Origin of the sequence: Sphingobacterium paramultivorum (assembly GCF_014109745.1) — a bacterium.
GTDB lineage: Bacteria > Bacteroidota > Bacteroidia > Sphingobacteriales > Sphingobacteriaceae > Sphingobacterium > Sphingobacterium paramultivorum.
Genome location: NZ_CP058555.1, coordinates 346,029 through 403,699 on the forward strand (window position 1 = coordinate 346,029; position 57,671 = coordinate 403,699).

A 57,671-nucleotide genomic window follows, 5' to 3' on the forward strand; every position below is an offset into this window, starting at 1 on the left:
GTATTATGATAAAGTGATTCAGTCGGGTGAGGCATTGGGGCTCAGTAATGGTGGGACGCAACTAAGTCCTTACTACAACATGTTTCGATCCTATGAAACTGCAGTTACGGCCACCGAGTTTATCCTCACCCGTGAGCGTAACAAAACAAATACCTCCCTCTATGATGTGCCTATGCAATATCAGGGGCTTTGGTCCACGGGTAAGTTTTCGGCTTATGCCAAAGCTAACTTTCCAATCAATGTCACGATGAACTTTTGGGGCATGGATGGCGGTTCGTGGCCAACGCAGGACCTGGTCGATGACTATCTGGTCTCGGATGTAGATGGACAGTTGAAATCATGGAATAATGCCAGTTATGTCACCACGGGTAAAAATGTGGACGAGAAAATGTATTTCTCCAACTCCAAGAAAAGAGACCAACGTTTTTATGCAACGATTCTCTATGATAGCTGTATGTATTTCAATAATCAGGTACGTGTGTTTTTTAGAAGGGATGGAAATGTGAGCAATGCCAATAGCAAGATTAATGAAGGTTCGGTACAGGAATATGGATACCAATCCGGAAATACCGAAAATTATAATTCCAGTACGGGTTATGCGATGGTGAAGTATTTTTACGATAATATTGTGAGCCTACCTTCACCATCTGACCAAAAATTAGACTATGTGTTTTCGGTGCTCCGCTATGGTGAGGCTTATCTCAATATGGCCGAAGCTTATCTCATGAAAGGAGACTTCGCTAATGCAAAAAAATACATGCTGCCGACCATGGTACGTCATGGTGGTTTTTCTGAAAGTAGCGTCAACCAGTATTTGAATACGCTTTCGGGCAACAATTGGGGGAGCTCACTTTTTGAGGCCTACAAAAGAGAACGCAATGTGGAGATGGTCTACGAGAATAACGATCGGTATTGGTCGCTGTTACGCTGGGGCATGCGCACATCGGGTGGTCTGCGTGATGGAGCTTATGTAGGATCGGGATTTGTTATTCCTGAACTGCAGGGCGCCTTACGGGGTATTCGAATTTCGAGAGATGGTAAATCCTATTCTTTTTTTGAAGACAATAACGTCGTTGGGGAAGCTCGATTCTCTGCCAAAAGGTACTTGATGCCAATCAACGAAACATTCCGCTTGAAATCGGGCGTGAAGCAAAATCCGGGATGGGAATAAAATTTTGGTATACAGATATAATGAAATTGATTATGCATAGAATAAATCACAAAATAGGGCGTATTCTGCTCGGCGCGCTGACGCTCATTGCGATGGGAAGCTGTTTAAAAAAGGGTTATGAGGAGCTGCCAAATTCGCCAGACAACAAATTGACTGCAGTAAGTTATTCGTACCGCTTTCTCTATAATGATACCATACAGAAAGGAACTCCCATGCAGGAGATTGAGCTTGACCGGGTCTGCGAGGTCGTTTTTAAGAATACGGCGGTAGCTTTTGATACGAATGGACAAAAAGGATATACGTCTACGATTTCGTACGATATCAACTCAGTTAAGAAGGCGGGGCCTTCGGGATCCGTCACCAAGCAGATGTTATTTGATGAGTTTAAAAAACGAATTCAAAAAGATCAACTTGCTAATCTGTGGGTTACGATCACTGTGTCGGACGTTTCGGTGGTTTCGCCGCTCAATGGAGCTCCAGTACTGGGTAAACCAGGCGATTTTTCACAGGATAGAATGTATCGGGTGACAGCAGCGAATGGTGACGCTCAAGATTATACGTTGAAAACAATAAAGGGTTTTTAAATAGGTGTTAGTTTCAGTAAATTGGTAGGAGTGGGCTGTACTTTTGTACAGCCTTTCTTTTTGATAGGAGGTATAGCCCCACATCATTCTGATCGATTTGACACAGCTTACAGATCCATCTCTTTACGAAACTCCCGTGGTGTTTTGTTCATAATGGATTTAAAAAACTTATTGAAGTTGGTCAGGTTCTGATAGCCACATTCGTAGCAAATTTCTGATATGCTAAGTGTCCGGTCCATCAGCAGTTTACAGGCATGACCGATACGCATCTCATTGACAAAGCGAGAAAAGGGTTTTTGAGTATGGCGTTTAAAAAAACGGCAGAAAGCGTTAGGCGTCATATTCAGCATGTCGCTGGCAACTTGTAGATTAACATCCTCCTTAAAGTTGCTCATCACATAGAGGTAAACCTTATTGATGCGTTGGGTCTCCTGCTCACTGAAAGTAGGGCGATAACCGTCGGAAGCCAAACTTTCAAATTCATCGGTTTCCTGTAGCAACTGAATAAGGTTTAGGAATTCGATGATTTTTGGAAATCCTTCTTTATCACTGAGTTTTTCCATTAAGCGCTGTGCTTTATCGAGTGTTTCGCCATAAAAACGAAGTCCACGTTGAGCCTTGCGGATAAATTGCTGCATGGCCTGGATGGTTTGATGTTCGTCGGTTAGGCGAAGTAAGAAATCGGCCGGAAAATAGACAACGATGGCCCGGGCACGCAAATCATTGTCCTGCTGCAGAAATAAATCATCGTTGCGCCAGATATGTGGGATATTGGGGCCCATCAAGACCAGGTCTCCTTCTGTAAAGGTCGCTACATTGTTGCCCACAATGCGCTTGCCGAAACTTTCTACGATCAGCACCAATTCACAGAGCTCGTGAAAGTGCAGCGGATTACTCAAAAATTCCTGATCGACCAATTTGACATGGATTGTCTTTTCGCTGGGTGGAGTAAGCTCAATAAATTGAGGTTTGGATAATTTGTTCATACATAGCTAAATTGGTTAATGCAAAAATACGGTATTTACTGTTATATCAAACAATATTCACTTAATAATATTTTATTGCTTGTTATTAGGGTGTAAATAGTTTTAGTTTTTGTATAACCAGTTGTAGTATTGCCGTGTGAGAGGACCTATCTTTGACAAAGAATGTAACAATGTGGTATTGCGTTCTAATCGGGGGGAATTACAACCTATTATGATATGAAAAAACTAAAAAAACTGGTGTTGTTGGCCTTGTGGGGGGTAATGGGGAGTTGGGCAATGGCGCAGCAGACAGCTTATCAGTTGCCGGCCAAAGTGACCGGTCTGAAAGCTCCTGTACAATCCTTAAATGGCCAATGGAACTTCAAATTTGATCGCAGTTCGGCCTGGGAAAATATTCAGGTTCCCGGGGAAGCTGTCATGCAGGGCTATGGTATTCAACACGACAATTCTTTTTTTTATAGCCGTAAATTTTTGGTACCCAGCCCCTATAAAGGCAAAAAGACAATCATCCGCTTTGACGGTGTGTACAGCTTCGCCAAACTTAGCATCAATGGTAAAGCGGTTACGAGCCATCATGGTGGATTTACGCGTTGGGAAGTAGATATTACACCTTATGTGATTTTCGGAAAGCAGAATGAAATCGAACTGGAGGTGCAGGATCAACTGGATGATATTTCGTATGCATCGGGCTATGCACACCATCCGATAGGTGGAATCTTGCGGGATGTCACCCTATTTGCAACTGCAACACATTCTGTGACCGACTTTAACCTCGAAACAGCCTTTGATGCGTCTTATAAGGACGCGCAGCTAAAATTGGATTTTGGCGGTTTTGTGGCCAAGGAGGCTACGATTAAGTATACATTGACTGACCCGAACGGCAAAAGTATTGTTCTGGATAACCCTGAAAAACCAATTTTAGCGGGGGCCAACAGCCATGTGTTCCGTGTAGCTGCACCGATAAAATGGGATGCCGAACATCCAAATCTTTATCGGTTGGATGTGGAAGTGAAAGAGCAGGGGAGGTCTACGTATGCCTTTCATAAATCGGTCGGGTTCCGCGAAGTAAAAGTGGTTAAAGACCAGCTTATGGTAAACGGCAAACCGGTCAAGCTACGTGGAGCCAATCGGCACGATATGCACCCGATCTTAGGACGCAGTGCTTCGGCCTATTACGATAGTCTGGACGTTCAATTGTTTAAAGAAGCAAATATCAATTTCATTCGTACTTCGCATTATCCGCCGACGGAGCGTTTTGTCGAATACTGTAATAAATATGGTATCTATGTGGAGGTGGAAACCGCAATCTGTTTTGTGGATACTTACAGGCAAAAAAATTATGCGCCCGGCGCTTCACAAAATGATCCGAAAAAGACGGACCAATACCTGAGCCAATCGCGTGAGATGGTCAATACCTTTAAAAGCCATCCAGCTGTACTTTTCTGGTCCATCGGCAATGAGTCGATCTATGGCGACAACTTTAAGCAGAGCCACGATTTGGTGAAGCGAATGGATCCGACAAGACCCATTATCTGGAGTTATCCGGGCTCGCAAACCACCGAACCTAAGATTTATGAAATCCTCAGCATGCACTATCAGGACGTGTATGGTAACTTGACACAGTATGGCAAGACCACGCGTAACTTTGAGGGACACGGCATCCCGGCTTTATTTGATGAATGGGCTCATCCGGCCTGTTATACGTATAAAACCTTACAGGATGATCCGAATATTCGTGAATTTTGGGGGATCTCCATGGACATGATGTGGAGCGGCCTGTTTCCGAAGCAAGGGGGCCTTGGCGGTGCAATATGGGGCTACGTGGACGAAGTATTTATGATTCCACAACAGCTCAAGAAAGGAACTGCTTTTTGGAAGGAATTTGCCCATACAGCCAAACCCGAAGATTTTCAGGGGCAGGCAGTAGGCTACGGTGAATGGGGGATTGTCGATGTTTGGCGGCGAAAGAAACCTGAATTTTGGTCAACAAAAAAAGCGCAGTCTCCTGTATTGGTCACGTTGAAAGGAAAGATTATGCCTGATTTTGCCTGCTTTCAGCCGCTGACGATCCCAGTATACAATCGATTTGATCATACTTCGCTCCAGGAAATTAAACTGCAATACACGTATGACGGGAAGACCTATACCTTAGGATTACCCGATATCGCACCGCATCAGAAAGGATATATTCAACTACCCGGTTTAGCCTGGCAACAGGGCGGGCAACTGGCTTTGCGCTTTGTGGATAGCAGGGGGATGCTGCTGGATAGCTATCGTTATTTCTTGGGTGAGCATAAGGTCAGAATACCTGAATCGACTCAAAATGGAGGAATCCAGCTTGTTGAAGAGCCTAATCGTTACCTGATCAGGGGAAGGAATTTCACCTTTCCGATTTCAAAAACAACAGGCTTGATCGAAAACGCGCTGATCGATGGTAAAGTGGTGATCCAAAAAGGTCCTTTCTTAAATATGGACATCAACCTCAACCATCTGACTGGTGCAGAAGTACGCAAAAGTGCAAGCAAATACCTGCTCGAAGATAAAAATTGGCAATTGAACAAATTGGATGTACGCATCAAAGACAATTTGGCCCTGGTATCGATTGTGGGAAAAAATGGCAGTTTATCCATTCAGTTTGATCTGACTATCGATGGTAAAGGAGAAATGAAGACGTTATATCATACCCAGGGTGAACCCAATGGCTACCTGCGTGAAATTGGGCTAAAGTATTATCTCAGCAATGAACTTGATCGTATTACCTGGAGCAGAAATGGTTATTGGAACGATTATCCCCAAGAATCATTTGCGGGTAATGAAGGAACAGCAAGCTTGTCTTATGTAGATAAGACGCCGTACGGTCAGGAGCCTAAACAGTCGTGGTATATGGATACGCACAACTATTACTATTGGGCCGATAAAGGAGCGCGTAGTAAGCATCCACTAACACAGCAGGCGAAGGGAATGAAAGAGAATATATACTATTACTCTTTGGGCAGTGGCACAAAGAATCTGATGCATGTGGTTTCACAGCAAGCAGACAATGCTTGTCGTATGGATCGCCTGGAAAATGAGCAACTGGTTTTGTATGTAAACAACAAATGGGATTATCCTGAAATTGCCTGGGGCAATTATTGTAAGACCTTGGAAGCTTCACCCTGTCAGGGATCTATCACATTAAAATTCTAATGATATCGCTATGTTGGCTTGGATTGATCAAATCATTTATCTGCTGTATTTTATTGTTGTCGGTGGTTATGGCTATTACATTTATCGACGCAAACACAGTTCCGGTTCACTAACGCATGACTATTTTCTGGCGGAAGGTTCCTTAAGCTGGTGGGCCATTGGGGCTTCTATTATTGCTTCGAATATCTCTGCCGAGCAATTTATAGGGATGTCGGGGTCGGGTTTTGCACTGGGGCTGGCCATTGCATCCTATGAATGGATGGCTGCTATCGGACTAATTATTGTGGCGGTGGTGTTTTTACCCATTTATCTGAAGAATAAGATTTTTACCATGCCTGGGTTTCTGCGCAAGCGTTTCGATCCGCGGGTGAGTATGGTGATGGCGGTATTCTGGGTTTTGGTCTATGTGTTTGTCAATTTGACCTCGATACTTTATCTGGGTGGTTTGGCCATTCAGTCGATTGCGGGGATTCCCATGGTTTTAGCGGTTTGGTTGTTGGCGGCATTGGCCTTGATTATCGCCTTAGGGGGGATGAAAGTGATTGGCTACACCGACGTAATCCAGGTGGTCTTGTTGATTATAGGCGGGCTCACGACGACTTATATCGCCCTCGATCTCGTGGCGCATACAAAGGGCATGGGACATTGGCTAGATGGACTCCTTATCTTGAAAACGGAAGTGCCACAGCATTTTCATCTTTTTATCGAAAAAGGACAGCTGATAAAACCCGATGGTACCGATGCTTATATGGATCTGCCCGGATGGTCGGTTCTATTGGGCGGTATGTGGGTGATCAATCTATCGTATTGGGGATGCAATCAATATATTACCCAGCGTGCACTTGGAGCCAAAAATCTAAAAACAGCCCAAAATGGGATGTTGTTTGCAGCCGTTATGAAGCTGTTTATGCCCTTGATTGTGGTGTTGCCCGGCATTGCTGCTTACTATTTATATAAAGAAGGTTCGAATCTCAGTTTTGCACAAGGGATGCTTGAAGGTAGTACCGTGAAGCCCGATAAAGCTTATCCGCTGCTACTCTCGATTTTACCGACGGGATTTAAAGGATTGGCTTTTGCAGCTTTAACGGCTGCTATCGTGGCCTCACTGGCTGGAAAGGTCAATAGTATAGCAACCATCGTGTCTTTGGATATTTATAAGAATATAAAAGGCGATGCCGTGAGCGATACAGCGTTGGTGAAGCTGGGCAAAGTAACTGTACTGATCGCCTTGGTCATTGGTGCTTCCTTGGCTCCGCTATTGCAGCATCTGGATCAGGGCTTTCAGTTTATTCAGGAATTTACAGGTTTTATCACACCAGGAGTATTGGCGATTTTTCTGATGGGTATCTTTACTACGTGGACAACACCTAACGCAGCATTTGCTGGTGCCATCTCTACATTTGCCTATTCTTTGCTCTTTAAAAATTTCTGGTTAGATCAAAGCCCCTTTATGAATCGCATTCTTGTGGTGTTTATATGTACGGTAGCAACGATGGTATTGGTCAGCCTGCTGGGCAATCGAAACTATCGTAATGATACAGTAATCGTGAATAGAAATCTTTTTGTGACCTCCAGTGGTTTCAAATTAGTGAGTTTATTCATCCTAGGGATATTGGTAGCCCTGTATGTCTTTTTATGGTAACATGATTTAATTGATATAAAAAATGAAAGAAAACTATCTGGTGGAATGGGCAAATGATGAGGAGCTCTTTGAGCTGATCCGTAAGGAACTTTTTACAGCTGTCATTGGGGATGTGATGGACAAAATGGGATTGTTCCATCAATTTCTGCCACCGAGTATAAGACCGTTAAAATCAGATTTGTTTTTAATTGGTAGGGCGATGACGGTATTGGAGGCCGATGTTTGCGGAAATGCTGAACAGCAGTCGAAGAATCCTGTATTGGCTAAATCATTTGGATTTATGCTTGAGGCCCTGGATGATCTGCGCCCGGGCGAGGTTTACATTTGCAGCGGCTCTTCGCCGGACTATGCGCTTTGGGGTGAGATTATGAGTGCACGGGCCAAAACATTGGGTGCACATGGGGCGATTGTCAATGGCTACTCGAGAGATACCGTAGGGATTTTGGCACTCGAGTTTCCTTGTTTCTCCATGGGCTGTTATGCGCAGGATCAGGCGCCGAGAGGAAAGGTTATTGACTGGCGTGTGCCAATCCATTTTGGAAATGTCCTGATCAAGGATGGCGATATGCTGATCGGCGATATTGATGGTGTCTGCGTGGTACCGCGCGAACATGAACAGGAGGTTTTCGCTCGAGCATTTGAAAAAGCCAGAGCTGAAAAAGTAGTATTGAACAAGGTTATGGAAGGCATGGGTGCCAAAGAAGCATTTGAAAAATATGGAATTATGTAAATTCAAATTGTCCAAAGGCAGCTGGCTGGCGCTGTTGTTGGCCTGTTCGTCCTTTGGAAATCTGTCGGCACAACAGGCTGGACCATTTTTGACGCCCCTGCCCGATCAGTTGGCCACAAGTAAAACCAGTCGGATTCTGTTGAATGGACAGTGGAACTTCAAAGTGGCCAATACGAAGCCCGTGACCATTCAGGTACCGGGAGAATGGGAAATGCAAGGCCAGCATGTCGCTGCGGGAGAAACGGCAGTGTATGAGCGTTCATTTGATATGCCCGACGATTGGGAAGGCAATCCAGTATACATTCGCTTTGACGGGGTCAGTTCACATGCGCTCGTCAAAGTAAACGATCAGGTAGTCGGTGAACATGAAGGTGGATTTGTCGCTTTTCAGGTCGACTTAGCAGGGAAAGTCAACAAAGGAAAAAATAAACTGACTGTAGAAGTTCAGGCAAATACCATCAGTGATATATTATCTTGTGTGTCTCAGTATGCGGTGCATACCGTGGGTGGAATTTTGCGGAAAGCAACTTTGTTTACAGTGCCTAAAGTACATATTTCGGATGCAGCGATTGCAACAGAATTCGATTCAAAATATGTCCATGCAACACTTAAACTTGCGGGGCTGGTGCAAAATAGTTCGGATCAGCAGCAGCAGGTCCAATTGCGCTATGTGCTCCGAGATGCCGAGGGCAAAACAGTGCTTCAAAAATCCTCCGACAAGATTCAGCTTGGATTAGGGAGCCATAAACAGATCGAAAGTCTATTAGCGGTAAAAAAACCGAAGCAATGGTCGGCCGAGACGCCTTATCTCTATGTGCTGGAGACGGCATTGATTGTGGATGGCAAGGCGATACAGACCAATAAACAAAAGGTCGGATTTCGTGAAATTGAAGTTCTCAAAAATCAGCTGATGGTAAATGGTAAACCCATCAAATTGAGAGGAGTCAATAGGCATGCTGTACATCCACTGAATGGCCGGGCTGCTGATCCGGCAATAGATCTGCAGGACGTTGTTTTATTTAAACAGGCCAATGTCAATTATATCCGTACGTCGCACTACCCGCCATCAGAAGAATTTTTGAATGCGGCAGACGAGTTGGGAATGTATGTGGAGAGTGAGGCGGCTTTGAGCTGGATTCAGCACCATGCTTCACCAATCTGGCGCAAATGGGATTACAAGGATAAGCGTTTTTTACCGGTTATGTTGGGTGCAAACATCGATAATGTATTGAGCAACCGCAATCATCCTTCGGTGTTATTCTGGTCTCTAGGCAATGAGTCGCATTGGAGCCCGCTGTGGGCCGAGGTCAATACACGTGTGAAGGCCTTGGATCCAACGCGCCCAACCAGTTTCCATGATCAGACCTGGGGTGGATTTAATAATGGCGGAAGTAAAGCGGATATTGCCAATTACCATTATCCGGGTATCAATGGCCCTGCGGCCACCGATACCATGAAAAGACCGACTTTATTTGGTGAATACGCCCATTTGTCGACGTATAACAGGCGTGAGTTGCTGACCGACCCTGGTATACGCGATGCTTACAATGCGCCTCTGGTTACTTTTGTGGATTCCATCTATAAGCATTCGGCCAACTTGGGTGGCGCGATATGGAGCGGTATCGATGATACCTTTCACCTTCCCGATGGACGTATTGTTGGTTATGGACCTTGGGGGCCGATTGATGGATGGCGTAGACCAAAACCGGAGTATTTTGGAATGAAGAAGGCTTATTCGCCAATCAGGATCGGTACACCGCAATTGAAGAAAGGTAAAGTGGTGGTCACGATTGAAAATAGATACGATTTTCTTTCCCTTGACCAGCTCAAACTCGTCGCCATTGTAGATGGTAAGGAAGTTCCTTTTAGGGCAGCGATTGGACCGCGGACGAGTGGCGAGATCATTTTACCGATCCAAGCTGAATATGGCTCATTGCGGATTATTGCCATGGACAATCAGCAAAATGAGGTTGAAAATGAACTCTTTGAGAAAGTAGCCAAAAATCAGGAAAAGTTTTCGGCTACGGAACTACAGCTCAAACAAGATTCGGCGTATATTTATGTAAAGCAGGGAAATGTGGATTATACATTCAGCCGAACCTATGGCAAATTGCTTGCTGTGCGCAAAGATGGTGAGCTGATTCTGACGAAGGGGCCGGCCGTAGCGCTCATCGAAGCAAATGCGGAAGATGGTGGTAAGCCAAATGTTGCGGGAGAGACGTATCAAAATAACATTGCGCCATTGAAGCAGTACGAGCAGTATACTTTATTTGCGGATGCTGCAGAAGCCAGTCAGACAGGCGACAGTATAAGTGTTCGCATGGACCTGCGGTATCAGAATGGCACCGGAAAACAAAAATTTGTTTTCCTTAAAAATGGTCTTTTGCGGGTGGAGTATGAAATGGTCTATCAGCAGGGGCAGGAAATGGATCTTTATCAGGCCGGTCTGATGCTTGAATTGCCTTTATCCTACGATAAATTGGCTTGGTCGCGAAAGGGTACATTTTCCACTTATCCCGCCAATCATATCGGACGCAATGAGGGCGAGGCTGTATTGCATGCCGTGCCGTTGTATGAAGTAGAAGAGCATGGTAAGCCACAGGCAAAAGATTGGAAAGACGATGCCAATATATTGGGCTCGAACGACTTTAGGTCGACCAAAGGAAACATTTACTGGGCTAGCTTGCGTAGCCCTGCGGCAACGGTAAAGGTGCTGTCGAATGGCCAGCAGCATGCACGGGCCTGGAAACAGGATCAGCAGATACAATGGTTGATCGCTGATTATTCGAATAATGGCTCGGAACCTTTTTATGGATCGCCACACAGTTATGGGCGCAAAAAGCTAAAAAAAGGTGATAAGTTAAGTGGACAGATTATTCTTAAGATAAATTAAAATAATAGAACAATGAAGATTATAGATGTTAAAGTCTGGCTGGTTGAAGGCGTAAAATATAATTGGACTTTAGTCAAGATTTATACGGATACGGGGCATACAGGTGTGGGCGAAGCGACCAACTGGCCCGGCAGTCCCATTGTATATGAGGCCGCTAAGCATGTGGGACAGCGCATTATTGGTTTGGATCCGATGAAAACAGATTTTATCTGGACCAAACTCTACCGCGATCTCAATTGGATCGGACCTTATGGTGCAAGCATGTGTGCTATTTCGGGTATTGACATGGCACTATTGGATTTGAAAGGCAAGGTGCTTGGTGTACCTTGTTATGAATTGTTGGGCGGTGCTTTCCGTAAAGAGATCCTGTTGTATGCCAATTATTGGTTTACGGGTGGTGGACATAACCCCGAAGATTATGCCCGACAAGCGCAAGCGGTCAAAGAAGCTGGTTTTACAGGCTTAAAGTTTGACCCATTTGCGCATACAAACTATCTGTATGGAGAAGATTTGGCCGCAAACCTGACTTTGACTGCCGAACAGCAGGATCTGGCGTTTGAGGTGAGTAAAGCGGTTCGTGAAGGAGTTGGACCCAATTTTGATATCATGATCGAAACACATGCCATGCTCAATTATCGTGTCGCTGTACAGATGGCGCAACGTCTTTCTGAACTGAATATTACCTGGTATGAGGAGCCTGCGGGACCGGAAAATGCAGACAACCTGCGTGCCATGCGGGAGCGTATTCCGTCCAATGTGTCGATCTGCGTGGGCGAAAGACATTATACCCGTCATGGGATCCGACCGGTATTGGAAAAAAATATCTGTGATATTATGATGCCTGATATTACGCGTTGTGGTGGGCCTTCCGAAATGAAGCGTATGGCAACGATGATGGAAGCATACAATGTGTTATTGGCACCACATAACCCCAACGGACCACTTTCCACATTGGCCAGTGCGCATGTCTGTGCTTCGGTGCCCAATTTCTTTCGGCAGGAATTTATGTTCAATGATGTGCCTTGGCGCGATGAAGTCATTGACTATCCGATTAAGGATATGGTGAAAAATGGGCACTTGGTCTTGAGCGAAAGACCAGGATTGGGTGTAGATTTGATCGAAGAAGAAATGCTCAAACATCCTGGAGTATTGGAACCACGACCAGGTTTTTATGTGTAATTTTAGCAGTAGATGGCATTTACAATTGATTTAACGGGTAAGGTTGTCCTGATCACAGGTGGAATTTCGGGCATTGGGCTGGGAGCGAGTCTGCAATTTGCATCGGCAGGTGCGACCGTTATAGCCTGTGCCGAATTGGCGGTCGATGATCAGGCAGTGGCTTCATTTTTTGCAGCAATGGAACCTTATCGGCAGCGAACATTTTATTATGCGGCTGATGTGTCCGATGAGGCTGCTATTCAGGAATTGGCCGTGCTCCTTCAACAGGAGCATGGCCGTTTGGATGTACTGCTTTCGAATGCAGGTCAGAATATGTTCAAAGGCTTGGATGAGTGTACGCTAGGAGATTGGAATCACAATAATAGCTTAAACCTGGCATCACATTGGTTGCTGGCACGGGCATTAAAACCACTGTTGGCCCAAGCTTCGCCGGGGGTAATTATTGTCATGGCCTCCAACCATGCTTATGCCTCCATACCTGGCTGCTTTCCTTATAATGTAACCAAAGGGGCGCTCCTTTCACTCGTGAGGGCCATGGCTATCGAATGGGGCCCAGCGATCCGTACGGTCGGACTTGCCCCTGGGTTTATCGATACACCCGGCAATCAAAAATGGTTTGACAGTTTTCCGGATGCCGATGCCGAAAGACAGAAAACAGTCGATAGACATCCCGTCAAAAAATTAGGTACAACTGAAGAGATCGGTGGCTGGTGTGTTTTTCTTTCCAGTACCTACGCTTCCTTTGCAAGTGGAAGTACCTATTTAATTGATGGTGGAAGAAGTGCACTGATGCAAGAGGATTAAACCCCAACGTGAGCTTGCCTATTTAATACTAGAATATTAATCTCAAGAAGAAATTGCCGATCAGGTCGGGCATAGCAAAATGGTGATGAAGAATAATTTAAAAGAAGCAGCAGTCTTATTGCATACCGAATGTCTGCTGGGGGAAGGCATGGTATGTAGCCAGCGCGATAACAGTTTGTATTGGGTGGATATTTTGCACAAGCGTATTCATAGCTATCAGTTGGAAAGCAAGAAGTCGGCTTACTGGGAATTACCAGGTTATGTAAGCAAGATCGTACCCTGGCCAGATGGATCCGGTAAATTTCTTGTGGCCATGCAGCAAGGGTTGGCTATTTGGACAAAGGAAACGCAAGATTTGACGATCGTAGCTGAGCTAGATGCTAGGGGTGGACAAGTCCGTACCAATGACGGCGGAGTAGATCCCGAGGGTAATTTTTGGTTCGGCACGATGCACATGCAAGCTTTGCCCGATCAGGGGAAACTTATGCGTTTCTGCAACGGAGTTTTGGATACAATTATTCCGGCAGTGACGATTCCCAACGGTATTGTATGGCCCAGCGATAGCCCTTATTTTTACTTTATCGATACCTATACCCGCGAAATCCGTCGTTATGCTAGGCATAACACAGGTGAATCAATGACAGCAGGGGGGGAGCACTACAGCACATTGGTATGCGTACCCCATGAGCTGGGCATGCCTGATGGTATGTGTCTGGGACCCGATGGGCATCTTTGGGTAGCCCATTGGGGTGGTTTTGCCGTTTGCAAATGGCATATTGAAACAGGCGAACTGTTGGATAAAATAAGGGTGAATGCGCCGCATGTGACTTCCTGTTGTTTTGGCGGCGCTACAGGCACTGATCTGTTTATTAGTACAGCCAGGGAAGGACTCACAGCGGCAGAACTGCAGCGCTATCCCGATAGCGGAAAAGTATTTCAGGTAGCCCTTCTTGCATAGTTGTAAATAGCGGTGGGAAATTAGCTTAATGGTAACGTGCTCGGTAACTTCTAGTTTCTTTCATGACTTAAGATTTAGTAGGATTTGCGATTTGGCTCTTATTGAGTCAACGCATGAAACGATATGTGAAAAAGCCCGGCATGGAAGTTCATGCCGGGCATTAGATGCCTATTGATCCCAATAGGAGTGGTAATAGGTAGGGATAGTTATAAAAAAAACTATAATAAAAATATATGTTTTATGCTATTTGTCCTGGATACAGCGAACTGGATAGGCGGCACGTTTAAAATAATTCTGTGTATCCCAAGCACCACCTTCGAATCCTCGGCCCTGTAAAGCTCTATCATTACCGCCTACAGCCATATTTAGCCAATAAATAGCAGTAGCTTGTCTAACAACTTGCACCCCGTCTACTGAACTTCTGTGACCATTTGCTGGGAAGCTTAATTTAATATCACTGCTCTTTTTACTAGTCATAATATGCGCCGCAGTAAAATCAGATAACCCAGATGAAGTTCCTGTATTTGGAATCCAATTTCCAATTGAAGTATGACGAGTATAATTTCCCAAACGGGTATATTCAGCCGCGCTAGGTACGCGATCGCCAGTGCCACATGGATCCAATGCCGCTTTCACCGGAGCTGCTGCAGTACCATTATTCCAAGATCCATCTGGAGCAGGTGTAGTATTCCATCCTGCAATAGCGCCATCGCCACTGTAGGCATTTGCTACCGCTGCTTGACGACCCCATTGATAATAATTGCCATATAAAGCTTGTTTGGAAGGGTTAGCATCAGGGTAATTTGTTGTTGGATTCACATCAGTGACGCCCAGGTTATAACGATCCCAACGATAACCACCGATCACAGCATAACGTGCATCCGCGGCTGTAGCCGTTCTAGTGACATTTGAGGCATTTACATAACGATCGCTGTTAAAACGCAATTTTAAGGTATACGAATAACCTGGTTTTAAACCTAAGCCAGCATTCGAAAAATTGAAATCGACATTTTGAGCATTGACATCATGACCAATTTTGATCTGACTGCTTGGGATCCGGAAAGATACTGCAAAAGTGGAACTCTGCAGCTGATTAACGATAAAAGTCTGCGCTGTCGCATTAAGGTTTGAAATTGCAGCGACTGAATTGTCCGCAACTGAAGATAAAGTTGCTCCGGTGCTCAGGTCAATTTCAACATCCTGAAAAGGAGAAAGCCATTGCGCTTGTACAGGAACTTCCGACAGATAACCTCCTTTTACATAGTTTGCAGTACCAAAGGTGCCTGTTGCATCGCTATTGTCCACTACAATATTTACTCGTGTAAACAAGTGTTTAAGCGGAGCTGTCAATGGCGTAGGTGTATTGTTACCTAAGATGGTCACATCTTTAGAAATTGCATACATTAAGTCACCACCATCCTGCGCGTACGTCGAAAAATCGAAGAATAATGCACCTGCCGAATATAAGTTCGTTGTCGGCGCTGCAGGTGGCGCTGTAGTTGTGGAACCCACAGAATATACCACGAAGGTATATTTGTTGCCCGCGATCAATTTATCACCAAAAAATACCTGGCTTGCATCTGCTGCGTTGCCAACTGCTTGATCGATATAAGTACCATCTGTTTCGTAGGCGACTATCCGATACTGTACGGTACCTCTCAAAGACAGCGAGGTTGCAGCTTTGTTTCCCGAAGATGCTTTAAGTGCAGCTGTTCCAGGTGTGTTTTCAGTAAGTTCGGCGCTAATAGAAAATGGGCCCGATTGTATTTCTTGCGTTATACTTAGAGGTTTTGCTATACTTGAATTTGTCGAAGCTTTCGTTACCGGATCGTCAGTACTCGTAAATTCAGCCTCTGTTAACGTAAGTTTCAAACCACCCTGATTTACATCAGCTTGATTTCCTGTTTTATCCTTATTACAGGAAGAAGCTATTGTCAGAAGCACAATCAAAGCTAATTTTATTTTTGTAATCTGATATATCTTTTTCATCATCTTTTTGAAATAGTTGTTTGATTGTTTGTTAGTTCCACCATTCTCCACTTGGATCCTGTGTTTCTGATCCGCCATTATTCCATTCGTTTTCTGTGACACCAGTCCCACCTCCAGGTTGGGCGGTTCCCACAGATCCAGCAGCAACTCCCTCTTCCATCTCCACCTTTAACTGCTCGATCACGGGTTTCACGTAAGTCATTTTTTCAGTTCTTTTTTTCATTTGTTTTATATTGTTTGGTTTAAGATTAGCGCACTGTTTATCAGACGAAAGACTTCCTGGTGAACCAAAAAGCTGCAATATGCTGCGTAGCAATGCCTATTGTTAGTTGAGATTTCAAATGCTTATCGTTTTTATGATGATTTATATTTAAGTTAGTTTCTCTTAAGTTAAACAATTAGCTGTATTTGTGTCTTTTCAATACTTTGGACTTATCGCTAGGATATTTTCGAACATATCCAAATACTTGTTCAAAGATACTTCATAGCTAATGATGAAATACTAAATGTATATATCACATGGTTATCACACCTGTATCACATTTTTGATTTTTAGTCGATTTAATAGGTTTTTCTGGTTTAATTTTTTTGTCTTTAATGGAAATTGCTGTTTGACAAGACGTGTAATATGTTAAGTTATACCTTCTAATGTTCTGTTTGTTTCATCAAAGTGAACTCTAAGTTAAATCTTCACTTAGCAGATTATCGCACTTTTGTTATACTAACGTTTGTGTGATATATCTGTGATATTGCGGTGATATTTCTTTTTGTGAAATAATTTTAATATTTGCATCCAGTTAATTAAATATTCATCACATAATTAAAAATTAGAAGAAATGATTTTACAAGCGCAGACAATGAAAGGTTGGAGAGCTCTGGCTCTGTCGGCTTTGATTTGTATTTCGATGTATTCCTGTAAGGAAAGCAAAGACAGTGTAGCAGCCAGCGGTAAGGCAAACGTCAGTATCCAGTTACTTGGCGTCGAAAATCCAGCTATCGCAACGAAAAAAGCGAGCAATGGTAATAACTCAGGGGTATCACAGAAAGTGGTGGTTCCATTAACAAAGTCTAGCTCTTTCGAAGCAACTTTGACCAGCAAGTCGTCCGCAACTAACGGCAGCCTTTTGCGGGCTTCTTCTGGTTCTCGCGCTGCAGTTGTTGAAGAGAAAACACCATTGGCAGCAAATGTCAAATATAAAATCGTCGTATATAACGCTGACGGTGATTATGTAACTGAAAAGACCTATACAAATTCAGTAGACAACGCGACTGAAATTGAATTGGACGCAGAAAAGACCTATACCTTCGTAGCTTATTCAGTAAACAGTACTTCATCAGTACCTACAGTAACTGCACAGGCTGATTTGGCTAATGCAAGCCTCGATAACATCAGCGCAGACCTGATGTACTTCAAAAAAGACTTAACAGTTCATTCTGGTGACAATAATCTTGATGTGATTTTAAAACACCAATATAGTGAAGTGACAACCAACTTAACGATGGCTACTGAAATGACGGGGGCGATTACAAGTCTGGTGTCTCCAACAATCAATCCTACACATCCAAGCGCTAATTTAAAATTAGCGGACGGTACAATCACGTATAATGGTACTACTTCAAGTTCAGCTGTTCAATTCCCTCTTTTGGGGGCAGGTTTACGTTCTGTATCAAGTAACCCTACTTTATTGATCCATCCGGGAGAAACAAACGGTGTGTTCAGTTTCGGATCTATCACCATTGATGGTGAAACAAGATCTAATGTTGGTGTTGCTGGTTTACAGATCTTACCAGGTCAACGCTACAATTTAAACCTGAACTTTAAGACATGTACACAACCTGTGACGGGTGGGGCTGACTTAAACTGGAACTATCCAGCTTCCGGATCAGGTGCTGTTGTGAACGGTCAAACTGTTGCTGCAGGCACTACAGTGACACAGGAATTGACTGCTCCGGGGGCAGACTATGGTTTCGTTTTTGATATTCTTCAATTGGACAACTCCTTCAACATGGAAGTAAATGGTGTAAAACTTGCTACCCAGGAAATTCAATTTGAAGGAAACATCGCTATCGCTCCTAAAAATGTTCAGTTCGCGGATGGTAGTCAATATGGTGGAACCAATACTGAAGGCGGCGCTGTCCCTCAGATCTATAGCATGGTAGGTACAGCAACTAATCCAATAATCCGTGTCGTCATCAGCCGTTCGGGAGAAGTTACGATCTATGGTAGTAAAGTGGCAGGTGGTGAGCTGTATCCATTAGTGCTGACACAGGGGGCATTTAATTTGGTTCCATGGAGCTCTACTTCAAACACCGTCAAAATTACGCAGATTGTTCAAGGAAAGACAACCATGATCGGATCAGGAAGCGGCAGAAAGAAAGTTGCCTGTACACTATAAAGTAACAGCTAGTTACTTTATGCATCGAAATAGTATCTAAAAAATAATAAAACATGAACACAAATAAATCAAAAAATATATATGTGAGCCCAAAAGTTGAGGCCATTAATGTAGAATTGGAACAAGGTATTGCTGCAGGTTCTGCTGCGACGACAAGCAACGATCCACAGGAATCTTGGGAGAAAGCAGATGATGATAACCGACTAATCAATTGGTAATATCTAAAATATATTGTCTAATCCATCACATTTTGCTCGGCAGGTTCCTGTCGAGCTTTTTTATGGATCTTAACCTGAAAAAGGATCACTTTTACTGAAGTTCTGGTTCAGTGGATATTGATCGAATGGGTTTTTTAATTCTTTTTTTACGCTTTTAATTTGTTGTTAATGAGGTTTTTGTAAAGTGTGATATTTATGTGAAAGGCTGTTTTTTTTGATTCTTTCTTTTAATGCAAATCTTTGTCAAACAGAATCAGTTAAATCATTTCGGACGGACAACAACTGGATGATTGTATCGCAGAAAGGGGTAATGGACAACTTTTTAATTGCATGCTGAGACTGAATTATTACTAGATCTTATTTGCGTGGAGGTCTGTGATAATATCATTTGGATTTAACTCGACGGGGACATTTGGCCCTGTCGAGTCTATTTGCTCGTAAGTCCGCTATTCCCAAATAAATAAAAAATAGTTAATAGTATTTGAGCAAAGGTGACTCAGAATAGGGGGAATACAGAAATAAATTTACTTGAAAAACGATATATATGGATAGGAATAACTTCAATTATTTAATTACTTTGGCAAAAAACAATGATGCGGAATTTTTAACTGTGTTCAGTGAAATTTATCCTGGATTTGTGGCGTCGTTAAAGCGGATTAATCCCAAAATTCGGAGTAGTGAATTGGAATTCTGTGCGATGACCTTTTTAAATTTTTCGACCAAAAATATCGCTCAATATACATTTGTGACGGTTCGTGCGGTGCAGGTCCGTAAAAACAGACTGCGTAAAAAGTTTAATATTGCCTCTGATGTGGATTTCAATAACTGGATGCGTGATCAGATTTTACTTGGTCCAATTGTGGAACAGCGTCAGATTTCAATTATAAGTGCCCAAATATAAAACCTAAGCCATAATTTCCGGAAGCTTATTTTTTAGGGGAGCATTCCGGAAATCCTGCTATTATCCAATCGGAGTTTTGGTGATGGCATTCGTGAGGGGCTGCAGGTGATAAGAGAAATTTTTAAATCGATGTTTGATGAACAGAAAGATTTTTGTATGTGATGACAACCTGCTAATTTTGCAGTCGTTGGAACTGGTTTTGAGTCTGACCGAAGCTACTATTATAAGTGAAAACAGAAGTACCGAAGCATTGGAATATATCTTGCAGGAAAAACCCGATATTTTTATCTGTGATTTAGAAATGCCTGTACGCAGTGGTGAAGACCTAATTAAAGAAATTCGTAGCCGAAGAGAATGCGACTATCTATTTATTATTTGTGTATCTGCATCTTCTGAGGGTCGAGCTATTGCACTTAATGCTGGAGCTGATTATTTTCTGCCCAAACCTTTCGCTATAAACGAGCTTTTGCCTGTAGTCACTGCGGTGTTAACTTCTAAAAATTATTGAATTTTTGCTGCTTTTTTTATAAAGCATTGCTGGTAAAATGATCATGCTGACATAAAAATCTTCGGTTTATTCATTTACCGTTTAATCAATTAAAATGCTTAGTTTTGCAGATACTATGCCATGACTATATAGCTAAAGTAGTTATGGAAAGCTACTGAAATATTGACAACCTACTTAATGAAAAAGCACCTTTTAATTTTATTTCTTATTTTTTTTTCGTTTAAGGCCATCGCAGGGGATAGCCCGAAACAAAGAGTAGATTCGCTCTTAGCAAAGGCAATGGAATTTGGCAGTCAAGGGAAATTAGTACCCTATATAGAGACGGCAATAAAAGCATTTAATTTGGCCAATTCTGCTAACTATGATGAGGGGAAGGCCAAATCCGGAATGTATATAGCAGAAGGTCTAGTGACTGTTGGCCTATTTAAGGAAGCATTAAAACAGCTGGACCGTATTGAAACCACCGACATTTATAAAAAAGAAATCTTTGTACAATCCGACGTTTATCGCTTACGGGGACGGGCTTATGGTGGTCTCATGCTATATCAGCAGGCCATTCGGGAGTTTCGTTTGCAGCAGGAACTCATTAAACAGCTTACCGGCGAAAAGCAAGTCAAAGCATACCAGTATAATTACGAGAATTTAAGTGCAGTTTTCCAGCGAATGGGACAATTGGATTCCGTGCAAAAATACACCGAACTCCAGTTGGAGAATCTAAAGGTTTTCGCAGAAAAGGATGCGGCTATGCGCTACCAGATTGTGTATGAAAATTTGGGGAGGCTATATGTTGAAAAAGGTGATTTAGTAAAGGCGAAGCAAAGCTTGGATAAATCATTGGAGCTTATTAAGAAATATAACATTCCTGTTGTGCTGAATACCTATACTGCGTTAGCTATTTTGGAGAAAAAAAAAGGAAACCTGCAAAAAGCTGCTACTTTCTATGAAGAAAGTCTTGTGAGAAAGCGGGCAGCTGGTAGTAGAATAGGAGTGCAAAATTCTTACCGTGAGCTGGCTGATTTTTATCGCATAAGCAACTTGGATAAAGCTAAAGCAGATCACTATGAAATAGCCTTTAGCCGGCTCAATGACTCGCTGGAGAATGAAAATAGACATGTCGTCGATCAGGTGCTCAATCAGATTTTGAAACTCAAAGATGAGGAATCGAATACCAAGGTGTCAAGGGCAGGAACAATTGCACTTAACGCCCTATTGTTGCTGCTTGTTGTGGTTTTGTTTTTTGTTTGGCGGTCGAAGCACAACAGGAAGATATTGGTACAGAAAGAAGAGGCATTGCAGGAAACCGAAACAATCAATAAGGAACTGACCGAACAGATCGGAGAAAATAAATTCAATACGCTCATAGACCTGGCCAAAAGTAACAATCCTGAATTTTTGATTTTATTTACTGAATTGTATCCACAGTTTATCCAGGCGCTCAAATCATTTGACGCTAATCTTCGGAGTACCGAATTGGAATTCTGTGCCATGGCATTTCTCAACTTCTCGACAAAAAATATTTCGGAATACACCTTTGTGACGATCAGGGCGGTGCAGGTCCGTAAAAATAGACTGCGCAAAAAGTTCGACATACCATCAGATGTGGATTTCAATAACTGGATGCGTGAGCTCGCCGGAACATCCGTTAGCCCATTGGAACCTAAGGGCTAAAAAAAGAGCTATGTTAACAGCTCTTTTTTACAAGGGCGGCACTGCTCGCTAATCTTTATTTGATAAAAGCTTACTTTTATAATCGGAAGGGGTAATCCCTTTAATGGATTTAAAGAACTTGTTGAAGTTGGGCAGGGAGTTGAATCCACAGGCATAGGCAATATTGGTGATCGGGTTCTCATCCTGAACCAACAGCCTGCAAGCTTCATTGATCCTTACTTCATTGACGAATTTTGAGAATGTTTTTCGTGTATGTGCTTTAAAAAAGCGACAAAAGGATGGCTTGGTCAAGTTCGCCAATTTAGCTGCCTCCTCTAAGGAAATTTCATTGTTGAAATTTTCAAAAACATAATTGTAGATGTTAAAAATAAGTTCTCCGTCCTTGCGCGGTGATCCATTGCTATAAGACTTATCCGATAGTACAGCATATTCTTCTGTGTGAAGAAGGGTAGCCAAACACTCAAATAGATAGGCTGTTTTTTGCATATCGGAGGCGCCGACCATTTTTCGTAGTATTTTTTTGAATGCATCTTTTGTTTGTCCATAAAATAACATCCCCTGTCGCGATCTTTCCAGGAAGTCATGCAGCGGGGCCGTTTCAACTAATAAGGGGCAAAAAGACAGTAGGGCTTCTGGATCGAAATGTAAGGTGATAGACTGTGCGCTAGGTTCGTGGCTGGTATCACCACGCGCATTATACCAAACATGTGGCAAGCCCGGGCCGGTAAATGTCAGCTCGTCGCTTTCAAAGTCTTCCAGATGATCTCCAATGCAGCGTTGCCCATTACCCTTGATGATGTAGGTAAGCTGGCATTCACTGTGAAAATGATATTCGGAGAGGTATTTGTCGCAATTTTCTCGTCGAATTTCAAAAATCCTGTTCCCTAAATTTGAAAGTGCTTTCGTATAAACCGGTCTCATAAATGCGCTACTATTTTATTTAAAAGCAGGACGACCGATGTCCAGCTTTCCGATTGATTTATAATTGTCACTCAAAGGAAGCGTAATAAATACCAAAACTCATGTATTAAAAGCTTAAAATCATGTAAAATATTACTTTTTGATCCTGTTCGTCGAATTTTATGGGCCCGCTAAAAATCCGGTCGATTTCACTTAATATCGATACTCCAATAAAGGGAAGATGGCAGACGATAACTAAAATAGAAAAGGCGATCAAACTGTATTTGATGTATTTCATATAGTCCCCGAATTTAATTGGTATAGAAATCTCATTGAACGCTATCCTGAAGTATTAAAACGTAGACCATTAGGTATTGTGGCCTCGTATTTAGGGATAACGCGATCCACATTGAGCCGAGTAAGAGCAAAAGTGTAATTGGGCAAATGGGTGTCCTTATTTTTGACTATACGGTAAGGATTTAGAAAAAGTTGATCTGAAAATATGATTTAATAAAAAATACCGAAGTAATATACACTTCGGTATTTTTCGTGAAAAAGAAAAACTACTATTTCAATGTTAGATGGTTTTGCTATCGCGCAGCATTTTAATGATATTATGCGCTTCAAGCTGTTTGCTGAGCTGTGTATTGATTAAGCTATGCACATTTTGCGAAAGTTCTTCCGATCCTTCAGCCAAAGCTGTTTGATAAGTTGATTTGAAGGCATCTTCTCCCTGCTCACAGGTTTCGAGCAGGCTTCTTTCGTCATCTCCCGTAATATTCACTTTTATGCCCATCCAGGCGCGGAAAAGCTTGCCGCTCAGCATGGTGCTATCCGTCGCCTCTTTGCCTTCAAGTTCAACATAAGGTGTCAACTCGGCAATAAATTCTTCCGACTGTCCGATGAATTTTTGAAATGTTGGAATGAGTTTATCTAACCCATGACTTGTTGCCAGATCAATAGCTTTTTTATAACCCTCGATGCGGTCGTTGTTGATCTTGATAATGTCGTTGATGATTTCCGGATTATTGATGTTGTTTTCCATAATATTGTTCTTTGTAATCATTTTTGTTTATTGGAAAAACAGCAGGCACCAAACGATCGTTTGCAGAATCCGAGATTCAGGTATTTAAATCGTAGTCCGTATTTATCCCGTTTTTTATTGTCGGGGAATAAATGCGCCTAAAACTTTCTGCAATTTGCCTTTGTTCTTAGAACCGAATACTGTCCATTAGGCAGCGCAACGAAAACTATGCAACAAAACATTCATGTAGCCATTATCGGGGGTGGACCCAGTGGCCTGTTTATGTACAAAAGATTGATCGAAAACAATATAGCCGGTCTCAAAGTATCTATTTTTGAGTCCCGCAAGCAATTGGGGGCAGGGATGCCTTATAGCTACGAAGGTGCCACATCGGAGCATCTGACTAATGTATCGGATCATGAAATTCCCGAACTGGTTTCGACGATTGAGGATTATGTTCAATCCTTATCGGAGACCACGCTCCGAAGCTATGGAATCGATGTTGACGATTTTAATCGCTACAAAGTGGTACCACGGCTGCTCCTTGGCCGCTATCTGTCGGAGCAGTTTATGCTATTGAAACGGATGGCTGATGAAAAGGGGATCGAAACACAGATTCATCTTGGCAGCCAGGTAAGTGATATCATTGATCTCGATAGCCAGATGCAGGTTAAAATCATGGTGGGCAGCACCGACACCTATATCGTAGACAAGGTTATCATCTGTACCGGACATAAATGGCCAACCAGGTATGAGGGTAATGTTGAACATTATTTTGAGTCGCCCTATCCACCGTCCAAGTTGGCCTTAAAAACCAATCATGCTGTCGGCATACGCGGTGCTTCGCTCACAGCAATCGACGCTATCCGTACGCTGGCTCGTCACAATGGCTCTTTTGAAGTCCTGGAGACCGGGGAGCTAAGGTATCAGATCGACCCGGGTAGCGAAAATTTTAAGTTATTGATGCATACGCGCAGTGGCCTTCTGCCTGCGATCCGATTCCATCAGGAAGAACCTTTCCTAGCCAACAAGCTCTTGATCTCCGAAGAGGAACTTATGCTTAACAGACTTGAAAATGAAGGTTTCGTGTCGTTGGATTTTCTGTTCGATCGTAATTTTAAAGCGCAGTTTAAAGAAAAGGATCCCGACTTTTATGCAATTGTAGAAAAGCTCAGCCTGGAAGACTTTGTAGAAGCAGTACTCAGTTTAAGGGAACAGAAAGATGCCTTCGAGGGATTTCGCCAGGAGCACGAACAAGCGCTGAAATCTATCAGAAGGCGTCAGTCTATCTATTGGAAAGAAGTGCTTTCTGCCTTGAGCTTTACCCTGAATTACCCGGCCAAATATATGTCTGCCGAAGATATGCTGCGGTTAAAAAAAGTACTGATGCCGTTGATTTCCATTGTCATCGCTTTTGTGCCGCAGAGTTCCAGTCGTGAGCTCCTCGCACTACACGATGCTGGTCGGCTGGATGTGGTCAATGTTGGTACGGACAGTCGGGTTGAACCTGCGAGCGACCGCGGCGCTAACTATTTTTATACCGATGAATCTGGGATAGAAGTAAAAACCCATTATAAGACATTTGTGGATTGTGTAGGACAGCGACCGTTGGACTTTGAAGAATTTACTTTCAAGAGTTTAGTCGACAATGGCAATGTCAGTCCAGCTTACCTGCGATTTCGTTCAGTGGAACAGGCCAAAGAACAAATGCTGGCAGGCAACGACCATATGTTTGTGGCTCCGGATGGCGCCATTTTTTTGCAGGTACCAGGGGTAAAGATAGACGACAGCTTCCGGCTGGTAGACCACAGCGGCAACGCCAGTCAACGTCTTTTCATGATGGCTGTACCTTATATGGGCGGCTATAATCCGGATTATTCGGGCCTCGATTTTTGTGCAGCAACCTCCGAAATCATCGCCAATAGAATTGCTTCGGGGGGATAAATACGTAAGTTTTTGTTAAAATACGGTAAGATGGTTGGGGCCGGGTGACGCGGGATTTAATTTAGGCTCCCTATTGCTATATTTGGCGGCCATCTAGACCATCAGTTGGCATTGTCTTAACTCAATTGTTGAAAAGCATGCCTAAAACTATTTTAAGAAACCTGCAGGTAGGTTTTGGAATTTCACTGTTGATCCTGTTAGCGAGTTCAACGGCTTCTTATGTCAGTATCCGTAAGCAGATCCACAATAGTACGATGGTTGACCACAGCCGACGGGTCATGAGCCGTGTCAATAAAATTCTGCAGGATTTGCAGAATGCAGAAACGGGCCAGCGTGGGTACTTGCTGACGGGGATGGAAAAGTTTCTCGATCCCTACAAAAATGGTCTTCAGTCCTTGCCTCAATCGCTGAGCCGCGCGCATGATCTTACGGCTGATAATCCAGCTCAGCAGCAGGTGATTGATACCCTGTCAACACTTGTTAAGTCTCGACTGGATCGATTAGAGAATTTGGTGAACATCAAAAAACGAGGTGGTATGGTCTCTGTTGCCCAGCTCGAAGAAGGCAAAACCTATATGGACAGTTGCCGTTTGCTGATCAGCAAAATCATAGATAAAGAAGAATCGTTGCTCAATCGACGCTCGGATGAGCTTACACGGTCTTCGGGCTACACATCCATATTTGTTTTATTGGCTGCCGCAGTTTCGTTGCTGATTACGCTGTTTTTTTACTTCCGCCTTCGGGCAGATTTCTTTAAGCGCGAGGAGTTGCAGAATGACCTAAAGCGCAAAGATGAAGAGATCCAACGCAGATTGAGCATTACCCAGCGTATAGCACGGGAGATTGCTGCCGGCAATTATGAGATGCAGATTCAGGATGGCGAACAGGATGATTTGGGCAGCTTGACGGGATCCCTCAATGAAATGGCTAGGTCGCTCAAAACATCTTTTGATGAACTCAATAATAACAACTGGCACCAAGCCGGACTAACCCAGCTGAGCAACCTCTTGATGGGTAATAAACAGCGGGAAGAGCTCACAGCCGTTACGCTGGGCCATCTGACAAAATATGGCAACTGTGTCAATGGTGCCATTTATCTGATGGAACAGGATGAGCTTGTCTTAAGGGGATCCTATGGACTTGAAGATCCCGACCATAAACGCTTCGTACCGGGGGAGGGTATGGTTGGCCAGGTCTTTAAGGACGGGAAAGAAAAGTTATTCGAAAACCTCGAAAATAGCAGCTATGTTATCAGTTTTGCTATCGGAAAGGTGCAGGTGAACAACCTTTTTATCTTGCCTGTTTTTGATGGTAACCAATGTATCGGTGTGATGGAGCTGGGGGCATTACAGCCTTTTTCTTCCATACAGCTGGCATTTTTTAGGGATGCAGTGCAAAAGGTAGGTACTACACTTGCGGCGGCACAGGCCAGACTGGTGGTGCAGAATCTATTGGAAGAAACCCAGGCGCAAACTGAAGAGCTGCAGGCACAGCATACCGAATTGGAATCCCTCAATTCGAGCCTCGAAATGCATACCCATAAATTGCAGGCATCGGAGGAGGAACTCCGCGTGCAGCAAGAAGAACTGGTGCAGTCTAACCGTGAATTGGAGGAGCGCTCAAAACTGTTGGAAGATAAAAATGTTGAAATTGCCGAACGCAATCAGGAAATTCAGAAAAAGGCGGCAGAGCTGGAACAAAGTACACGCTATAAGTCTGAATTTTTGGCCAATATGTCGCATGAACTGCGTACACCGCTCAATTCAATTCTGTTACTTTCCCGTTTGATGGCCGAAAATTCGGATGGTAACCTGAATGAAGAACAGATGGAATCGGCAGCTGTGATCCAAAGTTCGGGAAAGAGCCTGCTAACCTTGATAGATGAGATTCTGGATCTTTCCAAAATAGAATCCGGAAAAATGGATCTGGATGTACAGCCTGTATTCTTTGCCGATATACTGAATGGGCTGACGGCTATGTTCGGACCAGTCGCCGCGGATAAGCAGCTCGGATTAGAAATGAGCGTCGCCGAGGGATTGCCGATGCAGCTCGAAACAGACAAGCAACGCTTGGATCAGATTTTACGTAATCTATTGTCGAATGCCATCAAATTTACAGCTTCGGGTAAGGTTACCTTGCATATTGACCGCGAACAATCGCAGAGAAGCCGTATCGTATTTGAAGTGCGCGATACGGGAATAGGAATACCAAAAGACAAGCAGCATCTGATATTTGAGGCTTTTCAACAAGCAGATGGTTCTACACGCCGCAAATTTGGCGGTACTGGACTGGGGCTCTCGATCAGCCGTGAACTGGCGCGTCTGCTCGGAGGCGAAATCTTGCTGGATAGCGAAGAAAACAAAGGCAGTGTATTCCGGCTGATCCTTCCGGAGCAAATTTCGGGAGACATTCCGACCGCATTTGCTGTGGAATTGCAGCGGCCAATGACCCGCGAAACAGACCTTGAAACAGTGGGGCCCGCAGTAGTGGGACAAGATTCACAAGTGGCAGTGCCGGCAGTGGAAAGGATGCCTGAGATTCCTATCCCAGCCGATATCCCGGATGATCGCGATAGCATCGTCGCAGGCGACCGCTTTATCTTGATTGTTGAAGATGATATTGAGTTCGCAAAGATCCTGCTGAAATATACGCGTCAGCAAAACTACAAAGGTATCGTGGTAGTCCGTGGTGATATTGCGGCGGAGATGGTGGCACGTTATATGCCGCTGGCGGTCCTGCTGGATATTCAGCTTCCGCTCAAAGATGGCTGGCAGGTAATGGCTGAGATCAAGGAAAACCCCAAGACTCGTCATATACCCGTGCATATTATGTCTTCTTTACAGGTTAAAAGAGAAAGCCTGCTTCAGGGCGCCATAGACTTTATCAATAAACCGATGGCATTGGAGCAGATGGGCGATATGTTCCGTAAAATAGAAGATGCCCTCACGCGGCATCCCAAAAAAGTACTGATCGTTGAAGAAAATCCCAAACATGCTGCGGCGCTGTCGCTCTTCCTCGATAGTTTTGACATTGCCTCGGAGATCAAGAGCAATGTAGAAGATAGCATTGTGGCGCTGAGCTCAGACACTGCCGACTGTGTGATCCTTGATATGGGGGTTCCAGACCGTGTTGGCTACGAGACATTGGAAGCCGTAAAACGAAACCAAGGCCTTGAAAATTTGCCGATTATTGTATTTACCGGTAAGAACCTTTCGCAGGTAGAGGAAATGAAATTAAAACGGTATGCGGATTCTATCATTGTAAAAACGGCTAATTCCTATCAGCGTATTTTGGACGAAGTCGGTCTATTTCTACATCTTGTAGAGGAAAATAATGGTCCTTCTACCAAATCGCCGGGTAGACTTGGCTTTTTGCAGGATGTTCTGCAGGGAAAAAAGGTACTTGTAGCGGATGACGACATCCGAAATATTTTCTCGCTCACCAAAGCGCTCGAAAAATATCAGATGACCGTGGTGCCGGCAACGGACGGAAAAGATGCGCTGAAACAGTTGGAAGATAATCCGGATGTGGCTGTGATCCTGATGGACATGATGATGCCCGAAATGGATGGTTACGAAACGATTGCTTCGATCCGAAAAGATCAGCTATACGAAAATATGCCCATTATTGCTGTTACAGCCAAATCAATGATGGGGGATAGGGAAAAATGTATTGCTGCAGGAGCGTCTGATTATATATCCAAACCGGTGGATATCGATCAGCTATTGTCCCTCTTGCGCGTATGGCTGTATGAATAATAACGCAATAAATAAGGAGCATGGATAAAAACAAAACCATATTGATCATCGACGATGATCAGAACAATATATTTGCGTTGAAATTGGCTTTGAAGTCAAGAGGTTTTCAGGCGATAGGCAGTCTGTCTGCAGAAGAAGGACTAGCTCAGTTACGGGATCATGCCAGTGTAGGTGTTGTGCTCATGGATATGATGATGCCCGAGATAGACGGCTATGAAGCCACCAAGCTGATCCGTCATTCATGGAATGCAAGTGAATTGCCTATTATCGCCGTGACGGCACAGGCCATGACCGGCGATCGTGAAAAATGTCTGTCTGCAGGGGCAAATGGCTATATCTCGAAACCGATTGACATTGAACTGCTTGTGCAGATGATAAGAGAAATAGAAGGATGACCACGGGGAAAAAAATTGTAAGCCAAGAGCAGGTCATGATCCTGATGGAGGATGTGGAGCGTCTCTATGGTTACGACTTTACCCACTATACGAAAGCATCCTTATCGCGGCGGATAAACCAGCTTTGCCTGCTGGATAATTTTGCGAGTTTCGCCGAACTACGTTATCGTGTTGTCCACGATCCGGAATACATGCAGCGATTTGTCGAAAAGATGACAGTGAACGTAACCGAAATGTTTCGTGACCCAAGCTTTTTCGCAAATCTTCGTCATGAAATCCTTCCAAAATTGCGTACTTCGCCGTTTATCCGCATCTGGATAGCGGGCTGTGCAACAGGTGAGGAAGCGTACTCGCTGGCAATTTTATTGCAAGAAGAAAATCTATTGCACAAATCATTGATCTATGGCACCGATATCAACCCGTCGGTGCTCGAGCAGGCAAAGAAGGCTGTTATCCCGATGGCAAACCTAAAATCCTATGTTGAAAATTATCAGCTTTCGGGCGGTAAAGCTGATTTTTCATCGTACTATACCGCGAACTATAACTGGGTAAAATTCAATTCCACCTTGCGGGAACGTATTGTTTTTGCTTCTCACAACCTGGTGAGTGATGCTTCTTTTAATGCTTTTCAGCTGATTCTATGTCGCAATGTGCTGATCTATTTTGACACAGAGCTGCAGGCCAGGGTATTGTCCCTTTTTGATGAAAGCCTCGAAACATTCGGCTACCTTGCCTTAGGCAGTCAGGAGACACTGCGCTTTTCTGCACTGGCACCCCACTATAATCAGGTGGGCAATGAAAAGATATGGCGAAAGGTCAAGTAGAACTGGAGGGGATTTTTACGTGAACTAATTTTAAAAAATAACTTAATAAAAAAAATAGATTATCTTGGTAGGATTGGAGGAAAAATGACTAAAATTCTTTTAGTTGATGACCATCGACTTGTGCGAAATGGGATACGCTTGATCATTGATACCCACGACAAGCTTTCGGTGGTAGGAGAAGTAGACAGTGCAGAGGATGCATTAATCTATCTTGAACAAAATGCATTGCCAGATCTCGTTTTAACGGACCTGAATATGCAGGGCATGGATGGTGTGAGTTTCATCCGAATGGCCAAAAAAATATATCCTGATCTTAGGTTTGCTGTGCTTTCCATGATTGAAGATCCGGTTGATGTAGCCGAAGCTTTTCGGAGTGGTGCAGACGGGTATCTATCTAAAGGAGGGGACTATGATGAAATCTTATTTGGATTGTTACGTTTATCTCAGGGGCATAAATATCTGATGACCAATTTCGGTCTACGGTTTATGGAAACCTTTGATGTTGAGAATAGTGGGACCGTAGATGTTACTTCACGGCTGTCGCAGTATGAAATCTCAGAAAGGGAATTTGCCGTACTAGAACTCATTGCGCAGGGTTTCACCGCTGTGGAAATTGCGGATAAAATCTTTTTGAGCAAACGGACTGTCGAAGGGCACCGTCAGAATCTGATGGATAAGACAAAAAGTAAAAACACGGCCGATCTGATCCGTTTTGCGTTTCAGCAAAAGCTGCTGAGCTAAATAGAGCCGTAAAAAATAGCCTTTGTTTCCACGCTGCTGTGTGCAGCGCGGAAAACAGAAGGCTTATATATAAACGGGGTTAGTTCGACAGAATGGTTGTTCTGTTTGATTATTTTGAAGCCGGCTTCCAGCCATTGTCGCGGGCTGTACCAAGCTCACCGAATTTGCCTTTTTCACCGGCAGACTCATTCCCACCGAAGGTGTAGACAGGTTCTCCGATGAGTTCCAGTTGGATCTGTGGTATCGGAAACTGGGTCGGCGTGCCGCCCTGTAGCAGATCATTTCTCCGCATAAAGCTGAAGGGTACAAAAGTACCACCTGCCCCATCTATTTCTATCGCATACTCATAATGAATGGCATCGCGTAGGGCACTTGCACTTGCGATCACATCGGGAAGACCACCTTTTTGTTTGCGGGAGGCTGTCGAAGCATTCAGCTCAGCCGCAGCGCCATCGTAATCTTTCAACCAATATTTTGCTTCTGCCCGCAATAAGCGTGTTTCTTCGGCCAAAAAGTAAGGGTTGACAGCGCCGGCAACATTGAGGGTAGACAATTTGGGATACATCCACCGGGACCGCATGTAATTGCTGAAAAGTCCCCTTCCTCTGGCTTCCAGCAGAATGCCAAAATTGCTTGTGTAGGTGAAATATTGGTAGAAGCGTTTGTCGTCAGATTCAATAGGACCCAAGATAATGCTGTTGTTGGTTGGATAAGCTGTGGGCGTTTTTTTTGTTTTATCTGCCAAATAAGCGATTTTGATATCTGCAGGAACATAAGAGGCTGTTCCGTACGGGCGTTCGAGTACATCGACCAGGGCATTGTAGTAGCCGCCCACGGTAGTGGTGATGGTGTAATCGGTGGTAAAGCCCTTGTTGGCATAGGCAAGAACTCTGTTCCAATAAGGAGAACCCAGATTTTCTGCTTCGGCCTTATCCCGTGCTACCGAGGAAAGGATCCGTGCAGAAAGCGAATTGATCAGCAATACGAGATCGCCTTTCGAAATGGTGACACCCTTTAAAAAATCGAAATTCAGGTTGGGTGTTTCGGCAATAAGCTGCAAGGTCTTATCAAGATGTTTGATGCCATTCTCGATCAGCTCTTTATAGGAATTGGGAAACTCCTTGAGTTTAAGGTTGACATCATCGACAATCAGTCCGCGGTCGAATATTGCGCCCAGGTAACCTTGGGAGACACCTTTTGCATAGTAGGCACCAATAAGACAGTCTTTAGTCCGGTCGGCACCCTTGTCATCATAGATCGTCAACTTTTGATTCTCGATCAGGTCGATCACTTTGGTGGCATCCAAATTGGACTGATAGAAATTGGAATACACTTCACGAACGGCTGCATTACCGCGGTAAGCGGAATTGTTGTTCAAACGTAACCGCGGTTCGTTCGCAAAATCCCACCAGGACTGGCTGCCGTTGGTATTGGTCGACTGGTCTGCCCAAAGGCTAAAATGGGAGCCACCGGCGTTATTGGTCGTGGTATTGAAGGCGGTCTGCACACTGCTTGTTGTGAGTACATAACCTAAACTTTTTATCTTTTCTATGGCTTCGGCATTCGTCAATGTCGAGGGGTCATCGAATCCGATTGATTCGCATGAGCCTAGTGAGAAAAGCACGGCTAAACCAAAAAATATCTTCTTCATGTTTTACTTTGTCTGATTAGGTTAAAAATTGAAGGTTAGTTTTCCTGAAATAATACGGTAGGTAGGGTAGTTGAATCCATCCTGTCCGATTCCATCAACATTAACTCCCTTATAGTTTGTCCAGATAAAGAGGTTTCTGCCGATAAGGGATAGATTGGCGTTTTTCAGAACCTTGGAAAGACCTAGTTTTTCTGTTGGGAGTTTATAGGATAACGATAGCTCGCGAAGGGCCAAATAGGTTGTTTTTTCGATCCAATAATCTGTTACTTGTGAGGCGTTGAATACTTGGGTGGTAAAGTTTAGCGGTTTGCCTGCGGCGGCACTCCTGTCTGAAAATTCCGAGCGGTAGACATAGGTCAGATATTGTGCGGTTTCATTGAATTTCTGTCCCCCTTGTTGCCAATCCAGCACGCTGTAAAGTGAAAAACGCCCGTAATTAAAGGTGTTTGTAAAGCCCAGTAAAAAATCTGGATTGGCATCGCCGATAATTTTGGCATTGCCAGTTGCAGCATTGACATAAAATACGGGCGCTTCATTTGCCGTACCTAAAGCTGCTTTTTCGACCACAACACCAAAGTCATTTACCACATAGTCTTCAACCCGTTTGGTACCGTTACCGGCATTGATGACAAAACCGTCGGCATTGGTTTGCAACTGCGCGAGATCCGAGTGGATACTGTACCCATAAATTGCGGTGGTACTGGCGCCGACAGCTTTTCGATAACCGTTGTATGTAAACTCGGGAACATCGCCCAGTGATGTAATCCGGCTACGGACGCGGCTGAAAGTAAGGCCTGATGACCAACTAAACTTTTTATGCTCGAGCACTTTTCCATTGACCTCCAGTTCGAGAGAATTTGATTTTACAGCGCCTAGGTTGTCGTAGATGCTTGCTGAGCCCGAAATCGGTGTAAAGGCTGGGACAGAAATAAAATCGTTGGTACTATTTGAAAAAGCATAGTTGAACTGTACATTCAGTCGCTTAAATAAGACGGCATCAAAACCAAGTTCCGTTTCCGCGGTAACTGCCCGCTTCAGGTCGGTATTGTCATTTTGTGTATAGCTGACACCCCCTGTATTGGTGATGCTGACGCGGCTGTCTTTGGCTCCAAAAGGAGGAAGGCTTCCCGCTTTTCCATATGCCACCCGTAGCTTAAACTCTGTCAATGGATCGAGCTTGATATCCTGCGTCAAACGGTAGGCGGCAGAAATGCGGGGGAAAAAGGCTGTTCCTACATCGCGGCCAAACCGTGAACTCTGATCGAGCCGGCCCAAGGCATCTACAAATAGTTTATCTGCCCAGGCAAACTTGGCGTTGAGGAAATAGCCATGGTTAACTGTTTTTTCCCAATTGGATGAAATGACCCTCGTGCTCGGTTCTGTCACATCCAGGCTTTTGACTGGGGCCGTAAGATTTCGACCGGAAGCATTGAAACCTGTCTGCGATGCAAATTCATACACATATTTGGCAGTAAGCCCCCAATCCAGATTGCCAGTCCTGCGGTTGTAATTTAATTGTAGCTGACCATTTTTGCTGGTGCTTTTAGAGGTTCTTAAAGCATAGTTCCCATTATTCAGACTGACATCCGGGACAATGGTCTGATAACCTTTAGGGTAGTATTCTTCGGTATTATATTGTTTTGTCTGTAAGGAAAGGGCTCCTTCGGCACTCAGGTGTTCGGTAATTGCATATTTTAGTTTTCCACCCAGCAGCAGATTCTCGGTCTGATAGGCGTATTCCTCATTGCTCAGTCGATAGAAAGGATTGGTCCATTGCTGACCGGAAAGATTGCTCCCTTTGGGTAGGTAGACATATTTTCCCGATTCATTCTTTTCACTGAGATCGATAAAAGGCTCGACAAGTAAAGTCGAATAAAGCAGTCCATCCGAACGGCTGGATACAGCACTCGAAGGTGTATTGAAGAAGCTATACTGTGTGGTTAGATCGGCTGTAATTTTGGGTGAAACGCGGTAACCAAGATTGAACAGAATGTTCTGTCTTTTGTCTGCATCGACCACCGGTGAAACACCGCCTTTATGTTGGTTTTGTGCGGATAAATAGATGTTATATTTTTCACCACTTGCTGCGGCCGAGATGGAATTGGTAAAATAGCTGGTCCGGCCCAATAGATTTTTGGTATTGTCCACATAGTCTTTATAGGGATGCAGATTGACCGAAAAACCATTTTCCTTGTAGTCGATCACCCGAGCTCCATTGACCAATAGGAAAGATCCGTCTGGATTGACCTTGAAATGATGCTGATAGGATAGGGGTGGAAGTAATAACAGGCTCGAGTAACCAAGTTCGTTATCTATACTGATATTCAGTTTTCCTTCCTTTTTACCGTTTTTTGTCAACACCTGAATGACCCCGCCCTCGCCGCGGGTTCCATATAAGGCCGAGGCTGCAGCTCCTTTGACAACTTCAATGCTCTCGATATCGTTGGGATTAAGATCTGAAAGACGGAGGGCTGTGACGAAGCCATCTACCACGATCAAAGGCTCGATTTCTCCGGTTACCGACTTTGATCCACGGAGATATACCGATGCCCCGGCATTGCCACCCGACTGGTTGATACGAAGGCCGGCGACTTTCCCGCGTAAACTCGTGGAAGCATCGAGAGCAGGAACGGTACCGATCAGCTCCTGGTCTACTTTGGTCAATGCAAAGGATAGCTTTTTGCGGCTTGTGCCTTGTGCAACACCTGTTACCACGACTTCTTCCAGGTCTTTGCTTGCTGGGCTAAGCTCAATAACAATGGGACTTTTGTCGATCACAAGGGAGAGTGACTTGTAGTTGAGATGCGTCAGCCTAACCTTAAAGGGAAGCTTCTGTCCAGTAACAAATTGAAATCTACCCTCCCGATCGGTTTTCACAGAGTGGGTAACAGCATCCAATTGCACAGTGACATCTTCTATAGGCTGTTTTGTAGAAGCGTCAATGATATGGCCCTCAAGGGTAGCGTTTACGATAGGTTTGGGCTTGTTCTGTGAATAAGTGGGTTGTACCCAAAAAAAGAACAATAGAAAATAGATAGAATACAGCCGTACTCCAATGTTTTTCATAAAATTTGGATTAATAGTTAAAAATTAAACAAGTGCCAACGCCAATTGATTACTTGCAGGATTTCTAGGGGAATGTTTCTACAGCAGAACACTGTAGTTTTTTGTTAGCAACACATTCGCATGGATGCAATGTGGAATTGTTGATTTTTCATAAGGGATCTTAAATGTTAAAAAAGTTTAGTTGATTGAATACGATAAGCAAATATAGGGAATAAAAAATAAAGTCTATAAATTTAGTAGATTATTTTTTAAATAAATTGAACTGCGCTGCTGCTACGAAACCAAAGCGGGCTTCCATGTAAATGAAAGCCCGCTTTTTGAAGTCTTATAATCGCTTGTGTTTCTAGCATGGAGGCTGGCGAAGATATAGCCCATGTTTTAGTAGGCCATTGTCTGCATTCTTTTCTACTTCAGCTTTTTCAATTTTACTGTTTTTGTTGATAGGGGTATTACATAGCGATTCAACGGATCTTTGTTTATTCCTTCCACCTCATAATGGCTTTCGGGATTTACATTGAGCAGAATATTCGCGCTATTTTGTTTTGCCTCATTATTAAAGATCAGGGTGACGCTGCGGTCTTTTTGATCGTAGTGCAATTCGGCAATTTCTCCGGCATCTGTGGTCAACCAAAGATTTTCTTTTGCCAGGAAGACACGTCCCTTGGAGGCTGTAGTCAGGGCAACCTTGACCTGTTGTTTTTCGGTTTTTAGATTACCGCTGAAAGCCAGCCAGCCAAATTCGGGATGTTCGACAATGTAGGTCCCCGAATTTACGGCATAACCATAAAAGCCGGTTCCATAATCGCCCGAGATGCCGTCATTGGCTAGTGTGGACGGGTAGGAGTGGAACGCTCCCGGGCCAAAGCCGTCGGCTGTGACATTGGCCAAGGCCCCCATCATACCTGCATGTCCGATACGGAGCAGGTAGAAGTCGTCCGGATGGTCGCGATAAGCTGTAAGGACAGGAATGGCATTGAGGGCCGAACCATAATGGTGCAGCTGCCGCTCGATACGGGAGAGCTTGCCGCCATAGACAAAATCCCAATAACGACGTGCACTGCCATTGTAACCCCAGTGCGGCACGGTAGGCATGTAAGCAATGATGGCATTGAGCGTCACTTGAGCTTTTTCGTCGAAGCCGAAAAAGCGCGACCAGAGGTATACCTCTTCCTGACCTGTAGAATCCCATGGCATCTCACTCCCGAATGGATAATTGAGGGTTTTCCAATGCTCTGCTCGCTTGCGCATGGCGGCTTCAAGCTTGTCGGCCATCGTTGTTAATCCTTCCTTACGGAGATCATTGAGGACGATAAGGAAGATACTGCCTTCCATTTGACCGAACTGCGCGTAATAAGGCGCTTTTTCGACCATGGCGATACTGGTCTGGTAAGCCCGTTCGAGGTACTTGTCCCAGGTTTCCTCATTGACCAGATTGTTGTAGTTGCGGGCGAGCCTGTACATCACCCAATGTGCTGCCGCAACATGTGGATAATTGTAGGATCGTCCAATGTCATCGGCTTCCTTTTTGGGCCAGGCAGACCAGGTTTTCCAGTTGATATCCGAACGGTAGGTACCGGCTGGCATTGAATCTGGTTCATAATAAAAAAGGCTTTTGACAACACCATATTTCTTGTCGCCTTCTTTATGCTGGATATGACCGTATAGGGTCTCATTGACAAAACGTTTCAATTTGGCTATTTCCTGTTGATCGGGCTGCAGTACTTGTTTCATCAGGGCGGCAAGCCAGCTTGCTGCTCCGGCTTCATCGCTGAGGCCTGCAAACCAGGCGCTCCTATTTTGGGTGATGGGCTGCTGTTCTTCATAGTCATAGGATATGACAGATGGTGAACGGCCAAAGAGATCCTTGTCATTTTCATACCACTGCTTGGTGGTGAGGAAATGGCCCAGATCCCGTACAACTTCTTTTTCGGATTTGATTACTTTATAGTGGATCGTCTGCGTAATGCCATCCCTGTAGTTGATGGTAAGCCGTGCACGTCCCCAACGGTTGCCCTTCACTTCGTATTCGGTCCATTGCTGAGCTGTGCTTCCTTTTTTTGTCAGGGTCAATGCACCTTCGGGATAGACACTGACACTTTTGACCGCTTTGTTGTGCTTAACAAAGAGTTTGGCGGGATTGTCCATGGGGACAACATATCCGGGAAGTCCAACAGCGACAGGCCTATTGTTTTTCAATAACTCCGATTCAATTTGCCGGATACTTGGTGCGAGGACAAATTTTAAGGCAAAGGTCTTTGATTCATGTGGCTTCAAGAGGGTAGAAGTCGGTGTATTCCATTGTTCTACGCCTTTCCAATCAGTCTCGGCATAGGCCTTACTGTGGATCATCCATTCATGAAATCCCTCAAAGGTAATACTTCGGGGGGTAGGGTCTGTATTGAGCGGATTGTAGGCTTCAAAGCCTGCATTTTTATAGGGCAATACCAACAGACTCGGCCCATTGCCATGTAGGCGGTTGACCTGTAGATAACCCGCATCTTGGCCGATATAGGGATCGAAAAAGACATTCTGTGCATGTGCCTGATCGAGATTTTTCCAATCCATGTTGTTGTTGAAGGGAAGTGGGATACCCAGCGCGCCGATTTCGATGGGATAATCGTTGGGATTTGAAACCTCAAAACTCAGGATCAGATCGCCTCCGTCATCTCGCCAGCTGCGTACAACCTTCAACGGAATATTGTTGAGCGTAGGGCTGATATCTGCACTTGCAAGATCGTTTTTCGCCGGATTTATCGGGATGACATGCTTACGGTCTGCCGCCGATGAGTAGGAAGTCCAGGGGGTATCACCCTGACGGCGCAAACTGATATTGATATCACCGATATGAAAAAACTTATTGCGGTCTCTTTTGCTCAGGAGCTCAACAGGTGTATAGTCAAAATCTTTTTCGCCGCCGTTGGGGCGAAAAGAAGATAGCGTCTGCGATGCATTGAGGATAGCTACATGGAGGTTTTTGAGGGTAAAGCTTTTGGCACCCTCTTCAACACCTAAAGTGGCTTGCTGTGCTTTGACTGCTTTCCATACGGGGTGTTCGTCCTGTTGACTATATACGCTGCTTGGCAACTGTGTGCATACGAGCGCAAATAGGATCCAATAGCTTTTTTTAAGATTCATTTTTGACATGTTATTGCTCATTTAATACGCCGAAGATCATTGTTCTTACAAAGATGAAGGATTGTACCCTCGATTTATGGGTAGATTTTAACCTTCAATAGCCCATTTTTAACCTATTAGCCCTCAAAATTTGTAATGCGATGATCGAAGTTATAAATTTAATGTTAAATAGACATTTATCGTAGATTTTATTTGTTATAAAGTCAATTGAATGGCGATATCGTTTTTTATGTACCTGTAAACTTTGTGTTATCATGAAACATTATTTTTCTTTCGCTATTTTGGCTGTACTGGTTATGTCGCTTACAGGGCTGGTGGCACAGTCGTTGAAACCCTACCAACAGCCTAATGTATTGAATCCACTGCTGCCCGGGTATTTTGCGGACCCGAGCATCAAGAAAATTGCGGATACGTATTATATCTATGCGACCACCGATGGTAATGGCTGGGGAGCAGGGCCATCACAGGTATGGACATCCAGGGATTTTAAGAACTGGACCATTCAACCCATGAACTGGCCCAATACACACTGGTACTGGGCTCCTGATATGACGCAGGGATACGACGGACGATATTACCTCTATTATAGTCAGCCTGTAGAAATTTTTGGGGCAGTGGCCGACAGCCCAACGGGACCCTGGGAACCTTTGGTAGCCGAAGGCAAATCGATGATCCCTAATTATATGATTCCAGGCGTAATTACTCTGGACGGGCAAACCTTTCGGGATGATGATGGCCGTATTTATCTATTTTGGGGAACCTGGGGAATCTACCCCGATCATGGATGTGCGGTGGGAATACTCAACAGGGATATGAAAACGTTCGAAAAGACAGCATTGATTCCCAATACGGTGGCAAAGGACTTTTTTGAGGCGCCCTATATGTTTAAGCGTAAGGGTATCTATTACCTGATGTACTCCTCGGGGCATTGTGAAGATGGTACTTATCGCGTGCAATATGTTAAAAGTAAAATCGGTCCGATGGGACCTTTTGAATATCCATCGACCAATCCAATATTGATTACAAACGAGGATGGCAGTATTCACGGTCCGGGACACCATAGTATTCTTGAACAGGATAATCGTTATTTCATCGTCTATCACAGGCATAACAATCCACATGCTGGGGGCGGATTCCATCGTCAGGTTGCCATGGACGAGCTATTCTTTAGGCCTGACGGCGATATTGAGCAGGTGCGGCCCACACATGCTGGTGTGCCAGATTTGCTTCCAACAGTTACAGGGCCAGTCGATTTGGCTTTTGGGAAAACGGTGCAGGCCTCCTCTTACTACAACGCAGATTTTAGGCCTGCATTCTTAGTCGACAACAACAATGGAACACTATGGCGGGCCAAAAATAATCAAGGACCGGCCTGGGTAACTATTGATCTGGGTAAGAAGCTGGATATACAGACCATATCCATTCAGTTTGAATACCCAACTTATGCCTATCAATATCGACTCGAAACTTCTGTGGATGGTCTTGTCTGGAAAAGCTTTGTAGATCGCTCGAATAATGACCGTTGGGCAAGTCCTATTGTTGAACACGGCAAAGCTATGGCAAGATATGTTAGATTACATGTATTGAACACGCAAGTGAATGGACTTCCTCGTGGCGTTTGGAACATGAAAGTGTATGCACAAAAGCTTGCGCAACAGACGCTGTGGTCTGCAGCACAAACGATGCCCGTCAAGGAAATAACATTGGGTAATTTAATCCATATCGATGCGGCCAATTACCAGGAGGGGCAACAGGTAAAAGGTATTCAGAATAAAGGGCTACTCGGGGGGATGTTCCGTACAGAACATGCCTTGGCCGTTAAAAATTATCAGGGTAAAAAGGCATTCTTCTTTGATGGAGCTACCGCGTTGCGCTCGACTTTCGCTGTGCCACAGTCGTTGGCTGCAAATAGTTCTTATAGTATTGCGCTATGGGTTAATAATCCGGACATTGCCCGGTTTGAACCGTTGGTTGCCTGGTCGTCGGGGCAGCAGGATCTCAGTAAAGCGATTTTTGGTTATGGTACAGATTCCGGACGTGGGGCCATCACGCATGGCTCCTGGCCTGATTTGGGGTATGCATCGGTTCCGGGCGCAAATGTATGGCATCATATTGTATTTTCTTTTGACGGCTATAAGGAGTCTATTTATGTGGACGGAAAGCTGCAGCGCAAGGAAAATAGGATGCTGTTTGTCAGGCCCGGGGATGTTTTTGTCCTAGGGGCTTCGGATGTGCTGGATCAACATTTTTCGGGCTATGTATCCAGTTTGCAGGTATATAATACGAGCTTGGATGAGGAGGAAGTGGCCAGTTTGGCCAATGAAGTCCCGAAATCGGATTTCTTTGCGCTGCAAACTGACGATTTAAATCTCGGAAAGCTCAGCACTTTGCGGAACCAAGGAACAGCAATGGATACCTTAGTGACGCTTGACGATGCGGAGGTCATGGTAGCGGGAAATAGATTGGCATTGAAAGGTAAGGCTTTTGAAAGTGCGGCGTTAACAGACATTCTCCGACAGCAACAGTATACGCTGGGTTTTGACTGGTACGATGGCGCTGCCTGGCAGCATGCTGTGTTTGTGTATGATAAAGGAAAAAAGCGCTTTTATCGCAATGGGAAGGCTGAAAAGCGGGTGTTTTCTGACAAATTGCTGCGGGTAAATAAGACTAGCATCGAACTGACTTATCCATTTTATTTCTTTCGCGCCTATTCTGGCACCTTAACATCGGATGAGGTAACCGCGAAGTTCAGTCAGTGGAAGGCTGGCTTGGCCAATGGGCTGGACGGGTATGTTCCGCAGGTGCTTTCTCCACCGCACCTGATCAATGCCGATCAGGTATTTGCACAGGTCGAAAAACAGCCGGGAATGTGGTATCTATTCCGTTCTGAGGGTGAGAGCTCAGGCTGGAAGCAACAGTCTTACCATCTCTTTAAATCATTCGAATCTGGAAAATCTATCGAAGTTCTGGCGAAGGATGCCTTTGGCCATGTCAGTAAGCCGGTAGTGGAAGGGATTTTGGTGCAAAAGCCACAATTGGTACAGTCAGCACACAATGAAAGCTATTCGGCCAAGGATCAGAAAATTCCTTTCTGGGATGGTTATCAATATAGTGAAAGAACCGACAGTACGCAGACAGCGCTTTCCTACTTGAATGGAACCTGGAAAATCCAGTCTAAAAATACAAAATGGGGTGATGCAGACCTTCTTGCCCCCTTTGTTTATAAAGAGCTGGAGGGAGATTTCACGCTAGAGGTTAAGGTAAGCGATGTGGCAGGCTTAGCCCGTAAAGTACGCACATCAAATGAAGCCGGTATCATGATTCAACGCATGGATAGTAAGGATGCCTACATCACCAATTGTATTTTGACGGGATGGAACCTGGGCAATCTTTCGCGGAGCATCGGCCCACAGATTTTTCAGGAAGAGAATACAGGAACCGGCCTAAATTTTTCGCCCTACCTTCAGGTTCAGAAGATCGGTAATTATTTCTTTTTGCGTTGCTCGGGAGATGGCATGGATTGGAAGGATCTTCCCGGAACACCGTTTCTACGCCCCGATTTGAACGGCAAAAGACTGCGCGTTGGACTTTATCAGATTGCCGGTAACAACCAGTTAGGTTATGGTGAATTTGAAAGACTTCGTATCTGGAAGTAAAAATGATATGTCCATAAAAAACGGTATTGAACATTGTTCAATGCCGTTTTTTATCGAAAGTTTACTGATGATGGATTACTTGGAGTCATTTAGCGCTAAAGTGCTGATCAATGAGTCAGCTTCTGCTTTTTCGATTTGTTTATTGTATGATGCGGTCAGCACTTTATAACGGATATCCAACACTTTCTCCTGTAAATCATAATCTGTCGTTACTTCCAATACCTTGGTATATTGTCTTTTTTCGGCATCATATCCGAAAGCAAAAAGATCGAGTTCTTTTTTGATGCTGCAGCCTTTAAAATAGATGTTTTTCCAGCGATGTCCTGTATTACCGCTCGGATTATACCAAATGATGCACGAATCGAGATTTCTTCTGCCCCAGCTAGCTGGAAGAGGATGCAGTCCCAGCTTTTTGCGTTGCCCATTGTAATTGACTCCATATTTTTCAATAATACATGTTTTGCTGAAATACGACCGAATAGATGGGTAAATGGGCAAGAGTATCACAACGAAGGATAATACAATAAATAGGTTACGAAAAAGGGTTTTGTTCATAAATGGTCTTTTGATGTTGCTAGGCTCGTATATTTTGCACCCGCATTGTATCTGTCTACAATGGGTTCCTGTTTTCATTTTAAATATATTAAAAAAATATGGAGTGATCGACCTGTTGTGCGGATTTTCAAAAAAATATAGGGCCTGCTTTTTGTTTTCCAAAAAAGTAAATAAGGGGGGGCAAAAACATTCTGAAAAGGTTATTGTTGTAAAAAATAAGGCATAACCTCAGATAATGAAAATAATTCTTCTAACGATCAGATCCTTTCTCTTTTTGTCCGTATTGCTGTTGACAGCCTGTTCGACCTTGATCAACAATGTTCAGGTACATACGTTGACAACAAACTACTGTGTGCCAAATGTGGCCTATACATCAATTCCAATACAGGAAATCACTGCCTCGGACAGTATTCAGATAAGGAAAATTTTTTCTTACCATGATTTTGTGCTGATCAAATACCTCAATCTGGCAGAACCCATTATCCAGTATTTGGGGACTGCGAATAATGCTACGCTGAAATTGGCGGCAAGGCAAAAGATGACCGAAAGGTACATGCTGTTTGAGACAGAACTGAATGCCATTGCAGCAGAGTTAGACTGTAACGGTGAGCGTATCGATAAGCTCGCAGGATATATAGACGAACTGAATGCGAAAACGCAGACGCGTTTGACGGTGGCTTCTATACTTCTGGGAGCGGTGACAGCGGTGACGGCGACCACGGTCAAAAATGATGGACTCAACAATGGATTGAGCATCGCTGGCGGGGTCGGTACGGCGGTATTGGGATTTATGACACTGAACCCAAAAGGCAAAAAGGTCAAGATGCAGCTGCAACGTAATATGCTTGAAAGTATTTGGTATCAAAATAATAAGGCGCAGGTCTACCCAAGCTCAGTTTGGGGGATTTTATCCGAGAAAAACTTTAGCAACGCTGAAAACTCGTCATTGATAGAAACAATGCGGCAGCGCTGGCTGCAATATGGTTTGGACGATGAACCGGATAGTCCCCTGCTGCAGCTTTATTTTAAGAATGGTGGAACTTTTGCTGCCCAGGAACTGCACGATCTGGCCAATATGCACAATGAATTGCAGGCGACCATACGTTCTATTCAGCAGGACATGCGAAGTTTAATACTGGCCATTCATACACTGGAATGAGGGTAAGGGTTCAATTGGTTAATATTGTACTATTTTTGGTCGATAAGAAACTTCCTTTTACCTAGGATTGTGAACATTCGTTATTCGCTTATACGGCTATTTCCTCCTCAGTAGCGACAGATTGTGATTTTTTAATATTTTTGATGCCTTTCCTATGGAGCCATTCGGTAAAATGATCCGGGTCGTCCGGTATAAAATGGATCACCTTACCATTTTTGAGAAGTAAGGAAAATATACCGCAATTAGCGATGAATTTGATGATTTCATCGGAATGGTGTTTCAATAGCGAAAAATATTCCATTAAGTTTGGTTTTTTCTTTAAAAAATAGGTCGGATAAACTATCCAAAATATGCGTTAAATGGCTAATTCAATCGATTGCATAAGTCAATTCAAAGATGTAAAATATTTTTAATATTTCTTCAAAAGATTATAAATTAATATTGCTTTTTTTTGCGTTAAACTGTTTTCGCTTGGCGACCTGATCACCGCATTTCAATAGATCTCTCAAAATGATCTCCCAATAGGTTTTCTGTTTTGGTCTCAAGACAGGTTCTGGATCGATATCGTAAAGTAATGGCATCCGTCTTCGATAAGAGCTTTTAAACATTTTTACCCTTCTTTTAAATATTCGTTGCAAAGCGATTTTGTTGAAAGCAATAGCTTTGCTTTGTAACCAATTGGCGAAAAGCCAGTTCATTTTAAATAAATGATCGAGTAAATGCAATAGTGAATTTTTAAGGGATGCCGCCTGTTGAAACGAGCTTAATATGTGACCTGATAGCACATAGCGGTGAGCACACACAGTTAGCATATAAGTAATAAATAACCAATTTGTATAAATAAATAACCAAGTACTCGCCTCAAGGGGCAAAAAGACATTTATCTTAAATAAAGATTATGAACAGAAATTATGTGTCTTCTTTCTTTTGTTTTCCTAAAGAAAGGAATAGGAAAGTGAAGTGGTTGTTAATGGCTTCCATGTTAATGTCCATTGGACGACTGTCTGCTCAGGAAAAAGTGATCCATGGAAAGATCATCAGTGATCAAGGAAAACCAATTATTGGGGCGTCGATCAAAGTGAAGGACAAAACCCTCAGTACTTCAACAAACGAGAAAGGCGAATTTGTACTCAAGCTCAATCCGGGAGAAGTCCTTATTGTATCCAATGTGGGTTATAATCAGGCAGAATATGTAATCGGTAATTCTTCGGAAATCAGTATACCACTTGTTGCCGCAGAAATTGCCGTGGATGAAGTTGTGGTGGTAGGCTATGGTAAACAGAAGAAGGTCGATCTGACCTCTTCCATCGCTGTTGTGGACACCAAAGATCTGGTGAAAGTACCTGGTGGTACAATTGCTACGCTTCAGAGCGCCGTGCCTGGAGTGCAGGTAACCAATGGCGCTATCCGTATCCGTGGCGTTGGATCCATTAACGGAACCGATCCGCTCTATGTCGTGGATGGGATGATCGGCGGAGCTATGCCGGATGAAAATAATATTGCCAGCATTCAGGTTTTGAAAGATGCCGCATCAAGTGCCATCTATGGTTCCCGTGGGGCCAATGGCGTTATTTTGGTCACCACAAAACGGGGTAAAGCCGGAGAGGTGAAGCTCGATTATAATGCCTTCGCCGGCATCAAAAATATTTCCCATAATATACCTCTGCTGAACGGACAGCAACTGGCCGAATTGATTAATGAGGAAATGTACAATAAGGATCCTTCGCGCAAAGATTATCTGGCCGCGCTGTCTAAACCCTCCGACATCGGGCACGGGTATAATATGATGGACGAATTGCTGCAGACGGGCAATTATCAACGGCATAATCTCTCGGTTTCCGGCGGATCTCAAAACGCCAATTTTCGGCTTAGCGGTATCTATGCGACAGACAAATCCATTATTATTCAAGATAAAAATAAGTATTATGGCGCCCAATTTATCTCTGATTTTACCAAAGGAAAACTCAAGATAGGCGAAACCCTTTCCCTAGGTTACACCCGCCGCAACTGGAGCGACAAAAATATCATCGATGCGCAAAAGTGGTCCTCGACATTACCGCTCTACGATGCCAACAGCAGCACTGGTTTTGCCGGAGCTGGCAATGGAACGGATGTTCAGAGTGCATTGGCAAATGCATACCTCAATAAAAACGTCAATGACAACTTTTCGGTAAACGGCAATGCCTGGGCTACTTATGAGATTATAAAAGGCCTGGTTTACAAATTTAATATGGGGATCGACCTTAGCCGGGTGCGGAATGAGGGGTATATAGGTAACTACTCTGTCGGACAATATCAGAACCATAATCCGGATGAACTCAATATTTCCAGCAGTCAGAATAACCGCTGGTTATTTGAAAACACGCTGACTTATGAAAATAACTTTGGTAAGCATGCGATTTCGGCTTTGGCGGGAATCACTTCAGAAGAATCCCGGTATAATGCTGTCAATGCTGGGGCCCGTGGTTTGCCGAGTCCGGATGTTTTGATCCTTAATTCGGCATCCCTGGCGAGTTCCCGTCTTGTGGGGTCAGGTGTGGGACAGTCGGCCATGTATTCCATGCTGGGGCGTATCAACTATAATTATGACAATCGTTACCTGTTGACCTTTAACATGCGGCGGGATGGATCGGCCAACTTCAGTAATCAATACCGCTATGGAAATTTCCCTTCGGTATCTGCAGGCTGGCGCATCAGCCAGGAATCCTTTATGAAAGCGTTTCCTGCAATCAGCGAATTGAAGCTCCGAGGCAGTTATGGTCTTCTGGGTAATTCGGATATAGCGCAATATCAATATCAACGGACGGTTAGTTTCGACCACGTCTGGTATTATTTGAACAATGTTATGGTTACGGGGGCTTTGCCGCAGACTCCTTACAATCCAAATGTAAAATGGGAAAGCCAGTATTCAACTGACCTTGGTCTCGATCTGGAACTGTTTGAACATAAATTGGCCCTGACGGTCGATTATTATAATAAAAAGACTGAGGACATGTTGATCAATGTACCCATTTCGTTCACCGCAGGATATGTTAACAACTTTCCAGTGCTGAATGCCGGCAGTATACGCAACCGAGGTTGGGATATATTGGCATCATACAAAGATAAAGTAGGTAATTTTAGTTACCATGTCGGAGCTAATATCTCTTTTGTAAAAAACCGCGTCCTGAGCCTGGGGAACAATAATGAAATTTTGTGGGGAAGCATCTCTCCAGGCGGTGAAAACGTCACCAGGACAGCCGTCGGCCGTTCGGTGGGCGAATTTTGGGGCTATACGACAAACGGTTTGTATACCAGCCAGGCACAATTGGATGCCGATAAAGCTTTTGCACCTAATGCGTCACTGGGGGATGTAAGATTTAATGACCGAAACGGGGACAAGATTTTAAATGATCAGGATAAGGATTTTTTGGGAAGCCCAATACCTGATTTTAGTTACGGCTTCAACGCTGATGTAAACTACAGCAGTTCGATTGGCACGTTTGATCTGTCGATGATGTGGCAGGGAAGCAAAGGAAACGACATCTACAACAATAGCCGCTACTGGGGCGAGGGAATGTACCATTACTACAATAATTTTGCATCGACTCTGGATCGTTATCGTGCGGAGGAGCTTGTCTTCAAAAATCCGGTATCTGGTGAAACTACGGTCTATCCAAAAAATACAGATACTACTATTCCGCGCGCTGTACTCGGCGATCCCAATCAAAATTTAAGGGCATCAAACAGGTTTGTGGAGGATGGCTCTTACCTGCGGCTTAAAGTACTCAACATTGGTTACAGTTTTTCTAGTCCTAGGCTTGAGCGCTGGAAGATCGATAGGCTGCGGTTTTATGTTGGCGCAAAAAACCTGCTGACCTTTACCAAGTATTCGGGGTATGATCCGGAAGTGGGCTCGGGCGATACACGCTCCAATCTAAGCCGTGGTATCGATGGGCAAACGCCTTGGGGGTTGAGCTTTCCAAATTCAAGAGAGTATTTTATGGGTATTCAATTTACATTCTAATCCCTTATTGACATCATGAATAGAAAATATATAAAACTCGCAGCTGCTGCATTGCTGATACAGTTTTCAAGCTGCAAACCGAATCTGGATCTCTCCAACCCGCAGGAATTGTCGACAGACACCTATTATAAAACAGCAGATCAATTGGAAAATTCGGTCATACCGGCCTACCAAGCGTTAATCGGCCGCACACAGGGTGGATATGCGCGCAGTTTGTATTTCGAGCTCTTGGCTCCTGGGGATGATTATAATCATACCTTCAAATGGGAACCCATGTATCAGGATACCTACAATACCCCTGCGAGCGATGGGATGGCAGCCCAGACCTGGAGAGATTTTTGGAACGGGGTGTTTGCGGCTAATTTAGCCATCGATCGGATTCAGAAATTTGAAGGCGAAATAGATCAAAATAGAAAGAATAGACTCTTGGGGGAAGCGTATTTTTTGAGAGCACTGAACTATTTGCACCTGAGCATGTTGTTTGGCGAAACCATTCCGCTGATCAATAAACCTGTCGAGACCAACGAAGATTACTATCCCGGCAATGCACAGGCGGGGGCCGTATATGCCCTAATCGTGGATGACTTTAAGAGGGCATCGGAATTGTTGCCAACGCGGACAGCACTCTATGCCGACAGTAAAATGATCGGTCGGGCAACCAAAGGTGCAGCACAGGCTTACTTGGCTAAAACCTACCTGTACAAACCGATTTTGGCAAAAGGACAGCCAGCGGATTTTGCAAATGCCGAGATTCAATTGAAAAGCGTTATTGATAGCAAGGAATATCAGTTGATGTCCGCATACAGCGATAATTTTTTGGAAAAGAAAGAGAATAATCAAGAATCGGTTTTCGAGGTGCAACTTTACAATGGCCCAGGTTGGCTAGGGGACGATATATCGAGTTCATGGCGGTGGCAGGAAATCGGAATGTTTGACGGAACGGGTGGTGCCTGGTGGAACTTGGCCCCCAATAAAATGGCCCACGATGAATTTGAAGATGGAGATCCTAGAAAGTTTATGACGCTGTGGTGCGAGAATGGTGCAAAATTTACTCAGCTGGACGGTAAGGTGAGCACATATACTGACTGGATGAAAAATCTGGCGACCAATAAGGATCTCTATGGTACGAGAAAATACTGCCCCGATGTTCAGATAGCGGATTTTGATAACGGCAACAACGACCGGATTTTCCGATATAGTGATGTTCTGCTTCTTTATGCGGAGTGCCTTAACGAACGTGGCGATATCGCTGGAGCAAAGCAATACATCAATCTTGTGCGTAAACGAGCCAATAATATCGTCCCCGATGAGCAACCGCATCTCTGGTATCAAAAATCCAACGGGACAATTCCCGACGTAGATGGACTGATTGCAAAAGGTTTGGTGAAAAACGGTGTTGCGTTGAATACTATAAAAAGTATTATCGTGCATGAACGATTTGTCGAATTTTTGGGAGAATATCAGCGGTATTTTGACCTTTTGCGCTGGGGCATGGCTGACCCTACCTGGCTTGAGCCTTTAAAGAAAGCGGGCTGGTCGGCAAAAGCCATGTATTATCCCTTCCCACAGGCCGAACTGGACAATAACAAAAATTTGAAAGGGAACGACATGAACAATTGATCTGGGAAAATAGATGTTTTTATTTATTCATAGTTAGTTTTAGGTGGGGTGTCCTTTTTAGGGCACCTTTTTTTGTTCCATTGAACAAAAAGAATCCTGTGTCGATATTGTACTAGTATTGATCGATTATGTAGTTTCTTTCCTGATCCAATACAGGTATTTTTGGTATTCAAGTAGATAACAAATTATAAACCGGATGCCTTTGTCGTGCAATTTGTGTCGAGGCATTCTGATCGAAGATCATTGTATAATGGACAGAAGAACAGCAATTAAATTTCTCGGTGCAACTATTCCGACGCTTTTCCTTGGCAAATTTAGCGCTGCACACACCTATTTGGGAAGAGTACCTTTTCATCCCGACTGGCGCTCACTTGAAAATTATCAGGTACCTGATTGGTTCAGGGATGCCAAATTTGGTGTCTGGGCGCACTGGGGCCCGCAGTGTCAGCCCGAGCGCGGCGATTGGTATGCGCGGGGTATGTATCAGGAGGGATCCGATCAGTATAATTATCACGTCGAAAAATATGGACACCCTTCGGTGTTTGGTTTTAAAGATGTTATCCATCAGTGGAAAGCCGAAAATTGGAATCCGGAAGAGTTAATGGAACTGTATCAAAATGCCGGAGCCCAGTATTTTATGGCTTTGGCCAATCATCATGATAATCTGGACCTTTATCGCAGCAGCCACCATAAATGGAATAGTGTAAATGTTGGCCCCAGGAAAGATATTATAAAGGGTTGGGAAAGCGCTGCAAAAAAAAGAGGGCTGAAATTTGGTGTCAGCGTACACGCGGCACATGCCTGGACCTGGTATGAAACGGCACAACGGAGTGATAAAGAAGGTAAGTTTGCCGGTATACCCTATGATGGGAAACTAACGAAAAAGGATGGCGCAGGAAAATGGTGGGCAGCATACGATCCGCAGGAGCTTTATGCACAGGATCATGCGCTTAGTTTGGATAGTAAGGATGATAACACCGTTCATCGGCAATGGCATTGGGATGTAAATTCAGGGGTAAGTGTGCCAACAAAGGCCTATTGCGAAAACTTTAAGGCCCGGACCCTGGAATTGATCAACAATTACAAACCCGATATCGTTTATTTTGACGATACGGTGCTGCCACTTTATCCAATAAGCAATGTTGGCCTGGAGATCGCAGCCGATTTTTATAATAAAAGCGTGCAGGCAAATAAAGGCAAGGTTGATGTGGTAATCAATGGAAAAATCCTGAATGAACAACAACGAAAATGCCTGGTATGGGATATTGAACGTGGACAGAGCAACACCATTGAACCGCAGCCCTGGCAGACCTGTACCTGTATCGGTTCTTGGCACTATGATCGCCGGATTTATGAGAATAATCACTATAAATCGGCTAAAACCGTAATTCATATGCTGATTGATGTCGTCAGTAAAAACGGCAACTTATTGTTAAGTGTACCATTACGCGGTGACGGTTCCATCGACGACCGTGCAAAGGAGGTCGTAACGGGAATAGGAGGCTGGATGGCAGTTCACAGTGAAGCAATCATAGGAACAAGACCATGGCATATTTTTGGTGAGGGGCCTGCACAGGAGGAAGCTCCTTCACTGCATGTGCAGGGCTTTAATGAAGGGAAGGGAAAAGCTTTTACCGGCGATGATGTGCGCTTCACGACAAAAGGAAATGTCATGTACGCTTTTATAATGGGAACGTTGACCAAAAAGCAGCTCCGAATAAAGTCATTGGGTCGTTTAGCCCCCAATTCGAGAAAAGTTGGTCAGGTACAGTTACTCGGAACTAACGATCGTATAGCGTTTCAACAACTCGATAATGATCTAGTGGTCTCCATACCCGATAGTTTTGTTCAAAACAGTATCGCAACGGTACTAAAAATTTCCTAATGACTTTATCTTTTCTTGCGCTAGAGCATGTGTTCGACTGTGGATAAAAAGGCTAGGATGGTATCTCTTGGGATCGCCAGGCAAGCTGTATGACTAAATCGGGCTATATTGAGCCCGATAAAGTTACCTTTGCTATCGACTACCGGACTTCCACATTCGTCGGCATGAATGCGTGAGTCATGAAGAAATACACGCAAAAAATTATCCCTGCGAACTGACTTTCCTTTTGGAATATTGTTTGCAGGGTGTGGATTTTCCCTGACGGGCCAATTAGAAAGAATTACATTTGTGTATAGATCTGCAGCTCCACGTCGGTATTGAACCTGCAGCGTATCGCCGGCAGAAAATTGCTGCATCACCGCATTTATTTTGATGGCGCTTGACACATCGCGATTATTTAGTGTAAGCATACGGTCGCCGACACGAAGTCCAGCCCGGGCTGCGGCACCCATGCTATCTACTTTTGTTAAGGTCGGAAGGCCTTCTATTTCCTGCATTTGTGCATCGAAAGTTCCGGGAACAGGTAAACGTGGGAAGGTTTGGGATGACATGCCCAGTACACCGAATTTACGCTGATCGTCTCCAAGAAGCGACCACAGGTTTAAACCAACAAAAGAATCAGAAATACTTTGCCGGGCTACCTTCGATACATCGACTGACGGAAATTGATGATCACTGACGAGCGCTGCCAAGTCGCTTTTTTCGTCTCTGAGCAGAATTCTTAATACATGAATCCTGTTACCTATTTTGACGATTGGTGCTTCGCCAATAAGACTACTTTTGGATAAGATGACCTGTTTATTGTTTCCCAAATTAAATGCTGTACCTAATAGCAGTATGCTGTCGCCATCTAATGTACTGCTAATCTGGATGGGCTGAAAATTTGTTTTCGGATGTTTCGCAGGTTTTTTGATCCCCAATTTAAATAGTTTTTTTTGCTGAGGATCTTTACCGATTGAATCGGTTGATACAGGATAACTGCTGATAACAACTGGATTGGTCAGCGACTGCCAATAACTCCGGTAACTGTTTATAGGAACCTCAAAATTGATGCCTTCAGCACCATCTATACGGCTGTGAAGACCGATTACACGGCCCAGGGCATCAAATAATGGACCTCCGGAATCACCGGGTTCCATTATGCTGCTGCTTTGAATAAACCCAAAGTTGTCCAATTTCTTTAGAATGCGTCCCGTCCGTAGAAAAGGAATGTTGAAAGGTAGTGTTTCGGGATACGATAGCCCAAAGCAAAGCTGGTTTTCAGTGATGGATGACGACCAGCCCATTTCAGCATAAGGCCAGGGGCCCTGGCCTAGCATTTTCATCATGGCAATATCGGGCAAGTTACTTTGTTGATCAACGACTAGCCTTCCGAGCGCTTTGGCAATCCCTTGCGTTCCGTCGGAGAAAATAACGCGATAGAAATTGCCGGGCCTTGTAGCATGTGCCACAGTAAGAATTGTTCCGTCCGAATGGACAATTACCCCACTAAAGGGAGCACTGTTTTGCTGTCCGCTCAAACTGTCAATGCCAAACATCTTTATGGAAGCCGTCTGAACCCGTTCAATGACAGATCTCGGTATCTCATGAACTGCTGACCGCCCCGTCTGCGCAAAGCAGTAGGTGGAGCAGGTAATTAAGTATAATATTGTCTTAATAAGATATTGGAGAAATGTGCTTATAGCGAATTTTTTGGAACGAGGTATCATATTGCGAATAGGTTGATTTATCGGATTAGGTTTGGTTTTAGAAGACCACGGTTCAAAGTTAGTGGAATTGTTAATAAACAAACAAGGGTAAGTGGTTAGTTCTGGATATATTATTGATTTTACTTAGTTTTTAATGCGCTTTGCCGAAAAATTTATGGTTTACGAGTGGAAATTTTGAAAAAATAGTAGGAAGAATTTAGGGATAGGCCAATCATAGGAAGTATCCATTCTTTTTAGTTATCTTTATCCACGAAAAGATTAACCGCTAGCTAAACGAATCTACCCATGAAGTATACGAGCGAGAAAGAGCTGCTTGAAGATTTCCTAAATGGGGAGGAGCGCGCTTGCGCTTATGTATATAACCGTTATTTCAGTCGTATTTGTTTATATGCATCGAGCTTTGTAGAGGAAAGCAAAGAAGCGGAAGACATTGCCGAGGAGGGATTTATACGGTTATGGCAGAGCAAACGAAGTTTTGAAAGTTTATCCCATCTGAAAGCGGCACTCTATCAGGCCACCCGCCATGTAGGACTCAATAAGCAGACTGCCCGGCAGCGAAGGATAAATCGGGTCGATAGCTATGTGGAGCAGCAGGAACAGGATCAAAAATCCCATTTGCATGAGCTTGTCTATGCCGAAACAATGGCCGAACTCTACGATGCCATTCAAAAACTTCCACCCAAAGCACGGGAAATAATACAGCTGAGCTACCTCGAAGGCAACAGTAATCAGGAGATTGCTGATCTACTGCAGATTAATATTCAGACGGTAAAAAACCAAAAATTACGTGCCCTGGGTCTGCTGCGGCAGCATTTGAGACGAGATTCCTTTAATTACCTATTGTCATTAATCGTTCTTTTTGGGAAAATTTAATTTTTTTTTAATTGTTTTTGGTACTTTTTTCAATCGGTGTGGTATCTATAGATGAAATAGCTCAAAATGGATCCTAAAGAAGAAGAAAAACTCATCCGTATCAGTGCACTCATTCTCCAAAAAATGCAGGGAACGCTAACAGGCGAAGATCGATTTTTTTTGGAGAGTTGGCTACAGGAATCCGAAAGGAACAAACAGATCTATCAACGTTGTCTTGATGAGAAGCTGCAGCGTGATGCTTATACGCGTCTACAGGATTTTGAAACGCGACGTAATTTTGAGTCATTAAAAGCTAAAATTTCCTTCCATACTTCAAAGAAAGGACCTGGGCTCCTGAAACGTCTATTGCCTTACGTTGCTGCCGCCAGTGTGCTGCTGGCTCTTTCTGTGGTTTGGTATTGGAATAAGGATAGCAACCGGCTGGTTGAAACGCAGCGGGAGGTTGTAAATGATCGGCTTCCAGCTTCCCATCAGGCTGTTATCACACTCTCGGACGGTAGGCAATATGCTTTGAATAAAGGCGAAAAACAAGTTGTTATCGATGGCGGCGGCATACGCTATGAAGACGGACATGAAGTTGCACCGATCAATGCTGCGGTGTCTGCCAGAATCGAAACCCCACGGGGTGGTATCTACGAAGTCACTCTGCCCGATGGAACCCTGGTTAAACTAAATGCCGGGACGACACTTTCTTATCCGACAGTATTCGCTAAAGATAAACGCGAGGTAACGCTCCGTGGAGAGGCTTATTTTGAAGTTGCAAAAAAGAAGGATCAGCCTTTTATAGTTCATACCAAAAACCAGCAAGTACAAGTACTTGGAACGCACTTCAATATCAATGCCTATCAGACATCGGTACCTACAAAGACCACTTTGTTAGAAGGTAAAGTAATGGTAACGACGCTGCTTGGAAGTCAAAAAGTAACCTTATTGCCCGGCGATCAGTCTGTCAACACAGGTACAGAGTTGACCAAACATCCGGTAAACGTACAACAAGAAATGGCTTGGGTATATGGCAAATTTAATTTTGACGGAAAATCACTTCGACAAGTGATGGATGAACTGTCCCAATGGTATGCCATAGATGTCGTGTATAAGGGCGATGTGCCTAATGTTTCCTTTTTCGGTGGAACATTCAGAACGAGCAAGTTATCAACTATCCTTAAAATATTAAAAGACCAGGATCTGTCGTACCATTTGACGGAAAATGGGAAACTCATTATTGAAAAAAATGATCCTAAAGCACAGAAAGGAGGGCAATAAAGAACGAAAAATTATACTTCACCAAACGATATGAATTAACAAATTGGACAGTGGATCCTTTCATCTAATCAGTGGATCCTGCAATCTAACCTAACTAAACTAACTAGAATTAATGAAATTAAGTTGTTTTTCACAAGCGACCAAACCCCTTTTATGGCTCGTTTTTGCTGTCTTACTCCAGCTGGGCCATAAGGTAAATGCGCAAACCGTTACCTATGCCGGGCACAATGTTCCACTGATGGATGTGCTGCAGGCGGTCAAACTTCAGACGAACTATGAGGTGCTCGGAGCCAAAAAGATATTGGAATCGGCAAAGTCAATTTCAATTAAAGCGGACAAAATGCCCCTTAAATTATTTCTTGATAAAATTTTAAGTCAGCAGGAAATCGGCTACACGATTGAATCAAAGACAATTTTTCTCGAAAGGAAAGCCAGTTCACGGAAATCCGAGCCCAAAAGCCTCCCCCAGGTAGAAAAACCATCCCAGAAGCAGATTCGTGGACAAGTCCTTGGGAAAGACCAAAAGCCGCTTTCCGACGTGAATATTTCACAGGTGGGCAATACCATCGCAGTGGTCGATAAAGATGGGCATTTTTCTTTTGTCGGTACTATGCAACCGCTTACATTCAGTAGGGTTGGCTATAAAAACTTCACGCTCGCTTTGGCCGAAAACAAGGATGAGTACAGTGTAGTGATGGAGGAAGAAGCGAATGCTCTTGAGCAGGTCGTTGTAACGGGGTACCAAGTGCTAAAAAAAGATTCCTACACAGGAACGGCGATTACGAAAAGTGGCGACGAGCTGCGACAGGTAAATCCGCAAAACGTCCTCCAAGCCATGCAGGTATTCGATCCATCGTTTAAATTGCTCGATAATAATCTTGCTGGATCCAATCCCAATGCCTTGCCGAATATCAATGTGCGCGGATCTTCATCTTTGCCTACTGGCGGGAACGAAGTGCTGCGGAGGGATAATATCACTACAACTATCAATATGCCGGCTTTTATATTAAACGGTTTCGAAGTGAGTGTACAGAAGGTTCTCGATCTGGATATGACCCGTATTGAAAGTGTCACGATCTTGAAAGACGCTGCTGCTACAGCCATATATGGCTCGAGAGCGGCCAATGGTGTGATGGTAATAACGACTAAGATGCCCAGGGACGGGAAATTGCAATTGACTTATACGCATGAGAGCAATATAAATATGCCGGATTTGACAGGATACGATGTATTGCATGCTGCTGATAAATTGGCCTATGAAAAACTGGCTGGGTTGTATGATGCAACAATTCAGCGCCAACCACAGGATGCATTGGATGAGCTGTATTATCAGAAACTAGCAAATGTGCTTGGCGGTGTTGACACCTATTGGCTGTCACAGCCAGTACGGACCGCGGTCGGACAAAAGCATGGTCTCTATCTAGAAGGTGGGTCGGAAAGTTTCCGCTATGGCGTAGACATGCGTTATCAGACCAGACCCGGTGTGATGAAGGGATCGGGAAGAAATCAATATTCGGGTGGGCTAAACTTTAGTTATAACCTAAAGGATAAATTTAGATTTCAGAATGAGCTTGCCGTAACCGTGGTAGACGGGCGTGAATCGCCCTATGGAAATTTTGCGGATTATGTAAGAATGAATCCTTACTACCGCATGACAGATGATCAGGGCAATATTATACAGGAGGCGGATGTAT

38 protein-coding genes (2 of these 38 cut by a window edge) are annotated in these 57,671 nt (G+C 44.0%); 27 read left to right on the plus strand and 11 right to left on the minus strand.

All coding sequences use genetic code 11. The features are described 5' to 3' along the window. Together HS960_RS01415 and HS960_RS01420 are read left to right on the plus strand one after the other, a co-directional pair. On the plus strand, positions 1–1,171 hold the 3' portion of the coding sequence (locus HS960_RS01415; RefSeq protein ID WP_182331088.1) for a RagB/SusD family nutrient uptake outer membrane protein. 698 nt of this gene lie to the left of the window's left edge; 1,171 of the gene's 1,869 nt are visible here — the last part of the coding sequence; the start codon falls outside the window, past its left edge; the stop codon is at positions 1,169–1,171. Between the two features lie 32 nt (positions 1,172–1,203). Next, the gene (locus HS960_RS01420; RefSeq protein ID WP_182331089.1) at positions 1,204–1,755 is read left to right on the plus strand and encodes a DUF5018-related domain-containing protein; all 552 of its coding nucleotides are present in this window, start codon (positions 1,204–1,206) and stop codon (positions 1,753–1,755) included. 107 nt (positions 1,756–1,862) lie between these two features. Here the strand turns inward: HS960_RS01420 and HS960_RS01425 are convergent, their stop codons facing one another. Further along, on the minus strand, positions 1,863–2,741 hold the full coding sequence (locus tag HS960_RS01425) for an AraC family transcriptional regulator (protein ID WP_182331090.1): 879 nt from the start codon (positions 2,739–2,741) through the stop codon (positions 1,863–1,865). Positions 2,742–2,957: 216 nt separating this feature from the next. On the opposite strand from HS960_RS01425, the gene HS960_RS01430 reads away from it, so the two are divergent. The 7 genes from HS960_RS01430 to HS960_RS01460 all read left to right on the plus strand — a co-directional run bounded on the left by HS960_RS01430 (position 2,958) and on the right by HS960_RS01460 (position 14,133). Beyond that, entirely contained in the window at positions 2,958–5,927 is a 2,970-nt protein-coding gene (locus tag HS960_RS01430) for a glycoside hydrolase family 2 protein (RefSeq protein WP_182331091.1), read from the plus strand. A 10-nt stretch (positions 5,928–5,937) separates the two neighbouring features. Continuing rightward, positions 5,938–7,569 carry a sodium:solute symporter family transporter gene (locus HS960_RS01435; protein ID WP_153847857.1) on the plus strand — a complete coding sequence of 544 codons (1,632 nt, stop codon included), beginning with the start codon at positions 5,938–5,940 and terminating at the stop codon, positions 7,567–7,569. 22 nt (positions 7,570–7,591) lie between these two features. Then, entirely contained in the window at positions 7,592–8,299 is a 708-nt protein-coding gene (locus HS960_RS01440) for an RraA family protein (RefSeq protein ID WP_200845572.1), read from the plus strand. Beyond that, positions 8,286–11,192: a glycoside hydrolase family 2 protein gene (locus tag HS960_RS01445; protein WP_182331092.1), complete on the plus strand. Its 2,907-nt coding sequence runs from the start codon at positions 8,286–8,288 to the stop codon at positions 11,190–11,192. Before HS960_RS01440 ends, HS960_RS01445 begins: the two co-directional genes overlap by 14 nt. A gap of 12 nt (positions 11,193–11,204) precedes the next feature. Then, positions 11,205–12,371: a mandelate racemase/muconate lactonizing enzyme family protein gene (locus tag HS960_RS01450; RefSeq protein ID WP_120332389.1), complete on the plus strand. Its 1,167-nt coding sequence runs from the start codon at positions 11,205–11,207 to the stop codon at positions 12,369–12,371. Between the two features lie 12 nt (positions 12,372–12,383). Beyond that, on the plus strand, positions 12,384–13,175 hold the full coding sequence (locus HS960_RS01455) for an SDR family NAD(P)-dependent oxidoreductase (protein ID WP_153847859.1): 792 nt from the start codon (positions 12,384–12,386) through the stop codon (positions 13,173–13,175). Between the two features lie 85 nt (positions 13,176–13,260). Then, on the plus strand, positions 13,261–14,133 hold the full coding sequence (locus tag HS960_RS01460; protein WP_182331093.1) for an SMP-30/gluconolactonase/LRE family protein: 873 nt from the start codon (positions 13,261–13,263) through the stop codon (positions 14,131–14,133). A gap of 243 nt (positions 14,134–14,376) precedes the next feature. Here the strand turns inward: HS960_RS01460 and HS960_RS01465 are convergent, their stop codons facing one another. Beyond that, positions 14,377–16,125: a hypothetical protein gene (locus HS960_RS01465; RefSeq protein ID WP_182331094.1), complete on the minus strand. Its 1,749-nt coding sequence runs from the start codon at positions 16,123–16,125 to the stop codon at positions 14,377–14,379. A gap of 28 nt (positions 16,126–16,153) precedes the next feature. Further along, on the minus strand, positions 16,154–16,345 hold the full coding sequence (locus tag HS960_RS01470; protein ID WP_153846272.1) for a hypothetical protein: 192 nt from the start codon (positions 16,343–16,345) through the stop codon (positions 16,154–16,156). Positions 16,346–16,958: 613 nt separating this feature from the next. Here HS960_RS01470 and HS960_RS01475 point away from each other — a divergent pair. From HS960_RS01475 to HS960_RS01495, 5 genes are all read left to right on the plus strand, one after another. Continuing rightward, positions 16,959–18,518: a hypothetical protein gene (locus tag HS960_RS01475; protein WP_182331095.1), complete on the plus strand. Its 1,560-nt coding sequence runs from the start codon at positions 16,959–16,961 to the stop codon at positions 18,516–18,518. A 53-nt stretch (positions 18,519–18,571) separates the two neighbouring features. Beyond that, positions 18,572–18,736: a hypothetical protein gene (locus HS960_RS01480; RefSeq protein ID WP_182331096.1), complete on the plus strand. Its 165-nt coding sequence runs from the start codon at positions 18,572–18,574 to the stop codon at positions 18,734–18,736. A 544-nt stretch (positions 18,737–19,280) separates the two neighbouring features. Next, entirely contained in the window at positions 19,281–19,637 is a 357-nt protein-coding gene (locus tag HS960_RS01485) for a helix-turn-helix transcriptional regulator (RefSeq protein ID WP_182331097.1), read from the plus strand. Positions 19,638–19,773: 136 nt separating this feature from the next. Beyond that, positions 19,774–20,145 (plus strand): response regulator, encoded by a 372-nt coding sequence (locus HS960_RS01490; RefSeq protein WP_153846269.1) that lies wholly within the window; start codon positions 19,774–19,776, stop codon positions 20,143–20,145. 177 nt (positions 20,146–20,322) lie between these two features. Then, complete coding sequence (locus tag HS960_RS01495) at positions 20,323–21,813, plus strand: tetratricopeptide repeat protein (protein WP_182331098.1); 1,491 nt, start codon at positions 20,323–20,325, stop codon at positions 21,811–21,813. Positions 21,814–21,861: 48 nt separating this feature from the next. Here HS960_RS01495 and HS960_RS01500 read toward each other — a convergent pair whose 3' ends face one another. Both HS960_RS01500 and HS960_RS01505 read right to left on the minus strand, forming a co-directional pair. Further along, positions 21,862–22,734 (minus strand): helix-turn-helix domain-containing protein, encoded by an 873-nt coding sequence (locus HS960_RS01500; protein ID WP_182331099.1) that lies wholly within the window; start codon positions 22,732–22,734, stop codon positions 21,862–21,864. A 556-nt stretch (positions 22,735–23,290) separates the two neighbouring features. Then, a complete protein-coding gene (locus tag HS960_RS01505; RefSeq protein ID WP_183043821.1) occupies positions 23,291–23,758 on the minus strand; it encodes a PA2169 family four-helix-bundle protein in 468 nt (155 codons plus the stop codon). A gap of 207 nt (positions 23,759–23,965) precedes the next feature. On the opposite strand from HS960_RS01505, the gene HS960_RS01510 reads away from it, so the two are divergent. From HS960_RS01510 to HS960_RS01530, 5 genes are all read left to right on the plus strand, one after another. Next, complete coding sequence (locus HS960_RS01510) at positions 23,966–25,681, plus strand: FAD/NAD(P)-binding protein (RefSeq protein ID WP_182331100.1); 1,716 nt, start codon at positions 23,966–23,968, stop codon at positions 25,679–25,681. A 137-nt stretch (positions 25,682–25,818) separates the two neighbouring features. Beyond that, on the plus strand, positions 25,819–29,439 hold the full coding sequence (locus HS960_RS01515; RefSeq protein WP_182331101.1) for a response regulator: 3,621 nt from the start codon (positions 25,819–25,821) through the stop codon (positions 29,437–29,439). A gap of 20 nt (positions 29,440–29,459) precedes the next feature. Beyond that, a complete protein-coding gene (locus tag HS960_RS01520) occupies positions 29,460–29,834 on the plus strand; it encodes a response regulator (protein ID WP_182331102.1) in 375 nt (124 codons plus the stop codon). Further along, positions 29,831–30,658 carry a CheR family methyltransferase gene (locus HS960_RS01525; protein ID WP_159727908.1) on the plus strand — a complete coding sequence of 276 codons (828 nt, stop codon included), beginning with the start codon at positions 29,831–29,833 and terminating at the stop codon, positions 30,656–30,658. Before HS960_RS01520 ends, HS960_RS01525 begins: the two co-directional genes overlap by 4 nt. An 84-nt stretch (positions 30,659–30,742) precedes the next feature. Beyond that, the gene (locus tag HS960_RS01530; protein WP_182331103.1) at positions 30,743–31,399 is read left to right on the plus strand and encodes a response regulator transcription factor; all 657 of its coding nucleotides are present in this window, start codon (positions 30,743–30,745) and stop codon (positions 31,397–31,399) included. A 109-nt stretch (positions 31,400–31,508) separates the two neighbouring features. Here the strand turns inward: HS960_RS01530 and HS960_RS01535 are convergent, their stop codons facing one another. The 3 genes from HS960_RS01535 to HS960_RS01545 all read right to left on the minus strand — a co-directional run bounded on the left by HS960_RS01535 (position 31,509) and on the right by HS960_RS01545 (position 39,251). Further along, positions 31,509–33,050, minus strand: coding sequence for a hypothetical protein (locus tag HS960_RS01535; RefSeq protein ID WP_182331104.1), 1,542 nt, complete (start codon positions 33,048–33,050; stop codon positions 31,509–31,511). A 21-nt stretch (positions 33,051–33,071) separates the two neighbouring features. Further along, positions 33,072–36,116 (minus strand): SusC/RagA family TonB-linked outer membrane protein, encoded by a 3,045-nt coding sequence (locus HS960_RS01540; RefSeq protein ID WP_182331105.1) that lies wholly within the window; start codon positions 36,114–36,116, stop codon positions 33,072–33,074. 405 nt (positions 36,117–36,521) lie between these two features. Continuing rightward, positions 36,522–39,251: a DUF5695 domain-containing protein gene (locus HS960_RS01545; RefSeq protein WP_200845570.1), complete on the minus strand. Its 2,730-nt coding sequence runs from the start codon at positions 39,249–39,251 to the stop codon at positions 36,522–36,524. 254 nt (positions 39,252–39,505) lie between these two features. Here HS960_RS01545 and HS960_RS01550 point away from each other — a divergent pair, with 254 nt between their 5' ends. Continuing rightward, the gene (locus HS960_RS01550; RefSeq protein ID WP_153846259.1) at positions 39,506–42,907 is read left to right on the plus strand and encodes a family 43 glycosylhydrolase; all 3,402 of its coding nucleotides are present in this window, start codon (positions 39,506–39,508) and stop codon (positions 42,905–42,907) included. A 75-nt stretch (positions 42,908–42,982) separates the two neighbouring features. On the opposite strand, the gene HS960_RS01555 is transcribed toward HS960_RS01550, so the two are convergent. Next, complete coding sequence (locus HS960_RS01555) at positions 42,983–43,462, minus strand: hypothetical protein (protein ID WP_153846258.1); 480 nt, start codon at positions 43,460–43,462, stop codon at positions 42,983–42,985. Between the two features lie 235 nt (positions 43,463–43,697). Here HS960_RS01555 and HS960_RS01560 point away from each other — a divergent pair, with 235 nt between their 5' ends. Beyond that, on the plus strand, positions 43,698–44,621 hold the full coding sequence (locus tag HS960_RS01560) for a hypothetical protein (protein ID WP_153846257.1): 924 nt from the start codon (positions 43,698–43,700) through the stop codon (positions 44,619–44,621). A gap of 88 nt (positions 44,622–44,709) precedes the next feature. Here the strand turns inward: HS960_RS01560 and HS960_RS01565 are convergent, their stop codons facing one another. Continuing rightward, positions 44,710–44,922, minus strand: coding sequence for a hypothetical protein (locus HS960_RS01565; protein WP_153846256.1), 213 nt, complete (start codon positions 44,920–44,922; stop codon positions 44,710–44,712). A 597-nt stretch (positions 44,923–45,519) separates the two neighbouring features. On the opposite strand from HS960_RS01565, the gene HS960_RS01570 reads away from it, so the two are divergent. The 3 genes from HS960_RS01570 to HS960_RS01580 all read left to right on the plus strand — a co-directional run bounded on the left by HS960_RS01570 (position 45,520) and on the right by HS960_RS01580 (position 52,132). After that, positions 45,520–48,627, plus strand: a complete 3,108-nt coding sequence (locus tag HS960_RS01570; RefSeq protein WP_182331106.1) for a SusC/RagA family TonB-linked outer membrane protein — start codon at positions 45,520–45,522, stop codon at positions 48,625–48,627. Positions 48,628–48,642: 15 nt separating this feature from the next. Beyond that, complete coding sequence (locus HS960_RS01575; protein ID WP_153846254.1) at positions 48,643–50,247, plus strand: RagB/SusD family nutrient uptake outer membrane protein; 1,605 nt, start codon at positions 48,643–48,645, stop codon at positions 50,245–50,247. Positions 50,248–50,497: 250 nt separating this feature from the next. Continuing rightward, complete coding sequence (locus tag HS960_RS01580; protein WP_153846253.1) at positions 50,498–52,132, plus strand: alpha-L-fucosidase; 1,635 nt, start codon at positions 50,498–50,500, stop codon at positions 52,130–52,132. A gap of 20 nt (positions 52,133–52,152) precedes the next feature. Here the strand turns inward: HS960_RS01580 and HS960_RS01585 are convergent, their stop codons facing one another. Further along, a complete protein-coding gene (locus HS960_RS01585; protein ID WP_159727898.1) occupies positions 52,153–53,841 on the minus strand; it encodes a trypsin-like peptidase domain-containing protein in 1,689 nt (562 codons plus the stop codon). 285 nt (positions 53,842–54,126) lie between these two features. Between HS960_RS01585 and HS960_RS01590 the strand changes: the two genes are divergently transcribed. The 3 genes from HS960_RS01590 to HS960_RS01600 all read left to right on the plus strand — a co-directional run. Next, on the plus strand, positions 54,127–54,714 hold the full coding sequence (locus HS960_RS01590) for an RNA polymerase sigma factor (protein WP_153846251.1): 588 nt from the start codon (positions 54,127–54,129) through the stop codon (positions 54,712–54,714). A gap of 66 nt (positions 54,715–54,780) precedes the next feature. After that, positions 54,781–55,977, plus strand: coding sequence for a FecR family protein (locus HS960_RS01595; RefSeq protein ID WP_182331107.1), 1,197 nt, complete (start codon positions 54,781–54,783; stop codon positions 55,975–55,977). A gap of 112 nt (positions 55,978–56,089) precedes the next feature. Beyond that, on the plus strand, positions 56,090–57,671 hold the beginning of the coding sequence (locus HS960_RS01600; protein WP_228280171.1) for a SusC/RagA family TonB-linked outer membrane protein. Its footprint extends 1,790 nt past the window's final position; only the first 1,582 of its 3,372 coding nucleotides appear in the window; the start codon lies at positions 56,090–56,092; the stop codon falls past the right edge of the window.

Bases quoted from the DNA above. Each gene is read 5' to 3' on its own strand.
- HS960_RS01485 (WP_182331097.1), top strand. From the start codon at position 19,281: ATGGATAGGAATAACTTCAATTATTTAATTACTTTGGCAAAAAACAAT.
- HS960_RS01565 (WP_153846256.1), bottom strand. From the start codon at position 44,922: ATGGAATATTTTTCGCTATTGAAACACCATTCCGATGAAATCATCAAA.
- HS960_RS01525 (WP_159727908.1), top strand. From the start codon at position 29,831: ATGACCACGGGGAAAAAAATTGTAAGCCAAGAGCAGGTCATGATCCTG.
- HS960_RS01545 (WP_200845570.1), bottom strand. From the start codon at position 39,251: ATGAATCTTAAAAAAAGCTATTGGATCCTATTTGCGCTCGTATGCACA.
- HS960_RS01460 (WP_182331093.1), top strand. From the start codon at position 13,261: ATGAAGAATAATTTAAAAGAAGCAGCAGTCTTATTGCATACCGAATGT.
- HS960_RS01540 (WP_182331105.1), bottom strand. From the start codon at position 36,116: ATGAAAAACATTGGAGTACGGCTGTATTCTATCTATTTTCTATTGTTC.
- HS960_RS01445 (WP_182331092.1), top strand. From the start codon at position 8,286: ATGGAATTATGTAAATTCAAATTGTCCAAAGGCAGCTGGCTGGCGCTG.
- HS960_RS01530 (WP_182331103.1), top strand. From the start codon at position 30,743: ATGACTAAAATTCTTTTAGTTGATGACCATCGACTTGTGCGAAATGGG.
- HS960_RS01510 (WP_182331100.1), top strand. From the start codon at position 23,966: ATGCAACAAAACATTCATGTAGCCATTATCGGGGGTGGACCCAGTGGC.
- HS960_RS01425 (WP_182331090.1), bottom strand. From the start codon at position 2,741: ATGAACAAATTATCCAAACCTCAATTTATTGAGCTTACTCCACCCAGC.
- HS960_RS01420 (WP_182331089.1), top strand. From the start codon at position 1,204: ATGCATAGAATAAATCACAAAATAGGGCGTATTCTGCTCGGCGCGCTG.
- HS960_RS01490 (WP_153846269.1), top strand. From the start codon at position 19,774: ATGAACAGAAAGATTTTTGTATGTGATGACAACCTGCTAATTTTGCAG.
- HS960_RS01550 (WP_153846259.1), top strand. From the start codon at position 39,506: ATGAAACATTATTTTTCTTTCGCTATTTTGGCTGTACTGGTTATGTCG.
- HS960_RS01495 (WP_182331098.1), top strand. From the start codon at position 20,323: ATGAAAAAGCACCTTTTAATTTTATTTCTTATTTTTTTTTCGTTTAAG.
- HS960_RS01470 (WP_153846272.1), bottom strand. From the start codon at position 16,345: ATGAAAAAAAGAACTGAAAAAATGACTTACGTGAAACCCGTGATCGAG.
- HS960_RS01505 (WP_183043821.1), bottom strand. From the start codon at position 23,758: ATGGAAAACAACATCAATAATCCGGAAATCATCAACGACATTATCAAG.
- HS960_RS01455 (WP_153847859.1), top strand. From the start codon at position 12,384: ATGGCATTTACAATTGATTTAACGGGTAAGGTTGTCCTGATCACAGGT.
- HS960_RS01465 (WP_182331094.1), bottom strand. From the start codon at position 16,125: ATGATGAAAAAGATATATCAGATTACAAAAATAAAATTAGCTTTGATT.
- HS960_RS01435 (WP_153847857.1), top strand. From the start codon at position 5,938: ATGTTGGCTTGGATTGATCAAATCATTTATCTGCTGTATTTTATTGTT.
- HS960_RS01580 (WP_153846253.1), top strand. From the start codon at position 50,498: ATGGACAGAAGAACAGCAATTAAATTTCTCGGTGCAACTATTCCGACG.
- HS960_RS01500 (WP_182331099.1), bottom strand. From the start codon at position 22,734: ATGAGACCGGTTTATACGAAAGCACTTTCAAATTTAGGGAACAGGATT.
- HS960_RS01480 (WP_182331096.1), top strand. From the start codon at position 18,572: ATGAACACAAATAAATCAAAAAATATATATGTGAGCCCAAAAGTTGAG.
- HS960_RS01430 (WP_182331091.1), top strand. From the start codon at position 2,958: ATGAAAAAACTAAAAAAACTGGTGTTGTTGGCCTTGTGGGGGGTAATG.
- HS960_RS01520 (WP_182331102.1), top strand. From the start codon at position 29,460: ATGGATAAAAACAAAACCATATTGATCATCGACGATGATCAGAACAAT.
- HS960_RS01585 (WP_159727898.1), bottom strand. From the start codon at position 53,841: ATGATACCTCGTTCCAAAAAATTCGCTATAAGCACATTTCTCCAATAT.
- HS960_RS01560 (WP_153846257.1), top strand. From the start codon at position 43,698: ATGAAAATAATTCTTCTAACGATCAGATCCTTTCTCTTTTTGTCCGTA.
- HS960_RS01595 (WP_182331107.1), top strand. From the start codon at position 54,781: ATGGATCCTAAAGAAGAAGAAAAACTCATCCGTATCAGTGCACTCATT.
- HS960_RS01535 (WP_182331104.1), bottom strand. From the start codon at position 33,050: ATGAAGAAGATATTTTTTGGTTTAGCCGTGCTTTTCTCACTAGGCTCA.
- HS960_RS01450 (WP_120332389.1), top strand. From the start codon at position 11,205: ATGAAGATTATAGATGTTAAAGTCTGGCTGGTTGAAGGCGTAAAATAT.
- HS960_RS01515 (WP_182331101.1), top strand. From the start codon at position 25,819: ATGCCTAAAACTATTTTAAGAAACCTGCAGGTAGGTTTTGGAATTTCA.
- HS960_RS01590 (WP_153846251.1), top strand. From the start codon at position 54,127: ATGAAGTATACGAGCGAGAAAGAGCTGCTTGAAGATTTCCTAAATGGG.
- HS960_RS01570 (WP_182331106.1), top strand. From the start codon at position 45,520: ATGAACAGAAATTATGTGTCTTCTTTCTTTTGTTTTCCTAAAGAAAGG.
- HS960_RS01475 (WP_182331095.1), top strand. From the start codon at position 16,959: ATGATTTTACAAGCGCAGACAATGAAAGGTTGGAGAGCTCTGGCTCTG.
- HS960_RS01440 (WP_200845572.1), top strand. From the start codon at position 7,592: ATGAAAGAAAACTATCTGGTGGAATGGGCAAATGATGAGGAGCTCTTT.
- HS960_RS01555 (WP_153846258.1), bottom strand. From the start codon at position 43,462: ATGAACAAAACCCTTTTTCGTAACCTATTTATTGTATTATCCTTCGTT.
- HS960_RS01575 (WP_153846254.1), top strand. From the start codon at position 48,643: ATGAATAGAAAATATATAAAACTCGCAGCTGCTGCATTGCTGATACAG.